Origin of the sequence: Methylobacterium sp. GXS13, from assembly GCF_001455965.1 — a bacterium.
Classification (GTDB): domain Bacteria; phylum Pseudomonadota; class Alphaproteobacteria; order Rhizobiales; family Beijerinckiaceae; genus Methylobacterium.
The window spans coordinates 1-56,905 of sequence record NZ_LKKO01000034.1; the positions used below are offsets into that span (position 1 = coordinate 1).

The window sequence follows — 56,905 nt, forward strand, 5'->3', positions numbered from 1 at the left end:
GGGGCGAGGCCCAGGATGCCGGCGAGATCGGCCAGCGCGGCGCGGCGCAGGCTCGCCCGGGCCCGGCCGCGCAGATAGCGAACGAGCCCGACCAGCAGGGCGGCGAGGAAACCCAAAGCCGCCGCCGCGACGATCTCGCCCTGCACCGCCCCGGCGGCGCCCCCGGGCAGGTGCAGGCCGCGGAGCTGGTCGAGGGACGGGGCGATCGCGACGGGATTCATCGCGCCGGACCCGGACGGCAGGGACGGGGCGATGCGTGCGGGTTTCGCCGGGGCATCGTCTCCATCCGAAAGCCGGCACCCACCGTTCGGGACGAGCCCCGAGCCTTACAGCACCGCATCGAGGCGCTCCATCAGCGGCGCGTAGGCCTCGGGGCCGGCCTCGACGTCGAGGCGCACCCCGGCGATGCCCCGGCGGGCATAGTCGGCGAGCCGGGCCTCGGCGGTTTCGCCCGGCAGCACCGCCGGGAGCGCGGTCCCGCGCCGGCCATCCGCCAGGGCGAAGGGATAGAAGCCCGGCGGGCGGGTGCGCTCGAAGGCGTCGCTCACCAGGATCAGCCGGATCGCGACCCGCTCGGCCAGCAGGGTTAGCGTCGCGTCGAAGCCCGGGCCGGGGGCATCGAGGGCGCTGGCGATGACCAGGTGGCCGCCGGCGGGCAGCAGGCTGCGGGCGAGCCCGAGGGTCGGCTCCAGGGGCGCGTCGGATCCGGCGACGCCGGCCGCCGCGAGGGCGTTCGCATGCGCCTGGGCCAGGGCCCCGGTCACCGCGATCATGGCGCGCCGGCCGCCGGCCGGCCGCAGCATTGTGGGCGCGCCCGCGCTCGCCACCGCGAGGCCGACCCGGCCGCCATCGGCCGCGACCCGCCAGCCGAGCAGCGCCAGGGCCTCCGCGGCGGCCACCGAGCGCAGGGCCCGGCGGGGGCCGAACAGCATCGAGGGGCGGAAATCGGCGAGCAGCACCACGGCGCGGTCGCGCTCGTCGTGATGGGTGCGCACGTGCAGCTGCCCGGTGCGCGCGGTGGCGTTGCGGTCGATGAACCGGCGGTCGTCGCCCTCCGACCAGAGCCGCACATCCTCCGGCTCGGAGCCGCGCCCGCGCCGCTTCGTGACGATGCCGCCGGGCAGGCCCGCGAGCGTCCGGGTCGCGGGGGCCGCGCCCCGCCGGGCGAGATGGCGCAGGCCCATCAGCGCCTCGCCGGAGAGGCGGATGCCGTTCATTTGGGATTGGGCGGATCCCACGTCTTTCCCTCCCCCCTTTGCGGGGGAGGGTGGGCCGGCCGTCAGGCCGGGTCGGGAGAGGGGAGCGCCCTGTCCGAAGAGATCGCGGTTCGATCCGAAACCCGCATCGTCGCGCTGCCCCTCTCCCGACCCCCTTCGGGGGCCACCCTCCCCCGCAGAGGGGGAAGGGAGTTTCCGCCGCGTGTTCCAAAGCCCGAACACGCTCAGAGCGCCCGGACCCGCTGCACCAACTCGCCGACCAGGCCGCGGGCGGTCTTGCCCTCGGCGGCCGCCCGCCAGGTCAGGCCGATCCGGTGGGAGAGCGCGTCCCGGGCGAGTTCGGTGACGTCCTCCGGGGTGACGTGGTCCCGGCCCCGCAGCCAGGCCCGGGCCTTGCCGGCCATCATCAGCGCCAGGGTGCCGCGCGGCGAGGCGGGATGCTCGATCATCGCCCGCAGGTCCGGGGCCGCCGCATCGGTGCGGGTCGCCGCCACCAGGCGGACCAGGTAATCCTTGAGCGCCGGCGACACGTAGGTGGCGAGCGCGGCCTCCCGGGCGGCGCGGACGTCGGCGAGCGACAGGCGCACCGGCATGGCCTCGACGTGGTGGGTGATCTCGCCCTCCACGAGGTCGAGGATCGCCCGCTCGGTGGCCTCGTCGGGCATCTCGACCACGACATGCAGCAGGAACCGGTCGAGCTGCGCCTCCGGCAGCGGGAAGGTGCCGGCATGCTCGATCGGGTTCTGGGTCGCCACGACCATGAACGGGTCGGCGAGCGGGTGGGTCTGTCCGGAGACCGTGATCTGCCCCTCGGCCATGGCCTCGAGCAGGGCCGACTGAACCTTGGGCGGCGCGCGGTTGACCTCGTCCACCAGCACCAGGGCGTGGAACAGCGGCCCTTGCAGGAACTCGAAGCTGCCGCTGTCCTGGCGCCAGACCGTGGTGCCGGTGAGATCGGCCGGCATCAGGTCCGGGGTGCACTGGATGCGCGCGAACGAGCCGTCGAGCCCGTCGGCCAGCCGCTTGACCGCGCGGGTCTTGGCCAGCCCCGGCGCGCCCTCGATCAGCAGGTGACCGCCGGTCAGCAGCCCGATCAGCAGACGCTCGACCAGGCCGGCGCTGCCGATCAGGCCACGCTCCAGCCCGTCGCGCAAAGCCAGGACCCGCCCGTGCAGGGCCGTGTCCGGGGCCGGAGAAGGCCGGCTCTCGGCGAGGGCGTCGCTCATGCGGGAAACGCTCGTGCGCGGAGACAAACTCCTGCCGCGGGGGCCGTGTCCTGCATCCTGCACGTCTCCTCGGCCGGGTCCCGTCTTCTCATGGGATCCTCAGGTTGCAGCCGGTGTGCCCGCTGCCCGGTGGGGCCGTCAATCCCGGTGGGTTCCCCCTTTGGTCGGCTTACAGCATCATCCCGAGAGGTGGCTGCCGGCTTTCGGAAAAAGATGATGCAGAATCAATGGCCTCGCGCCTCGTCCCGGTTCCCGTACCCGGGACGAGGCGCGAGCCACGCCATGATGTCACGGTTTCGTCACCTCTCCCCGCCCAAGAGACCGGCATGACCAGCTACGCCGCCATTCCCGAGGAACTCAAATCCGCCATCGGCCTGATCGTGGCCTTCGTGCTCGGCACGGCGATCGGGGCCGAGCGGCAATACCGGCAGCGCACCGCCGGCCTGCGCACGGCGGTGCTGGTGGCGATCGGCGCCTCGGCCTTCGTGGATCTCGGCATGCGGCTCACCGGCCCGGACGGCGGGGTCCGCACGGTGGCCTACGTGATCTCCGGCATCGGCTTCCTGGGCGCCGGCGTGATCATGAAGGAGGGGATGAACGTGCGCGGCCTCAACACGGCCGCCACCCTGTGGTGCTCGGCCGCCGTGGGCGCGTTCTGCGGCGCCGACCTGCCGCTGGAGGCCGTGTTCGTCACCGTCACGGTGCTGACCTGCAACACCGCGCTCCGGCCGCTGGTGAACGCCATCAACCGCGCGCCGATCCGCGAATCCTCGACCGAGGCGACCTACGAGGTTCAGGTGACCACGGCGCCGGGCGAGGCCGGCCCCGCCCAGGACCTGCTGGTCGAGCGCCTGGAGGCGGCGAACTATCCGGTGAGCAACGTCGAGGTGGAGGAGCGCGGCGAAGGCGCGGTCGACGTGGTTGCGACGCTCACCGCCAGCGCCGTCAAGGCCGCCGAGCTGGATGCGGTCACTGCCGATCTCGCCAAGGCCCCGGGCATCCGCCACGCAACCTGGTCGGTCCAGACCGCCGATTAATCTTGCGCCTTTGCGTGGCGCCGGGCTGAGGCCGGCGCGGCTACGCTCGCGAGGTCGGGTGGAACCGAGCTCGTTCTATCAGCGCGGGGGCGCGAGGGGCCGGGTGCGGCGCTCGATCACCACGGTCGGGCGGGTGCGGCGCTCGACCACCACGGTGCGCGGCGCCCGGCTCGGGCTCGCATGGGTCAGGATCCGCTCGGGCATGCGCTCCGGCTTGGCCCTCTTGGCCGCCAGGACGTGCGGGCGGACCTCGTCGGCCGGAAGACCGATCAGGCCCGCGGCGATCTCGACCTGCTGCTCGACATCGTCGGACAGGTCCTGGGCGGCGGCGACCGCTTCGTTCACCGTCGGCGGCTCGCGGCGCACGCGGATCGGTGGCAGGTCGGCGAAGCTCTTCTGCGTCTTCTTCACGGGGCGACTCGCGGTCATCATGGGCAAGACATAGCGCCTTCCCGGCGGGTTGTGCAGTGCATCAAAATCGGCGGATGCCCGTCCCGGGAACATGCCTCGTCGCGGAACGGGCGCATCCGGCATGCCAGCGGCGCGATTCCCCAGGGTGGGACTCATCCGGCCGGTCGCCGGCATCGCGCTGCGGCATAATAGCGCGCGCCCGCGCCGGACGCCATACGGGGGGCCGGATCCGGTCCCAGGCCGCCCGGTGGATGCGCCGAGCCGCCGCGTGATCGGGGGTGCAGCCTTTCGGAAAGCGCGGATGCGCTAAGCTGACGGCCATGACCGAATCGCTCGATCCCCGCCTCACCCCGGCGCGTCCGGACCTCGCCGACCTGCGCCTGCGCGGCCGGGTCACGGCCGAGCGCTTCGCCGCCGCCACCCGGCGCCGGGTGGTCGCCCCGGTCGCGCCGCTGCGCCGGGCGGCCGCCCCGGAGGCCGGCCTCGACACCGAGGTGCTGCTCGGCGACGCGGTCGATCTCTACGCCGAGCAGGATGGCTTCGCCTTCGTGCAGCTCGTCCGGGACGGCTATGTCGGCTACCTGCCCGCCGCCTGCCTCGGTCCGGTGGAGCCCGAGCCCAGCCATCGCGTCACGGCGTTGCGCACCTTCCTGTATCCCGAGCCGGACCTGAAGCGGCCGGTGCGTGGGCATCTCAGCCTGGGCGCGCGCCTCGTGGTCACCGGGCAGACGGGGACCTACCTAGAGACGCCCGGCGGCTACGTCTTTGCGAATCACTGCGCTCCGCTGGCGGAGCACGCGCCCGACTACGTCGCCACGGCCGAGCGGCTCGCCGACGTTCCCTATCTCTGGGGCGGGCGCACCAGCCTCGGGCTCGACTGCTCCGGCCTCGTCCAATTGTGCCTCGACGCCGCCGGCCTCCCCTGCCCCCGCGACGCCGACATGCAGGAGCGGGGCTTGGGCCATGCGCTGCCCCTCGCCCTCGACGGATTGCGCCGGGGCGACTTCGTGTTCTGGCGCGGCCATGTCGGGCTGATGCGCGACCCCGAGACGCTGATCCATGCCAATGGCCACGACATGGCCGTGGCGGTCGAGCCGCTGGCCGGCGCGGTCGCCCGGATCCGGGAGAACAGTTTTGGCGCCGTGACCGGAATTCGAAGACTCTAGATCGAGGCGCGGGGCGCCCCGGGTCCAAATTGCGCGGCAAACGTGCTACAGAGGCGCTCCGCGGTCGTCTTCCTGCCCGGTTCGCAGTCCAGGACCGTTGACAGGACAGCCCCGCCCTCGCCACATCGCCCCCATGACCGCAGACCTCGCGTCCCTCGCGCCCGTTCAGGGCACCACCGGCAAGCCGCCGCTGGAGATCCTGCTCTGTGCCCCCCGCGGCTTCTGTGCCGGCGTGGTGCGGGCCATCGACGTGGTCGAGCGGGCCCTCGCCCTCTACGGACCGCCCGTCTATGTCCGGCACGAGATCGTCCACAACAAGTACGTGGTCGAGAGCCTGAAGCGGAAGGGCGCCGTCTTCGTGCGCGAATTGGACGAGGTGCCCGATAGCGGCGCCCCGGTGATCTTCTCCGCCCACGGCGTCGCGAAGACGGTTCCGGCCAATGCCGATTCCCGCGGGCTCACCACCATCGACGCCACCTGCCCGCTGGTGACCAAGGTCCACCGCGAGGCCGAGATCCACCACAAGCGCGGTCGCCACGTGCTGCTGGTCGGCCATTCCGGCCACCCCGAGGTGGTCGGCACCATGGGCCAGCTGCCCAAGGGCTCGATCACCCTGGTGGAGGATCTGGACCAGATCCAGGCCCTGACGCCCGAGAACCCCGACAACCTCGCCTGGGTCACCCAGACGACCCTGTCGGTCGACGACACCCGACACATCGTCGAGGCGCTCAAGAAGAAGTTCCCGACCATCACCGGGCCGCACAAGGACGACATCTGCTACGCCACCACCAACCGCCAGGAGGCGGTGAAGCAGGTGGCCCCGCTGGTGGACGCCCTGATCGTGGTCGGATCCTCGAACTCCTCGAACTCGCAGCGCCTGCGCGAGGTCGCCGAGCGCGTCGGCTGCCCGATCACCCGCCTGGTGCTGCGCGCCGAGGAGATCGACTGGCCGGCCTTCGAGGGTATTCGCAAGCTCGGGCTCACGGCAGGCGCCTCGGCCCCCGAGGTGCTGGTCGAGGAAATCATCGAGGCCTTCGCCGCCCGCTACGACGTGATCGTCGACACGGTCTCGACGGTGGTCGAGGACATGGTCTTCCCGCTGCCGCGCGAATTACGCAGCGAAGCCGCCGAGTAGGCTTCCCGACCGACCCAGCCGGCACGAACCAGGGGCGCTTCGGCGCCCCTCGTCTTGTTGACCTTCCGAACCAGAGCGCGATCACGTGGCCGTCTACACCGAGGTATCCGACGCGGCGCTCGCTGAGTTCCTGTCCGCCTACAACATCGGCAGCCTGCTCTCCTTCAAGGGCATCGCCGAGGGCGTCGAGAATTCCAACTTCTTCCTGCACACCACCCAGGGCTCCTACATCCTGACCCTCTACGAGAAGCGGGTGCGGGAGGGCGACCTGCCGTTCTTCATCGGGCTGATGGAGCACCTCTCGGCCCGCGGCCTCGCCTGTCCGCAGCCGGTGCGACACCGGGCGGGCACGGCGCTCGGCCAGCTCTGCGGCCGGCCCGCCGCCATCGTCAGCTTCCTGGAGGGCGTCTCGGTCAAGACGCCCGGCGTCGGGCATTGCCGGGAACTGGGCCGGGCGCTGGCCGAGCTGCACGCCGCCGGCGCCGATTTCGGGATGGTGCGCGCCAACAGCCTTTCGGTGGCCTCCTGGCGCCCGCTCTTCGCCCAGGCCGAGGCCCAGGCCGATTCGGTGGCGCCGGGCCTGGCCGAGCGTACCCGGGCCGACCTTGCGCTGCTCGAAGCCGCCTGGCCCCAGAACCTGCCGGGCGGGGTGATCCATGCGGATCTGTTTACCGACAACGTGTTCTTCATCGGCGACAGCCTCTCGGGGCTGATCGACTTCTATTTCGCCTGCACGGACGCCTTCGCGTACGACCTCGCGGTCTGCCTCAACGCCTGGTGCTTCGAGGCCGATGGCCGGTTCCACCGGGACATGGCGGCGGCCCTGATCGCCGGCTACGAGGCGGTGCGGCCGCTGGAGCCCGCGGAGGTCGCGGCCCTGCCGATCCTGTGCCGGGGCGCGGCGCTCCGCTTCATGCTGACCCGCCTGGTCGACTGGCTGAACGTGCCGCCCGGCGCCCTGGTGAAGCCCAAGGATCCGCGGGAGTTCGATCGCCGGCTGACGTTCCACCGCCAGGCGCAGGACGCGCGGGATTACGGGCGGCAGGCTTGAGGATTGAATGAGCGACAACGTGACCGAGACCGCGGGCGAGCCGACGCGGGTGAAGATCTACACGGATGGCGCCTGCTCGGGGAATCCCGGCCCCGGCGGCTGGGGCGCGATCCTGATCTTCGGCGACACCCAGAAGGAACTCTCGGGCGGCGAGGCCTTCACCACCAACAACCGCATGGAGATCCTGGCGGCGATCGAGTCCCTGGAGGCGCTCAAGCGGCCGTGCCGGGTCGACCTGTTCACGGACTCCCAGTACCTGCGCCAGGGCATCACCAGCTGGATCCACAACTGGAAGGCCCGGGGCTGGCGCACCGCCGACAAGAAGCCGGTGAAGAACGAGGACCTCTGGCGCCGGATTGACACGGCGAACGCCCGCCACGAGGTAGCCTGGCACTGGGTCAAGGGCCATGCCAGCGACCCGCTGAACAACCGGGTCGATGCGCTGGCCGTGGCGGCGATGCTGCCGTTCAAGCGGCGCTGAGATCGCTTCGGATATCTGCTTCGGTCTCGGAAGCTCAACTCGACCGAGGCGGCCATTGCAGAGCGGCGTGCAAGACCCGAAGCATTCGAACGGAAACATCATCGACGTCGTAGACGATGATGTACCGGCGATGGACGATCAACTCGCGTGTGCCGGCGACACGGCCCGGCCGCCCGAGAGCGGGACGATCCACCAAGCGGGCGGCCTTCTTGGTGAACCGCTCATTGAGCGCGATGGCAGCCGCTGGATTGTCGGTCTCGATGTAATCTTAGATTGCTTCGCGGTCCTGAAGCGCTTCGAGCGTTCTGACCAACGCCTTCATTTCTTGGAATCGAGCCGTTGCCGTGTGGCTGCCCGCTTGGCTGCGAACCGCGCTTCCACGTCCTCAGCGGGGATCACACGGCCACTATTGGCAGAATCCAGTCCAATCTGAACCTGCCGGCGAAACCAAGCGTCATGCTCGGTTTCGTCCCGCTGCTGTCTGACGTACGCCTGCATGAAGTCACGCAGGAGCTGGGCGCCATCGCGGTCGCGGTCCTGTGCGACCTGGGAGAATTCATTCTTCAGGGTTTCATCGACCTGAAAGGTGAATGTCGCCTCGCCCAAAGTAGCCGCCCCTTCGTTCGACGGAACATCTCCATGACGGTCGGAGGGTAACACGTCGCGGCCAACTCGAAAACGACCGGATCCGATGACTTGGCCGTCGGATCCAGCATGGCTATTCGGTCCTCAATCCGTCTTGCCGTCGAGACCCAGCCAGTGGCGGCCGTCCCGGGCCAGGAGGTCGTCGGCGTCCTTCGGCCCGGTGCTGCCGGCCGGATAGGGCTTCACGTCCGCCTGCGGCCAGCCCTTGAGCAGGGGATCGACCGCCGCCCAGCCGGCTTCGATGTTGTCGGCCCGCTGGAACAGGGTCGCGTCGCCGATCATGCAATCGTACAGCAGGGTCTCGTAGCCGACATTCGGCTGGTCGGCGAAGAAGTCCTTGTAGCGGAACGCCGCGCCGACCCGGCCGATCTTCATCTCCGGGCCCGGGACCTTCACGTTGAACTCGGTGCTGACCCCGTGGTCCGGGTCGATCATGATCCGCATCACGGTCGGGCCGAGATCGGCGTTGGGCGTGTCCTCGAACATCTTGAACGGGGCCGGCTTGAACAGCACGGCGATCTCGGTGCGCCGCCCGGTCATCCGCTTGCCGGTGCGGACGTAGAACGGCACGCCGGCCCAGCGCCAGTTCTCGATCTTGAGCTTGAGGGCGATGAAGGTCTCGGTGACGGAGTCCTTGGCGACATGCGGCTCGTCGCGATAGCCCGGCACGTCGCGCCCCTCCGAGGTGCCGGCCGTGTACTGGCCGCGCACCGCGTCCTCCGGCGGGATCGGCCGGACGGCCTCGGCCAGCTTGGCCTTCTCCGAACGGACCGCCTCGGCACCGAAGGAATTCGGCGGCTCCATGGCGACCATGCAGAGCAGCTGGAACATGTGGTTCGGCACCATGTCCCGGAGCGCCCCGGTCGGCTCGTAGAAGCCGCCGCGCTCCTCGACCCCCACGGTCTCGGCCGCGGTGATCTGGACGCTGTCGATGTATTCCCGCCGCCAGACCGGCTCCAGCAGGCCGTTGGCGAAGCGGAAGGCCATGATCGACTGGACGGTCTCTTTACCCAGGAAATGGTCGATCCGGTAGAACTGGCTCTCGTCGGCCTGCTTCAGGATCCGGGCGTTGAGCTCCCGGGCGGAGGCGAGGTCGGAGCCGAACGGCTTCTCGATCACCACCCGGCGGAAATCGCCGTTCTCTTGGCGGAGCAGCCCGGCTTGGCCGAGCCCGTCGACGATGGTCCCGAAGAACCGGGCCGCCACCGCGCAATAGAACACCGCGCTGCCGCTCACCTTCGCCTTGACCGCCGCGAATGTCTCCGGCTTCTCGAAATCGCCCTTCAGGTAGTGCAGCCGGTCGCGGATGAAGCCCCAGCTCTTGGGGTCGATGTGGTCGGCATGGAACTCCGAGGTCGGGTCCTGGCTGAACGCCTCCATGGTCTTCGTGAGGCTGTCGCGCAGGGATTCGTCGGTGCCGTCGGAATGGTCGACCCCCAGGATCGTGAAACCCTCCGGCAGGAGGCCGGCCCCGGCGAGGTTGTAGAGCGAGGGCATCAGCAGGCGCTTGGTCAGGTCGCCGCCGGCCCCGAAGATCACCAGCGTGCAGGGGGGCGCGGGCTTGGTGCCGCTGGCCGCATCGTCCTTGAGGGCTATCGTCTGCTCGGCCATGCCTGGCTCCCATCGGGCTGCGGTGCAGCAAATCGGCGTGACAACCCGGCTGTCGCAATGCCCGTTCCGGGTTAAGGGGGAGCCCGGCTCGAAATCGGGATCCCAAAGGGCTCAGCCCTTTGGCAGGGCATCGGGGCAGCGGCCCGATAAGCTACTCGTCCACGCGGACGGCTTGGCCGCCCCGGTCGATCGGCAGGGTCGGGCCCTTCAACTCGGCGTCGCTCGGCAGGGAGCGTACGTCCCAGCCGCCGCCCAGCGCCCGGATCAGCGTGACCGCCGCGGTGAAGCGGCTGAGCCGGACCTGGAGGGCGTTGATCTCGTTGGAGACGAGCAATCCTTGCGCGGTCACCACCGTGGTGAAGTTCTGCGTGCCGGCCCGGTACTCGTTCAGCGTGATCTCGACGGCCTTGCGCGAGGATTCGACGGCCGCGTCCTGGGCGCCCTGTTGCAGGCCGAGGATGCGCAGCGCCGCCATCTGGTTCTCCACCTCCGCCAGGGCGGCGAGCACCACCTGCCGGTAATTGGCCACCGCGGCGTCGTAGCCGGCCTCGGCCGAGCGCACGGCCGCCGTGCGGGCGCCGCCGTCGAACAGGACCTCGGTTCCCGCCGCCGTCGTCGACCAGACCTGGTTGGCGGCCGAGAACAGGCCGTTGCGGGTCAGCCCGGAGAGGCCCCCCTGCGCCGAGATCGTGACGGTGGGGAAGAAGGCCGCCACCGCCACGCCGATCCGCTCGCTTTGCCCCTGCACCAGGCGCTCGGCCTGGGCGACGGCCTGCTGGCGCTCGAGCAGGTCGGACGGGATCCCGACTGGCACGGGCGGCGGGTTGCGGCCGATGCCGGCCACCGGGATCGAGACCTCCGAGGGCGGCCGGCCGATCAGGGTGGCGATGGCGTTCACGTACTGGACCCGGGTCAGCCGGATCGCGATGGCCTGGGCCTCGATGGTCTGGACCTGGGTCTGCGCGGTGATCACGTCGGAGCGGGCGGCGACGCCGGCGGCGTACTGGTTCTCGGTGATCCCCAAGGTCTTCTTGAAGTTGGCGACGTTCTCGTCGAGCACCTTCTGGAGGGCGTCGGCGTAGCGGACGGTCAGGTAATCGGCGGCAACCTCGGCCTGGATGGTCAGGCGGGTCAGCGCGAGCGTGGCGGCGTCGGCCTGGGCGAGCGCCGCCTCGCTCTCGATGTTCCGGCGGGTGCCGCCGAACAGGTCGAGTTCCCAGCTCGCCTGACCGAGCAGCGACGCGCTGGTGCGCACGGTGCTGCCGCTGCCGGTTCGGGTGATGCTCGGGGCGCCGACCACGGTCGGGTACAGCGCGGCCTGGGCGGAGGCGTCCTGCGCCCGGGCCTGCCGGTAATTCGCCACCGCCTGCCGCAGGGATTGGTTGTCGACATCGACGAGGCGGATCAGGCGGTCGAGGAGCGGATCCCTGAACACCCGCCACCAGTCGCCGCGCTCCACCGCGTCGTTGGGGCGGGCCTCGCGCCAGCCTTTCCTGCGCGCCGCCACGACGGCCGGGCTGTCCTCCCGCTGGCCGCCCTCCCGGTAGGCGAACGGCGTCTCGACGGAGGGGCGTGTGTAGTCGGGGCCGACCACGCAGCCCGCCAGGGCGGGAATGAGGGGGAGGAGGAGAAAGGCGCGACGCAACCCTCGCTCCCCTCTCCCTCCCCCCTCTGCGGGGGAGGGTGGCCCCTGCGTCAGCAGCGGTCTGGAGCGGGGAGCGACGGTGCCGGATCGGTCCCGACGGGCGACATATCCCGAACCGTCGCGCTGCCTCTCTCCCGACCCCCTCCGGGGGCCACCCTCCCCCGCAGAGGGGGGAGGGAAGGCGCAGGCTGCGTCGCGTCCATCGATCGACGACGCGTGCGCGGAATCCGAAGCGCTCAGAAGGACGGGCGCGCGCACGGGAGCCGCCGGTGTTTCACGTGAAAACGGACGCATCACTCTCCGGCCGGCAGTGCCGCTGCGCCGCCGGGCCCGGCGGGGCGGCGGCGGGCGAGCACCCGGTGCCGGAGGCGGTCGAGGGTCAGGTAGACGACGGGTGTGGTGTACAGGGTCAGGATCTGGCTCACGATCAATCCGCCCACGATGGCGATGCCGAGCGGCCGGCGCAGCTCGGCCCCCTCGCCGGTGGCCAGGATCAACGGCACGGCCCCGAGCATCGCGGCGAGCGTGGTCATCATGATCGGCCGGAAGCGCACGAGACAGGCCTCCCGGATCGCGTCCACGGGATTCGCACCCCGGGTCCGCTCCGCGTCGAGGGCCACGTCGATCATCATGATCGCGTTCTTCTTCACGATGCCGATCAGCAGGAACACCGCGATCAGCGCGATGATGGTGAATTCGGTGCCGGTCACCAGCAGGGCCAGCACCGCGCCGACGCCCGCCGACGGCAGGGTCGAGAGGATCGTCAGCGGGTGCACGAAGCTCTCGTACAGGATGCCGAGCACCGCGTAGACCGCCAGGATCGCCGCCAGGATCAGCAGCGGCTGGCGCGAGGCCGAGGCCACGTAGTTCTTCGCCGCGCCGGCATATTCGCCGTGGATCGTGGCCGGCAGCCGCAGGGACGACATCGCCCGGTCGATCGCCGCGGTGGCGTCCGACAGGCTCTTGCCCGGCGCCAGGTTGAACGAGATCGTGGTCGCCACGAACAGGCCCTGGTGGCTCACCTGCACGGGGGCGCTGCCGGGCTCGATCCGGGCGAAGGCCGAGAGCGGGACCATGGTCTCCTTGGCGGCCGAGACCGGGGCGCTCGACGAGGCCCCGCCCTTGCTCGCCGCGATGGCGTTGGACGAGGCGTTGCGGGCGGAATCGGAGGCGATCGCGGCGGCGTTCGAGGACGCATCGGCCGTGCTGGCTGCGGCCGCGGCTGCGGCGGCGACGCCGGTGGACGCGCCGCCGACTGCCCCCGTCGCGGCGGCGGCGCCGCTTCCCGGGCTGCTGGTCCCGGTGGCCGCGTTGGTGTTGACGCCGCCCGCCGCCGCCGCGGCGCCGGCCACCGCGTTGGTGGTGGCCGAGCCCGGCGCGTTGCCCCCGGAGGTCGAGACGAAGATCTGCTTCAGGGTCTCGGGGGATTCGAGGTAGCGCGGGGCGATCTCCATTACGACGTGGTACTGGTTCAGGGGGTTGTAGATCGTCGAGACCTGGCGCTGGCCGAAGGCGTCGTAGAGGGTGTTGTCGATCTTGTTCGGGGTGATGCCGTACCGGAACGCGGTGGCGCGGTCGATCACCACCCGGGTCTCCAGGCCGCCCTCCTGCTGGTCCGAGGTGACGTCCGCGAAGGTCGGGTCCTTCTGCAGGGCGGCGAGCAGCTTCGGGGCGGCAGCGAACAGCTCCTCGGCGGTGTCGCCCTGGAGGGTGTACTGGTACTGGGCGAAGCTCTGGCGGCCGCCCATCTGCAGATCCTGGCGCGGGAAGACGTAGAGCCGCGCCCCCGCGACCTGGGCGAGCTTCGGCCGCAGCCGCGCCATCACCTCCGAGATCGGCGCCCGCTCGCCGATGGGTTTCAGGCCGATGAACACGTTGGCCGAGTTGGTGCCGCGCCCGCCCGTGAAGCCGACGACGCTCTCCACCGCCGGATCCGCGCCCACGATGGTGGTGGCCTGCCGGAGCTTGGCCTCCATGGACTGGAACGAGATGCGCTGGTCGGCCTGGACGCCGCCCATCATCTGGCCGGTATCCTGCTCGGGGAAGAACCCCTTCGGCACGATGATGTAGAGGTAGACGTTGAGCCCCACGGTGGCGAGCAGGCTCAGCAGCACGAGGCGCGGATGGGCCAGCGCCACCGAGAGGGTCCGGGCATAGGCGTCGAGCAGCCAGGAGAAGCCGCCCTCCAGGACGCGGATCAGGATGTTCGGCCGGCGTCCCGCCGGGCGTCCGTGCCCCTCGGGCCGCAGCAGCCGGGCGCACATCATCGGTGTCGTGGTCAGCGACAAGACCAGAGAAATCAGGATCGACAGCGACAGGGTAACCGAGAATTCCTGGAAGATCCGCCCGATCAGGCCGCCCATCAGCAAAATCGGCAGGAACACCGCGATGAGCGACAGGCTCATCGAGATCACCGTGAAGCCAACCTCCCGGGCGCCGATCAGGGCCGCCTCCAGCCGGGGCTTGCCCTCCTCGATGTGGCGCTGGACATTTTCCAGCACCACGATCGCGTCGTCGACCACGAAGCCGGTGCCGATGATGAGCGCGGTGAGCGACAGGATGTTGAGCGAGTAGCCGAGCAGGTACATCGCCGAGAAGGTGCCGATGATCGAGATCGGCACGGCCACCGCCGGGATCAGGGTCGCCCGGCCGGAGCGCAGGAAGGCGAACACCACCAGGATCACGAGGCCGACCGCCACCAGCAGCGTCTCCTCGGTGGCCGCGAGCGAGGCCCGGATCGTGGCGCTGCGGTCGCCGGTGAGCTTGATGTCGATGCCGCCCGGCAGCGCCGCGGTGAGCTGCGGCAGCGCCTTCTTCACGGCGTCGATGGTCTCGACCACGTTGGCGCCGGGCTGCTTGTAGACGAACAGCAGCACCCCGGCCTTGCCGTTGACGATGCCGAGGTTGCGCTTGTCCTCGACGCCGTCGAGCACCTGGCCCACATCGGTGAGCTTCACCGCGGCGCCGTTGCGGTAGGCCACGATGATGTCGCGGTAATCCTCGGCCTTGCGGCCCTGGTCGTTGGCGTAGAGCTGGTAGCGCCGGCCCCCGGCATCGATCTCGCCCTTGGGCGAGTTGGCGTTGGCCGAGGCGAGCGCCGCCCGGATGCCCTCCAGGCCGATGCCGTAGTTGAACAGGGCGGTGGGATCGAGCTCCACCCGCACCGCCGGCAGGGACGAGCCGCCGATATCGACATTGCCGACGCCGGGCAGCTGCGACAGCTTCTGCTGCACCACGGTGGCGGCGGAATCGTAGACTTGGCCGCGGGTCAGCGTGTCCGAGGTCATGCCGAGGATGATGATCGGCGTGTCGGCGGGATTGAACTTCCGGTAGGTCGGGTTCTGCCGGAGCGAGGCCGGCAGGTCGGCGCGGGCGGCGTTGATCGCCGCCTGGACGTCGCGGGCCGCCCCGTCGATGTCCCGGTTCAGGCCGAACAGCAGCACGATCCGGGTGGAGCCGAGGGAGTTCGTGGACGTCATCTCGTTGACGTCCGCGATGGCGCCCAGCCGCCGCTCGAGGGGCGCCGCCACGGTGGTCGCCATGGTCTCGGGCGAGCCACCCGGCATCTGGGCCTGGACCAAGATGACCGGGAAGTCGATCTGCGGCAGCGGCGCCACCGGCAGCTTCAGGAACGCGAACAGGCCGGCGAGCAGCACGCCGATCGTGAGCAGCGTGGTCGCGACCGGCCGGCGGATGAACGGCTCGGAGATGTTCACGGGAGGGCCTCGCCGCTGGCGACAGCCGGACCCCGCCGTCCCGCGATTCGGCGTTCCAGCCGATCAAACGCCAAATAAATCACCGGGGTCGTGAACAGGGTGAGCACCTGGCTGACGATCAGGCCGCCGGCGATGCAGATGCCGAGCGGCTGGCGCAGCTCCGAGCCGACGCCGGTGCCCAGGATCAGCGGCACCGCGGCGAACAGGGCGGCCAGCGTGGTCATCAGGATCGGCCGGAAGCGCAGCAGGCAGGCCTGGAAGATCGCCTCCCGGGGATCGAGCCCGTCCTCGCGCTCGGCCTGGAGCGCGAAGTCGATCATCATGATCGCGTTCTTTTTCACGATGCCGATCAAGAGCACGATGCCGATCACCGCGATGATGTCGAGGGACAGGCCGAACAGCATCAGGCCGAGCAGCGCCCCGATCCCGGCCGACGGCAGGGTCGACAGGATCGTGATCGGGTGGATGAAGCTCTCGTAGAGCACGCCCAGCACGATGTAGACGGTGATGATCGCCGCGATCACCAGGAACAGCTCGTTGCTGAGCGCCGACTGGAAGGCGAAGACCGAGCCCTGCGGCACCACCCGGAACGAGGGCGGCAGGTCGATCGCGGCCTTGGCCTGCTCGATCGCCTCCACCGCCTGCCCGAGGGCCGCCCCGGGGGCGAGGTTGAACGACACCGTGGTGGCGGGGAATTGCCCGAGATGCGAGATCAGCAGGGGCGCCCGCCGCTCGCTGATCCGCGCCACCGCGGAGAGCGGCACCTGGCCGTTGGTCGCCGTCGAGGACGGCAGGTAGATCGTCTCCAGGCTGCGCAGGGTCGTGTGCTGGCTCGGGTCCGCCTCCAGGATCACCCGGTACTGGTTGGACTGGGTGAAGATCGTCGAGATGATCCGCTGGCCGAAGGCGTCGTAGAGGGCGTTGTCGATGGTCGCCGGGGTGATGCCGTAGCGGCCGGCGGTGGGACGGTCGATGGTGACGTAGGCGGCGAGCCCCTGTGCCTGGTGGTCGCTCGCCACGTCGGCGACCACGGGGGATTTCGCCAGGGCTTCGGTGAAGCGCGGCACCCAGGTCTCGAAATCGTTGAGGTTCGGGGTCTCGAGGATGACCTGGTACTGGGTCGCCGAGACCGCGGTGTCGATGGTCAGGTCCTGGACCGGCTGCATGAACAGGCGCATCCCGGGCTCGGCCCGGGTCGCCGCATTGATCCGCCGGATGATCGCGCTGGCCGACTCCGTCCGCTGGTCGCGGGGCTTGAGGTTGATCAGCATCCGGCCGGAATTGAGCGTGACGTTCTGGCCGTCGACCCCGATGAACGAGGACAGGCTGGCCACGTCCGGATCCTGCAGGATGAGCGCGGCCATCCGCTGCTGCCGCTCGGCCATGGCCCCGTAGGAGACCGACTGGTCGGCTTGCGTGATCCCCTGGATCACGCCCGTGTCCTGCACCGGGAAGAAGCCCTTGGGGATGACCACGAACAGGTAGACGGTCAGCACCAGGGTCCCGAGCGCCACCAGCAGGGTCAGGCCCTGATGGTTCAGCACCACCTGGAGCGCGCGGCCGTAGGCGGCGATCGTGCCGTCGGTGGCGCGCCGGCCCGCGCGGGCGAACACGCCCTCGCGGCGGCGGATCTGGGCCTCGGGGGCGTGCTTGAGCAGGCGCGCGCACAGCATCGGCACCAGCGTCAGCGAGACCACCGCGGAGATCACGATGGTGGCCGCCAGCGTGATGGCGAATTCGTGGAACAGGCGCCCGACCACGTCGCCCATGAACAGCAGCGGGATCAGCACCGCGATCAGCGAGACGGTGAGCGAGATGATGGTGAAGCCGATCTCGCGCGACCCCTTCAGGGACGCCTCCAGGGGCGAATCGCCCGCCTCGACGTGGCGGGCGATGTTCTCGATCACCACGATGGCGTCGTCGACCACGAAGCCGGTGGCGATGGTGAGCGCCATCAGCGACAGGTTGTCGAGGGAGAAGCCGTACAGATCCATCACCGACAGGGCGCCGATCAGCGACAGGGGCACCGACAGGCTCGGGATCAGCGTGGCCGACAGGCTGCGCAGGAACAGGAAGATGACGAGGACGACCAGCGCGATCGCCAGCCCCAGCTCGAACTGCACGTCCTCCACGGAGGCCCGGATCGTGGTGGTGCGGTCGGTGAGCGGCGTCACCGCCACGGCACTCGGCAGGCTCGCCTGCATCTGCGGCAGGAGCGACTTGATCTTGTCGACCGTGGCGATGACGTTGGCGCCCGGCTGGCGCTGGATGTTGAGGATGACCGCCGGCGTCCCGTCGGCCCAGGCGCCGAGCTTGGTGTTCTCCGGCCCCTCGACCACGTCGGCGACCTCCGAGAGCATCACCGGGGCGCCGTTGCGATACGCGATGATCGCCGCGTTGTAGGCCTTCGGGTCGCGGATCTGGTCGTTGGCGTTGATCGCGTAGGATTGCTTCGGCCCGTCGATCGAGCCCTTGGGGGTGTTGACGTTGAGGTTGGTGATGGTCGTGCGCAGGTCGTCGATGTTCAGCCCATAGGCGGCCAGCGCCCGGGCGTTGAACCGCACCCGCACGGCCGGCCGCTGGCCGCCCGAGATGCTGACGAGGCCGACGCCGGCCACCTGGCTGATTTTTTGGGCGAGCCGCGACTCGGCCAGGTCCCGGACCTGGGTCAGCGGCATGGTCTTGGAGGTCAGCGCCAGGGTCAGGACGGGCGTGTCGGCCGGGTTGACCTTGGCGTAGATCGGCGGCGCCGGCAGGTCCGACGGGAGCAGGTTGCCGGCGGCGTTGATCGCCGCCTGGACCTGCTGCTCGGCGATGTCGAGGGGCAGATCCAAGTTGAACTGCAGCGTGATGACCGAGGCGCCCGCGGAGGATTGCGAGGTCATCTGGTTGAGGTTGGCGAGCTGGCCGAACTGGCGCTCCAGCGGCGCCGTGACCGAGGAGGTCATCACCTCCGGGCTCGCGCCCGGATAGAAGGTCTGGATCTGGATCGTCGGGTAGTCGACGGCCGGAAGCGCCGAGACCGGCAGGTTCAGGTACGACACCCCGCCGACGATCAGGATCGCCAGCATCAGGAGCGTCGTGGCGACCGGGCGGAGGATGAAGAGGCGGGACGGGTTCATGGCAGGCGCACCATGGCCGGGCTCACTGTGCCGACCGGCGCCCGTGCCGGCGGCCGCCCTCCGGCGCTGCCGGGGTGGCGGTCTCGGCCGCCCCGTCCGGTCCGGCGGCCGGCTTCCCGCCGGGCTTGTCGCCCGCCCCGGTGACCGCGCCGGTCGCGCCCGCCGCCTGGGCGCCATCCGTGATCCGGACCTCGGCGCCGTCCTTCAGCCGGTCGGTGCCGTCGGTGACGATCCGGTCGCCCGGCTTCAGGCCGGAGACCACGACGGTGTTGGTCCCGTCGGTCTCGCCGGTCTTGATCGGCCGGACCGTGACCTTGCTGTCCCCGTCCATCAGATAGACGTAGGTGCCGGGGGTCCCCTGGAGCAGGCCGGAATTCGGCACCAGGGCCGCGCCCCGCACCGTGTCGACGGTCAGCTTGGCGTTGACGAACTGGTTCGGAAACAGCTCCTCGTCGGAATTGTCGAACAGGGCGCGCAGCTTCACCGTGCCGGTGGTCGTGTCGATCTGGTTGTCGACCGTATCCAGGGTGCCGATTGCGATCTGGTGGGCGTCGCCGCGGTCGTAGGCGCGCACGGCGAGCTTGGCGCCGGCCCGGACCTGGCGCATCACCCGGGCGACGTCGTCCTCCGGCAGGGTGAAGATCACCGAGATCGGATGGAGCTGGGTCACCACCACGATCGCCGTGGAGGCGGCCGAGATGTAGTTGCCCTGGTCGACCTGGCGCAGGCCGACCCGCCCGTCCACCGGCGACGTGATGTGGGTGTAGGCGATGTTGAGCTTCTGCTGGTCGACCAGCGCCTGGTCGGCCGCCACCGTGCCCTCGTTCTGCTTGACCAGGGCGCCCTGCGTGTCGACGTTCTGCTTGGAGATCGAGTCCTGCCGGTTCAGGGTCTGGTAGCGCTGCAGGTCGAGCTTCGAGTTCTGCAGCAGTGCCTGGTCGCGGGCGAGCTGGCCCTGGTACTGGGCGAGGAGCGCCTCGTAGGGCCGGGAATCGATTAGGGCGAGCTCGTCGCCGGCCTTGACGGTCTGGCCCTCGCGGAACTTCACCGCCATCAGGTAGCCGCTGATCTGCGACTTCACCGTCACGGTGGCGAGCGGCGTCACGGTGCCGAGGCCCTGGAGCACCACCGGCATGTCGCCGGTCGTCACGGTGGCGATGCCCACCGCCTGCGCCATGTCCCCGCCGCCGTGCCGCCCGCCGCGGCCGCCGCCCTTGTGGGCCGTGGCCAGCTCGGCGCCCTTGCCGGTGCGCGCCTCGTACCAGCGATGGCCGATCGCCCCGGCGCCCGCCAGAAGGGCCAGGATCACGAGCCAGCGGATCGGCCGGAAGCGCCGCGTGCGAACCTCGCGGGCCGGCGCCTCGCCGGGCTGGTAGGCGCGGGCCGTGTCGGTGCGGATCGGGGAACTCTCGTTCATGCCTGACTAGAGCACATGCCGGACGCCTGCGCGATCGGCGGTACCCTATCCCTCGCTGTGCACGCCCCCATGGCGCATGTTCCGGCCGCCTACGCTTCGGCGGCCCGGACGGTCGCATCGGCCTATGCGGTGATATGGGCCGGACGGCGTCCGGCGGCTGCGGCATATTCCATCGCCGGGGCGTATCGGATGCCCGGCCAATGTGCCGTCACTAGGGCGCCGAGGTTTCAGCCGTGTTGCTGGGGTCCGCCGCGGAGGGATCCGGTGTCGCATAGGCCTGCAGCACCGCCCGGGTGGGCGCGTCCACGGGCGCGACCGGCAGGCCGAGCCGGAGGGCGAGACCCAGGCCGGCGATCAGCGCGGCGAGGAGGAGGCAGCGTGGTGTCCGCATGATCGCATCCGTCGAGCGCGGCACGCTAGCAGAGGGGCCGGCACCCGGCATGCGAAAAGGGCCACCGATCCGGGGATCGATGGCCCTTCGAAGAGGACCGGAGCGGCATCCCGCTGACGGAGCGAGGGGGCAAAGCCCCGCCGGCAAGAGCGCCGCTCCAGCCGTGAGACGAACCTACGATACGACTGATGAATGTCAACATTCGTCAGCGGTCCCATCCGCCGGGATGGCGAGGGTCTGTGCGGCCGCGCACATTCCGTACGCCGCCGACCCCATGCTACATCCCGGCCATGCTCCCCTCGTCTGCTGCGCCGGAAGCGGCGTCCCGCCCCGCATGAATCCGGTCTTCGCCGCCCTGCCGACAACGGTGTTCGAGACCATGTCGCGGCTCGCCCCCACCCATGACGCGGTCAATCTCGGGCAGGGCTTTCCCGACGATGCGGGCCCCGCGGATGTGCGCGCGCGCGGTGCCGAAGCGCTGCGCGACGGCTGGAACCAGTACCCGCCGATGATGGGGCTGCCGGCCCTGCGCGAGGCCGTGGCCGCCCATTACGCCCGGCACCAGGGCCTCGCCCTCGATCCCGAGACCGAGGTGATGGTGACCTCCGGCGCCACCGAGGCCCTGGCCGGCGCCCTGCTGGCGCTGATCGAGCCCGGCGACGAGGTTGTGCTGTTCGCACCCATGTACGACGCCTACCTGCCGCTGGTGCAGCGGGCCGGCGGCGTGCCGCGGATCGTGACCCTGCAACCGCCGTTCTTCCGGCTCGAGGAGGCGGCGCTCGCCGCCGCGTTCGGCCCGCGGACCAAGGCCGTGCTGCTGAACAACCCCCTCAACCCGAGCGCGACCCTGTTCGCGGCGGACGACCTGGCGCTGCTCGCCCGGTACTGCACACGCTTCGACGTCACCGCGATCTGCGACGAGGTCTGGGAGCACGTGGTCTTCGACGGCGCCCGCCACCAGCCGCTGATGGCGCTGCCGGGCATGCGGGAGCGGACGGTCAAGATCGGTTCGGCGGGCAAGATCTTTTCGCTCACGGGCTGGAAGGTCGGGTTCGTGATGGCCGATGCCCGGCTGATGCGGGTACTGGCCAAGGCCCACCAGTTCCTCACCTTCACCACGCCGCCCAACCTCCAGGACGCGGTGGCCTATGGCCTCGCCAAGCCGGAGCCATGGTTCGACTCCATGCGGGCGGGCTATGCGGCATCCCGGGACCGACTGGCCGCGGGCCTGCGTGATCTCGGCTTCCGGGTCCTGCCGGCGCAGGCGACGTGGTTCCTCAACATCGACATTGCGGGCCTCGGCTACGCCGACGACGTGGCCTTCTGCGAGGCCCTGGTCACCCGCCACGGCGTCGCGGCGATCCCGGTGAGCGCGTTCTACCCGGACGGCTCCGTGCGCAGCCTCGTGCGCCTGTGCTTCGCCAAGGCCGATGCCACCCTGGACACGGCCCTGGAGCGGATGCGGGGCATCGGCGGGGGTGCGGCATGATGGTCGCAGGCGCCCGCCTTGCGGGGATCCGGCCGGAGGGCCACGTCGTTGACGCTGATGGCTCTCCGACGGATCCCCGCGATGGATTTCACTCAGGCTTCCCGACAGGCTTCCGGGACCGGACCCTTCGCCGGCACCAAGGCCTTCGCGGGTGCGGCGTCGACGCGCCTCCCGCCGTTCCTGTCGACGGATCTGGACCGGGAGGCGAGCCTCGCCCGGCTGGAAACGCTGGCCCACTTCATGGACACGGCCTTCGTGATCCCGGGGATCAACCGGCGGATCGGGTTCGACGCGCTGATCGGCCTCGTGCCGGTGATCGGCGACGCGGCCGGCATGGTGATCTCCTCGTTCATCGTCTACGAGGCCAAGCGCCTGGGCGCGCCCCGCTGGCTGGTGGCTCGGATGGGGCTGAACGTCGCCTTCGACGGCCTGCTCGGCGTGGTGCCGCTGGCGGGCGACCTGTTCGATGCGGCCTTCAAGGCCAACCGCCGCAACGTCCGCCTGCTGCGGCGCTGGATGGAGCGCACCGGCGGGGTCCGCCCGAACGAGATCGAGGGCACCGCGATCCGCCTCGACGCCTGATCGTTCTCCGGGCGTCGCGGGCGGAACAGGCCAGTCCAGTTCGACAAGGGCCGCGGCCATGAATGAGATCGCGCGCCCCGGCGAGAGCGAGGTCGTCCCGGCACCGATGCCGGGTGCACAGCCGATCGTCCTGCGGCCCGACGAGGCCGTCCCCACCCCGGCGCCGGTTGCGAGCGGTCGTGGCTGGCTATCGCCGATCAACCGGCGCCGGCTCGACAATTTCCGGCGCAACCGCCTCGGCTTCGGCTCGTTCCTGATCTTCGCGACGCTGTTCATCCTCAGCCTGTTCGCCGAGTTCATCGCCAACGACCGCCCGCTCCTCCTGTCCTACAAGGGCGAGTGGCTGGTCCCGGTGCTGGTCGACTACCCGGAGGAGAAGTTCGGCGGCTTCCTGGCGGTGACGGATTTCCGCTCGCCCGAGATCCGCAAGGAGATCGCCGAGAACGGCTGGGCGGTCTGGCCACCGATCCGGTTCTCCTACGACACGATCAACGAGGACCTGCCGACGCCCTCGCCGTCGCCGCCGACCTGGATGCTGTCGGACGCCCAGTGCAAGCCGGTGGCGGAAAAACTCGGCGGCACGACCTGCGCCGACATCCCCTGGCACTGGCTCGGCACCGACAACACCACCCGGGACGTGCTGGCGCGGGTGATCTACGGCTTCCGCATCTCGGTGCTGTTCGGGCTGATCCTGGCCGCGGTCTCCTCGGCGATCGGGGTCGTGGCCGGCGCCGTGCAGGGCTATTTCGGCGGCTGGGTCGATCTCGCCTTCCAGCGGTTCATCGAGGTCTGGGGCGGCATCCCGACCCTCTACCTGATCATCATCATCTCGGCCTTCATCGCCCCCGGCTTCTTCGTCCTGCTCGGGATCATGCTGCTGTTCTCGTGGGTCGCGCTGGTCAGCGTCGTGCGCGCCGAGTTCCTGCGGGCGCGGAACTTCGAATACGTCCGGGCCGCCCGCGCGCTCGGCCTCTCGAACCTGCGGATCATGACGGTTCACCTGCTGCCCAACGCCATGGTGGCGACGCTGACCTTCCTGCCGTTCATCCTCAACGGCTCGATCACCACCCTGACCTCCCTGGACTTCCTGGGCTTCGGCCTGCCGCCGGGCTCGCCCTCCCTCGGGGAGCTGCTGGCACAGGGCAAGGATAACCTGACGGCACCGTGGCTCGGGCTCACCGGTTTCCTGGTCATCGCCGTGATGCTGAGCCTGCTGGTCTTTGCTGGCGAAGCAGTTCGCGACGCCTTTGATCCGCGCAAATCCTTCGCCTGAGGCCGGACTCGGCGCCCATACGCTGCCGGAACCCACAGCCGATCGGCGCGTCAGCAAAAATATTTTGCGTCTTCACGGCAAGACCGATCAGGCGGCGGGAAAGACGCGCCAAGACCGCCTGAGGCGATCGCTCATCTAGGCCGTAACGGTCTCTCGCGCCAACGAAAACCCGGTTTCGGGCTTGCGTCAGCATTCGTCGCACCAGCGAGGATAAAGGGCGGGGTAAGTGTGGTGAAAACCCTGCCAATGCAACTTCAACCTGTAACCGTGGGCGGTCGATGCAGACCTGAACTTTCAAGCGATCACAAGGAATTGTATGGGTCACCTTGCTTTTTTCAGCGACTGTCTTAACTCGCAGTAAGAGGCTACCTCGACGAGCGTCAAACCCAGGGAAAGTGAGAATGTCTGAAGAAGCGTCGGCATCCCAAGTGCACTATATCGAACGGACCGTGGACGTCGTCGCGGCCTATGTCGCCAACAACTCCCTGCCCCCCACCGAATTGCCGTCGCTCATCGCGAGCATCCACGAGGCGCTGAATTCGATCGCCGCCGGACCTTCCACCGCCGCTGAAGACACTGTCGATCGGCCGACCCCGGCCCAGATCCGCAAGTCGATCCGTCCGGATGGCCTGGTCAGCTTCATCGACGGCAAGTCGTATAAGACGCTGAAGCGCCACCTGACCAAGCACGGCCTCGACCCGCAGGCCTACCGCGAGCGTTACGGCCTGCCGGCGGATTATCCGACGACCTCGGCGAACTATTCGGCGCAGCGCTCGGCCCTGGCCAAGAGCCTCGGCCTCGGCCAGCCCGGCCGGTCTCAGCAGGTTGAGCAGGAGCCGGACGACGAAGTGGAGCCGACACCCGCTCCCGCGCGTGGCCGCCGCAAGGCCGAGGCCGCCTCAGCCAAGGGCCGCGCCAGCCGCAAGACCGTCGAGGCCGCCTGAGAGGCGCCGCTGCATCTCCCTCCGTACCGCCACGGGGGGAGGGAGATGTGGCGTGGCCGGCCGGAGCGATCCCTGCCGTATCGCGGGCCGGTACTTCTGTCGGCGTAAAACCCACACGCAATACGATTGTTGTATCACCCGCCAGTCTAAGCGATCGACACGATAACTCATTAACGGAGCTACTATAGCGCTGTTATAGAGTGTCGTTCGAGCATGTTCTGGTGGGTTTGAAGTCAATCATCCCGTTCGGCGCTTGGGCGGTCCGGCGCAGCTGGCGGCCCGCGCGCGACTTGCGGGCCTGGCTGGCCCTCGGCCTCGCGCTGGCCATCACGGCCTCGGCCGCCCTGTTCATCGTCCATCTGGAAACGCGTGCGGTCGACGACAACGAGCGCAGCCTCGGCGGATTGTCCACGATCCTGGCGGACCAGGCGGACCGGTCCCTGCAGGCGATCGAGCTGGTCCAGAACGCCGTCCTGGCCGAGTTCCGCACGGCGGGAATCGCGACACCCGAGCAGTACGCCGAGGCCGCCTCCCGGCCGTCCATGCACACGGCCCTGAAGACCTGGATCGCGGCATTGCCGCAGGCGAACGCGATCACGCTCATCGACCGGACCGGACAGCTGCTCAATTTCAGCCGCTACTGGCCGATCCCGACCGTCAACATCTCAGATCGGGACTACTTCAAGGCGCTCTCCGCCGACCCGGACCTGCAGCGCTACGTCGGCCGGCCGGTGGCGAACCGGGGCGACGGCGCCTGGACGATCTACATCGCCCGGAAGGTCGCAGCCCCGGACGGCACGTTCCTCGGCCTGATCCTGGGTGCGGTGGAACTCGGCTATTTCGAGGGTCTGTACGACCAGACCTCGCCGGCGGACGATGCGGTCGTGTCCCTGTTCCGCAACGACGGCATGCTGCTGGTCCGGCATCCGCGGCGTGAGGGGGCGGTCGGCCGGATCTTCCCTCAGGCCGGCGCGTCCCTGATCACGGCGCGCACCGCCCTCGGGGGCGTCACGCGCACCGTCAGCCCGATCGACGGCCAGGACCGCCTGATCGCCGCCCACGCCCTGAAGAATTACCCGCTCGTCCTCAGCGTCAGCCGCACCGCGGAGGCCAGCCTGGCGGCCGCGCACCAGCAGGCCACCATCGTCGGCGCGGCGGCGATCCTGCTGGATCTCGGCCTGTTCGGGCTGGTCCTGCTCGGGCGGCGGCAGGCCCGGGCGCAGGACCGGCTCGCCCAATCCGAAGCGGCCCGGGCCGGGGCCGAGGCGCGCGAGCGCGGCGAGCGGGCGCTGCGGGTCCAGGATGCCCGGTTCGGCATCGCCCTCGACAACCTGGTCCAGGGCCTGTGCCTGTTCGATCGGGACGGCGCGCTCATCGTCATGAACGCGCGCTACGCGCAGATGTACGCGGTCCCGGAGGCCCTGCGGCGGCCCGGGACCGCGCTGCCCGCCCTCCTCGCTCATCTGGGGAACCGGGAGCGCGGCCTCGGATCCGCGGCCGCCGCGGCTCTGGTGGCGGCCTGCGAGCGCACCGCCGCGCAGGGCCACGGGGTCTCGTTGACCTGCGATTTCGCCGACGGGCGGGCGGTCGACGTGGTCCACGCCCCGATCCCCGGCGGCGGCTGGCTCTGCACCCACGAGGACGTCACCGAGCGGCGCCGGAGCGAGGCCCGGGTCGCCCACATGGCCCGGCACGACGCGCTCACCGGCCTGCCGAACCGCCTGGTCCTGAAGGAGCGTATGGACGCGGCCCTCGCCCGCTGCGATGCGCGCACACCCGCCACGGTGCTGTGCCTCGATCTCGACGGGTTCAAGACCGTCAACGACACCCACGGCCATCCGGTCGGCGACGCGCTGCTCTGCGCCGTGGCGGCCCGGTTCGCCGCCACGGTGGCGGCCGACGACCTCGTGGCTCGGCTCGGCGGCGACGAGTTCGCCATCGTCTTAGGGGGCGCCACCCAGCCGGCGGACGCGGCGCGCCTGGCCCGGTGCCTGGTCGCGGCGCTCGAGATGCCCGTGACGGTGAACGGCCACAGCCTCGCGATCGGCACCAGCATCGGCATCGCGAGCGCCGACGACGCCTCCGGCACCGCGGCCACGCTCCTGCGGCAGGCCGACATCGCCTTGTACCAGGCCAAGGCCGCCGGACGCGGTACGTGGCGCTTCTTCGATCCGGCCATGGATGTCGAGATCCAGCGCCGCCGGCAACTCGGGACCGATCTGCGCGGGGCATTGGCCGAGGGCCGGTTCGCCCTGCATTTCCAGCCGATCGTCGGGGCGCACGGCCAGGCCCTGCACGGTTTCGAGGCCCTGCCGCGCTGGCACCACCCGCAGCACGGCGATGTCGGCCCGGCGGAGTTCATCCCCCTGGCCGAAGAGGTCGGGCTGACCCGGGCGCTGGGCGCCTGGATCCTCGCCGCCGCCTGCCGGGCCGCCGCCTCCTGGCCGGATCCGATCCGGGTCTCGGTCAACCTGTCGCCCCAGTACTTTGCCGGGGATGGCCTCGAAGGCGATGTGCGGGCAGCCCTCGCCGAGAGCGGGCTGCCCCCGGACCGGCTCGAACTCGAGATCACCGAGTCGGTCCTGATGCAGGACAACGCCGCGAACCTGTCGCTCCTGCGGGCGCTGCGCGCCGCGGGCGTGCGGATCGCCATGGACGAGTTCGGGACCGGGTATTCGAGCCTCGGTACCCTGCACCGGTTCCCGTTCGACCGGCTCAAGATCGACCCGGGCTTCGTGCGCAGCCTCGCGCGCGACGGCGGCAGCGTCGAGATCCTGCGGGCCATGGTCTGGCTCGGCCGGGCGCTGAAGATCGACGTCCTGGCCGAGGGGGTCGAGACCCCCGAGCAGGCCCGGATCCTGCGCGAGGAAGGCTGCCACGAGCTGCAGGGCAACCTGTTCGGCCGCCCCACGGCGGTCGCCGACCTCGCCGCGATCCTCGCGTTGACGTCCGACAGCCTGCGCAAGCCCGAGGCCGGGCAGGCCCGCGACGGCGTGGCCGCCTGAGACGCCCGATGTCTCGGGGGCTCCGCCCCCGAACCCCGCCAAAGGGCCGAGCCCTTTGGGATCCCGGGACTTAGGCTGCCTTGGCTTCCAGCCGTCCCTCCAGGGGGAAGACCTTGGCGGGGTTGAGCATCCAGTCGGGGTCGAACACCGCCTTCACCCGCATCTGCTGCTCCAGATCGGTCTGGGTGTATTGGAAGCGCATCAGCTCGCGCTTCTCGATGCCGACGCCGTGCTCGCCGGTGAGGCAGCCGCCGACCTCGACGCAGAGCTTGAGGATCTCGTCGCCGGCCGCCTCGGCCTTCTGCAGCTCGCCCGGCTTGTTGATGTCGAACAGGATCAGCGGGTGCAGGTTGCCGTCGCCGGCATGGAACACGTTGGCGACCCGCAGGCCGTGGCCGGCGCAGATCGCCCCGATCCGCTCCAGCACCGGCCCGAGCTGGCCGGTGGGGATGGTGCCGTCCATGCAGATGTAGTCGGAGATCCGGCCTGTGGCCCCGAAGGCCGACTTGCGGCCCTTCCAGATCGCGGCCGATTCGGCTTCCGAGCGCGACACCCGCACGCTGGTCGGCCCAAAATCCTTGGCGATCGCCTCGATGCGCGCCAGCATCGCGTCGCACTCGGCATCCGAGCCCTCGACCTCGATGATCAGCATCGCCTCGGCATCGCGCGGGTAGCCGGCCTGGGCAAAGTCCTCGGTGATCAGGATCGCCTCGCGGTCCATGTACTCGATCGCCACCGGGATGATGCCGGCCGCGATGATCGCGGCGACGCAATCGCCCGCATCCTCGACCTTCGAGAAGCCGACCAGAACCGGCCGGGCGCCCTCGGCCGCCCGCAGGATCCGCACCGTGGCCTCGGTGACGATGCCGAGCTGGCCTTCCGATCCGCAGATGAGGCCCAGGAGATCGTAGCCGGGGCTGTCGAGATGCTGGCCGCCGACCTCCACCACGGTGCCGTCGTTGAGCACCAGGGTGACGCCCAGCAGGTTGTTCGTGGTCACCCCGTATTTCAGGCAATGGGCGCCGCCGGAATTCATCGCGATGTTGCCCGCGATCGTGCAGGCGAGCTGGCTCGACGGGTCGGGGGCGTAGAAGAAGCCTTCATGGGCCACGGCGCCCGAGATCGCCAGGTTCGTGAGCCCGCTCTGCACCCGGGCGGTGCGGTTCTCGAAATCGAGATCGAGCACCTGGGTCATCTTGCCGACGCCCAGGATGATCGCGTCGCCCTGCGCAATCGCTCCGCCGGCGAGCGACGTGCCGGCCCCCCGGGGCACCACCCGGACGCCCTGGGCGTGGCAATAGGCCATCACGGCCGCGACCTCTTCTGTGGTCGAGGGCAGCACCACGGCCAGCGGCATCTGCCGGTAGGCGGTGAGCCCGTCGGTCTCGAAGGCCCGGCGCTCGTCCTCGCTGGTCACCAGCGCCTCCGGGGCGACCAGAGGTGCGAGACCGGCCAGGATCGCCTCCCGCCGGGCGAGGATCTTGGGGTCGGGCTCGGGGAAGCGGATGGTCATGGGGCTCGGGCCCTTTTTTGGCTGGCGTGAAAGAAGCATGGACCCGCCGGAGCGGGCCTTCAACCGCCCGGCGGACAGAGAGGGGCGGCATGTCGTCCCGGCGTCACATTTCAACCATGACGGCTCCCTAGCGTCGCGAGCCTCGCTTCGCATCGCCGCTCGCGGCGCCGGATCCGCCCGACGGGTCCAGAACGGAACCGATGAACGCTCCCGCCTCCAGCGCCCTGCGCGACGATCTCTACGATTCGGCCTCCGTGCACCTCGCCAGCACCCGCGATGTTGGGATCCGCAGCCTGCAGCTGGGCATCGCCGCCCTGCAGGAGACCAGCGCGGCGTTCCAGGGCCGGCTCGGCGTGGCCTTCGAGGAGGCGGTGCAGACCATCCTGCAGAGCAAGGGCCGGGTGATCGTCAGCGGCATCGGCAAGAGCGGCCATATCGGCCGCAAGATCGCCGCGACCCTGGCCTCCACCGGCACCCACGCCTTCTTCGTCCACCCCACCGAGGCGAGCCACGGCGATCTCGGCATGATCGCCCGGGACGACGTGATCATCGCCCTGTCGTGGTCGGGTGAGACCGCGGAGCTGTCCGACCTCGTCGGCTTCAGCCGCCGCTTCTCGATTCCCCTGGTTGCCATCACCCGCAACGGCGCCAGCACGCTCGGCAAGGCCGCCGACGTGCTGCTGGAGCTGCCCCGGGTGCGCGAAGCCTGCCCGCACGACCTCGCCCCGACCTCCTCCAGCCTGATCCAGCTGGCGCTGGGCGACGCCCTGGCGGTGGCGCTCGTGGAGCGGCGCGGCTTCACCTCGGCGCGCTTCCACACACTTCATCCCGGCGGGACGCTGGCGGCCCGGCTCAAGACCGTGCAGCAGGTGATGCACGGCCCCCAGGACATGCCGCTGGTCTCCGACACCGCCCTGATGTCCGAGGTGCTGATCGAGATCGCCGCGCGCCGCTACGGCTGCGTCGGCGTCACCGACGCGGCCGGCCGTCTGGTCGGCATCGTCACGGACGGCGATCTGCGCCGCCATATGGGCCCGGAGATCCTCGATACCCCGGTCTCGGCGATCATGACCCGCGAGCCGATCACCGTGGAGCCGCACAAGCTCGCCCAGGCCGCCCTGGAGCTGATGAACCGCCGGCTGATCACCGCGGTCTTCGCGGTCACGGACGGCCGGCCGGTGGGCATCGTCCACGTCCACGACCTGCTGCGCGCCGGCATCGCCTGAGCGGTTGATGCCCCGCTGATCGCGAGCGAGGATCTTCCCATCCACCCCCCTCATCCTGAGGTGGCCGGCGATCGAAGATCGTCGGGCCTCGAAGGAGCCCTCCAGGGATCGTAGCGACTTCTGGAGGGCTCCTTCGAGGCCTCCGCTTCGCTTCGGCACCTCAGGATGAGGGGGATGGATGGGAGGCTCGATGGCCGATAAGCTTGCAGCCTGAAGACTTATAGCCGCGCCAGCAACTCCGCCTTCTTGTCCGAAAACTCCCGCTCGGTGAGCACGCCCCGTGCGTGTAGCTCCGCCAGCCGCTCGATCGTCGCCAGCACGTCGCCCGAGTGTGACGGCTCCGGCGTGGCTTTGCTCGGCTCAGGTGGCGCGGCCGGCGGTTCGGCCGGATCGACCTGCCGGGGCGCGGCCGTCTCCGCCTCGATCCGGCGCAGGCGGTCGAGAGCGACGACGCCCTGGGGGCCCGTGAAGTCGAGGCTGCCATTGGCCTGCGACACCCCCGAGATGTGGTGCTCGCCGGTATCGTAGAGCGCGATGCCGGAGCCGGACTGGATGGCGAGCCGCCGCGTGTCCGGGAAATAGGCGTAGCGCAGGCCGTTCTGCGCGCCGGTGCTCGCCGGAGCCCCGAGGCCGGCGGGCCACCATTCGCCCCCACCGCGCCGCGATGCGGGGCCGGTCTCCGAGAACCCACCCGCCGGCAGGGCCGCGGCGAGTTCGGTGCACAGGGCATCGACCCGCGCCTTCAGGCCGTCGTCGAACATCCGGCCAACCATCACCATGCCGCCGGAAAACCACTGGCCCATCCCGCCGAGATCGGGATGGTCGAACTGCGCCATCGTGCCGTGCCCGCGCTCCAGGGCGTGGACGAGGTGGCGCACCGCGTCGAGGCTGACCCCGTGGCGGTCGGCGACGCTGCGCAGGCCCGAGGCGTGGTCGAACCCGCCCTCATCCAGGAACGGATCGGGGGCGGCCGTTCCGCCGGGCGGGACCGAGGGTTTCGGGTCCATGGGCGAGTTCCGATCGGCGTGGGGCCATGTTGCGATGCCGACACAATCCCTGGTCGTACACCCCGGTTCCGGATCGCCTCAGGCGCCGGAGGGCGGGAACGGGCCGGCGATGACGAAGTCGGTGATCGGCCGGCGGCCGTTCGGGGCCTCGCGGGGCCGCTGCTCCTCGGTGAGCTCGGAATCCGGGACCTTGCGGCCCACCGCGAAGGCGGCCTCGATCCGGTGATTCGCGGGCAGGCGCAGGACCTCGGGGGCGCGGACATGATCGAACCCGACCATGCCGTGGGCGTGCCAGCCCTGGTGGATCGCCTGGAGCTGGAAGGCCAGCGACGCGCTGCCCGCGTCGAAGGAGTGGCTGTAGGACGGCTTTAAGTCGTCGCCGACCTTCATGAGCCCGTTCGAGACCAGGAACAGGATCGCGCCGGTGCCCGAGACCCATTTCTGGTTGCCGGGCACCAGCAGGCCGAAGAACGTGTCCCAGTTCGCGTCGCCCCGCAGCGCGTAGAGGAAGCGCCAGGGCTGCGAATTGTACGCCGACGGCGACCAGCGCGCCGCCTCGATCATCCGCAGCAGCTCGGCTTCGGGCAGCGCCTCGCCCGTGAAGGCGCGGGGCGAGTGCCGCGCCGCAAAAATCGGATCGATGGCGTGGTCGGGCTTGCGGGGCGGGGGCAGGCTCACGGGGATCGACTCCGGCACGGTTACGCTTCGGGGAGCGCGGACACTGCCCGAAATGCTTGGCCGGTGGCAAACCCGAACCGGGCGAGGCCCGCCCGCCATGCCCGTAGCGGAACGCCGCGCCGCGGGATACGCTCGCCGCAATGACGGCGCGCACCGACAGTCCCGCCTCTGAGGCGGCTCCGCTGGGGACCGGTTTCTACACCGTTCCTGAGGCTGCACGGCTGATTCGCCTGCCGGCCCGGACCATCACCCGCTGGCTCGGGGGCTATACGTTCACGTCCAGCGGCCGTCCGGGTCGGATGCCGCCGCTCTGGACTCCCGAATTGCCGGCGCACGATCACCGCCTGGAACTGGGTTTCCGCGATCTGATCGAGTTGCGCTTCGTCCAGGCGTTCGTGCGCGAGAACGTCGACCTGCGCGTGATCCGCCGCTGTCTCGAAGCGGCCCGCGCGGCCGTGCAGGATCCCCGGCCGTTCTCGACCCGCCGGTTCAAGACCGACGGGCGCACGATCTTCCTCGAGAGCCTGAAGGCCGACGGCGAGAGCGAGGTGATTGATCTGGCCCGCGGCCAATACGTCATCCGGGCGGTCCTGGAACAGACTTTCCGCGATCTCGATATCGAGGGCGACATCGTCGTCCGCTGGCGGCCGTTTCAGGGCCGTGATTCGATCGTCATCGATCCGCGGCGTGCCTTCGGCCAGCCGATCGCCGCCGTCTCCGGCGTGCCGACCGTGGCCCTGGCCGAGGCCGTGACGGCCGAGGGCTCTGCCGAGCGGGTCGCCCGCCTGTACGAGGTTCCCGTGGCCGTGGTCCGGGATGCCGTGCGGTTCGAAGCGTCCCTCCAGGCGGCGTGAAAGTCTTCGTTGACGAGAACCTTTCGCCCGCCCTGGCCCGGGCCCTGGCGGCCCTGTTCGCGGGTGAGCATCAGATCCTCCACATCCGCGAGCGCTACGGGCCCGGGGTGACGGACCTGCAATGGATCTCCGAGCTGAGCCGTGAGGGCGGCTGGGTGGTCATCTCAGGGGACCGCCGTATCCGCAGGAACAAGGCGGAATTCAACGCCTTCCGGGCGTCGCGGCTGACCGGCTTCTTTCTCTCGGCGGGTCTCTGCAAGGCGCCCCTGGTCAAGCAGGCCGAGCGCATCCTGGCCCTCTGGAGCGGGATCGAGACCTTCGCCGAGAGGGCCAAGCCCGGCTCGATGTTCGAGCTTCCGCTGACAAGCACGCGGATCGGCACCCTGTAGGCGCGCGACCCGCGTGCTCAGCGCGGTCGCTCACGCAACGCTGCGCTCGATCTCCTCCTCGTCGCAGATCACGCCGGCATTACCTTCGAACTCGGCAGCGAGGTCCACGGGGGCGTGGGTCGGCGCCGCGGCGGCGCGGTCGCGGGCGAAGGTCGAGAGGAACAGCCGCATCACGTGGCGCACGCCGGCGTCGTTGATGGTGCGCTGGTCCTCGTTGTAGTAGCGCCCCGCATTCACGTTGCTGGTGACGATGTCGTAGGCCGGGAAGTACACTGCCCGCGGATCGCCCCGGCGATCCACCTCGCCGGCGGCCACCCGCAGCACCGACTTGGAGTAGCTGTTCGACTCCATCACGTGCCGGTCCATGTAGGTGGCGATCATCGGCACCGGCGAGACCGTGAAGATCACCCGGGCCTTCGGGTTCACGCTCCAGAGCCGGTCCAGGAAGCCGTTGAGGTCGCCCAGCACCTCGCCCGCGCCGGCATTGACGCATTCGTAGAGCTCGGGGTCGAAGGTGCCGCCGGCGACCCCGGGGGCGAGCGGCAACGCCGCGCCGTCGCCCCGCCAGCGCCAGCCCTCGGTGAGGCCCAGAGTTAGCACGAACACGTCGAGGGTCTCGAACAGGCGGCGCACCTCGGCCAGATGCGCGTCGCGGGCGGCAACCACCTCGGCTTCGCTGGCAAAGCCCGCCGGCTCGACGGTGGGGCGGAACGGGTCGACGTAGCGGCCGTCGTCGCGCAGCCACGCCTTCAGCTCCGGCTCGAACGTTCCGTAGGCCCGGTCGAACAGCTGCACGAACTGGCGGGTATAATAGAGGTTGCCGTACCGGGCCGAGAAGGTGCCGAACTGGCGGGCATTGGCCTCCTCGGCGCTCATGCCGGGGGGCGGCGGCTCGGTCAGATAGTAGTTGAAGCCGGCGCCGCGCACCGCCTCGGCGACCCGCTGCGCGAAGCAGGACCCGCCCGTGGCGACCTTGTCGGTCGGCCCGATCGCGAACGTGTCCTTCGGGTGCGGGTTGACCGCGAAGGGCGGCACGTTGGTCACGACCTTGCGCCAGAATCGCTCGGCCGGTAGACCCGTATACGGATTCAACGCCATCTTCGAACCCTCTTCTTCACGACGGCAAGATCTTCACGACGGCGTGCGCCCTCGGGGATGCCGAGCCGTCCGCTGACACCGGCACGCGACGTGGCCCTGAACGATCTGCCCCGGCGCGCCCGCAGCGCGTTGTCCCTGTCGACCCCCAGTTGGGCGCCTACCTGGGCGACACCATGGCGGAACCGCGCACGCGCCGCCAGCACGCGCGACGGGCCGGCCATCGCGGTGCTGGGCAATTGCCAGGCCCGGGGCATCGCCCAGGCGATGCGCCTGCTCGCGCCCAAGAGCCCCGTGCGCTACCTGCCCATGGGCTCGCTCAAGCGCGACCACGGCCATGTCGACGGCCTGATCCGGACGCTGCGCTCCCACGACCACGTCTTCTCGCAGACCTTCCCGACCGGGCTGATCCCGGGGGGCGACATCGCGACCCTGCGGGCGGCCGACCCGCGGCTCAAGCTGTTCCCGTCGATCGTGTTCTCGGCCTTCCATCCGGACATGGTCTATGTCGGCCAGGCTTCGGACCTCGCCGCGCTGAAGCTGGCGCCCTCGCCGATGGGGCAGTACCACTCGGCGATCGCGCTCTGTGCCCATCGGCTCGGTCTCGATGCCCGGCGCACCGCCGGCCTGTTCCGCGAGGACGTGTTCCGGCGTCTCGGCTATCTCGACCATTGGGATCCGGCCGTGCACGAGCTGGTCGGGTCCGCCGCCGCTCTGGGCTTCGGACTGGACCGGGAGGTGACCCGCTGGGCGCGCCGGGGCGCCTTCATGCATGTGATGAACCACCCCAAGGCGTTCGTCATCGGGGACATCGCCCGGCGGCTGCTGGTGGAGAGCGGGCTCAAGCCGGAGCCGGTGGAGATCGAGGATTACCTCGGCGACGAGCTGGCCCAGGACGTGGTCTGGCCGCTCTACCCGCCGATCGCCGAGCATTTCGGGCTGACCGGCTCGTTCCTGTTCAAGATGAAGCCCCGGGGCGACGATTTTCCAAGGCTCTACGACCTGCCGGGCTTCATCGCGGCGAGTTTCTCCCTCTACGACGCGATGCCGGCCGGTGACCTCGCCTGCCAGCGGGTGGATGCGTGGCTCGCCGCGCCCGAGATCGTGGCCCTGTTCCGGGCCGGGTAACCGAGGCCGGCTCAGCCCGCTGCGCGAAGCGGGGCGTCGCTCAGGCCCTCGACCATCATCCGGACCAGCCGGTTGACCGCCTCCACCTGGAACGGCTTGCGCAGGAACAGGCTGCCCGGGACGCCTCGGCCACCGCTCGAATCGGTCGAGGTGTAGACCACCGGCCGGTCGGCATGGAGGGCCCGGAAGGCGTGGGCCACGGTCCAGCCGTCGATCAGCCCGGGCAGGTTGATGTCGGTGAACAGCCAGTCGATCTCATGGCCGCGCGCCCGCAGGAGCGTCAGCGCCGCCTCCCCGGTGGAGGCCTCGATCACCCGGATGCCCTGCGTCTCGCACAGGCTCGCGATGATCTCGAGGAGCAGGTAGCTATCCTCGACGATGAGGACGCACTGGGCGGGGCGCATGCTTTGAGGGTCCGGGGATCGATTGGGCAAATCAAGAACCCACAGGGTTGAGGATCTCTTAAAGTGGCCGCGAAAGCGGTATCGGGCCGTGTTGCCGCGCGGCAACCGGTGGGGCGGAAATGGCCTCGCTTGCGCCTCCGCCCCGGCGGTGCCGCAATCCGGGCGCGTCAGCATCCGCTTGCGTGCGGCAGCGCACGCTTCCGACCGGCGCGGGCTCGCAGGACGCGCCGCGGCGCCGGACGGAACCGTCGCTTAACCATCCGCGCCTATCACCGGTGCTCAAGACGACGCGGACCCGCCTCGAAGACCAGCAGCCGGCCTTCGGCACCGCTCGAGGAGTTGAACGATCATGCCCCAGCGTTTCCGCGCACTCGCCCTCAGCCTTTCTGTCTGCGCTGCCCTCGGGCTCGGCGCCTGCAGCAAGGACAAGGATCTCGCCGATGCCTCCGCGTTCGGGGCCGGCGCCGCGACCCCGGGCAGCGCGCAGGACTTCGTCGTCAATATCGGCGACCGGGTCTTCTTCGAATCGGATTCCACCGACCTGACGCCCACCGCCACCGCGATCCTCGACAAGCAGGCGGCCTGGTTGCAGCGCTACCCGCGCTACACCTTCATCATCGAGGGCCATGCCGACGAGCGTGGCACCCGCGAGTACAACTTCTCCCTGGGCGCCCGCCGGGCCCAGTCGGTCAACGACTACCTGGCCACGCGGGGCATCGGGGCGAACCGGATGCGCACCGTCTCCTACGGCAAGGAGCGGCCGGTGGCGGTGTGCAACGACATCTCGTGCTGGTCGCAGAACCGCCGCGCGGTGATCGTGCTCGACCGCGGCGCCGGGGCGTAAGTCTTCGCGGCTCCGGCACCAAGCCACGTCCGCCTGCCGGTTCCTTCGAAGAACCGGCAGGCATTGCCGCGAAGAATTGGCCGGCCGCGGCTCCGACCTCTCAGCGCCGCAGTTTTGCCGCGGACCGGCGCATCTGATAGGGCCTCGCGCTTCCATCGGACCGCAGCCGCATCATGCTCGCCCGCCTTCGCACCCGCCTCGCGCTCACCACGATCCTCGGGGGCCTGCTCCTCGGCCATCCGGCCGCCGCGCAGGACGCCTCGGAACTGGTGGTGCGCCTGGGGCGCATCGAGAACCAGTCCCGGATCATGGCCGGGCAGATCGAGACCCTCCAATACGAGAACCGGCAGCTGAAAGAGCAGCTGCGCAAGTTCCAGGAGGATGTCGAGTTCCGGCTGAACGAGGGCAAGGGCGGCGGCGGTAAGGCAGCGCCGTCGGCGGCGCCGGCCCCGGCGGGTGCGGTCAACGGCGGCAATCCGGGCACCGGGCGTCCGGGCAAGCGCGGCGATGCCTTCGATCCGTCCCAGGCCCCCGGCGCCCCCGGAGCGCCGATGCCGCTCGGCAGCACCCAGCCCTCCCCGCCGCTTCCCCCGCGGGAGGCCGCCGAGGCGGCCCCGGTCCGGCCGCAGGCTCTGCCCCGGGCTGCGATCGAGGACGAGGATCCGGATGCCGAGGGCGCGGCCCCCGGCTACGACGAGCCCGTGGACCTGCAGCCCCCGGCCCGCACCGGCGCGATCCCGGTCCCGGCACCGCGCCCGGCGGAGAGCGTCGCCGCCACCCGGACCGGCGATCCGGCCACCGATTACGAGGCCGCGGTCGAGCTCTACCGTTCCAAGCAGTTCGAGCAGGCCGAGATGGGCCTGCGCCAGTTCATCCAGTCGCATCCCCGCGACAACCGGGTCGCCGGCGCGACCTACTGGCTCGGTGAGAGCTATCTGGCCCGCGGCCGCAACCGCGAGGCGGCCGAGCAGTTCCTGAAGGTCTCGACCGATTACGCCCGCTCGTCGCAGGCGCCGGACGCGATGCTGAAGCTCGGCGTCACGCTCAACGCCCTCGGGGCCCGCGAGCAGGCCTGCGCGACCCTGGCCGAGCTGGACCGGAAATTCCCGAATGCCGGCACAGGCGTCCGCCAGGGCGTCGCCCGGGAGCAGAAGCGCGCCCGCTGCGCGGCCTGATCGGGGATCCCAAAGGGCCAGCCCTTTGGCGGGGTTCGGGGGCGGAGCCCCCGAGAGACCAGGGCTCTGCCCTGGACCCGCAAAAGGTCTCGGACCTTTTGAATCCATGATTGGTCTGCTGGACGATCCGGTTCCCCACGCCCTCGGGCCCTGGCTCGGCCGGTCCGACCGGAATGTGCTGCTCGCCGTCTCGGGCGGGCCCGATTCGAGCGCGCTGATGCACGCCGCCGCGGCGCTCGGTGCGGCCGTGCAGGTGGCTACCGTCGATCATGGCCTGCGTCCGGATTCCGGCCCGGAGGCCGAGGGCGTCGGGCAGGCGGCCCGGGCGCTCGGCCTACCGCATGCGGTCCTGACCTGGACGGGGCCGAAGCCCGGCACCGGCCTGCAGGATGCAGCCCGCGCCGCCCGCTACCGGTTGCTGGCCGCCCATGCCGAGGCGATCGGCGCCGGCCTCGTGCTCACCGGCCATACCCGGGACGACCAGGCCGAGACCGTGCTGATGCGGCTCGCCGCCGGCAGCGGTCCGGCCGGGCTCGCCGGCATGCGGACCGAGCGCCCCCTCGCCCCCGGCATCACCCTCGGGCGGCCCTTCCTGGCCCTGCCGAAGGCGATGCTGGTGGCCTGGTGCGAGACCCGGGGCATCGGGCATGTCCGCGACCCGGCCAATACCGATCCGCGCTTCGCCCGGGGCCGCCTGCGCGCCACCTGGGCGACCCTGGAACGCGAGGGCCTCAGCCCGGCGCGGCTCGCGCGCCTCGCGGAGCGGGCCGCCCGGGACGACGACGCCCTCCGGGTCGCGGCCGAGCAGGCCTTCGCGGCGGCCCTGCGCCCGGCAAAGAATACCGACGCCGCGGTGCTGCGCCTCGATGGCGCCGTGCTGGCGGCCCTGACGGCGGTGACCGCCCTGCGCTGCCTCGACGCCGCCCTGATCCGGGCCGGCGCCGGGCCGCGCCGCCTGGAGCGCCTGGAAGCCTTGGTGCTCGACGCGCTGCTGCCGGCCCTGCGCCGCCGGGAGCCGATCCGCCGCACTCTGGCGGGAATCCTGATCGCCGCCGATGCCGCCGGCACGGTGAGTCTGGCGCCGGCCCCGCCGCGCCGGCACCAAACCACCGATTGACGGATAGATGCTGCCCTCGCCGCAGGGGGGACCGGCTTACTTGGCAAGGCAGGCCCCCCCGCCTACATTGGCGAGGTGTGCACGGATGGACCGGCAAAGCCGCGCGATGTGTCCGTCTAGGGGGCCGCACGCACCAAGGATCGATCGATGAACCCGAATTTTCGCAACTTTGCCTTGTGGGTCGTCATCTTCCTGCTGGTGCTGGCCCTCGTCACCCTGTTCCAGAACCCGGGTCACCGGGGCGGCGGCAGCGAGATCGCCTACAGCCAGCTCCTCAACGACGCCGATGCCGGCAAGATCCAGTCGGTGGTGATTTCCGGGCAGGACGTGTCCGGCACCTATGTCGGCGGTGGCAACTTCACCAGCTACGCCCCCAACGACCCGAGCCTGGTCTCCAAGCTCCAGGGCAAGGGCGTGACGATCACGGCCCGCCCGCCGTCCGACAACACCCCCTGGTTCATCCAGCTTCTGGTGAGCTGGCTGCCGATCCTCGTCTTCATCGGCGCCTGGATCTTCCTGTCGCGCCAGATGCAGTCCGGCGCCGGCCGCGCCATGGGGTTCGGCAAGTCGAAGGCCAAGCTCCTGAACGAGGCCCATGGGCGCGTCTCCTTCGATGACGTCGCCGGCGTCGAGGAGGCCAAGGAAGACCTCCAGGAGATCGTGGAATTCCTCCGGGACCCGCAGAAGTTCCAGCGGCTCGGCGGCCGGATCCCGCGCGGCGTGCTGCTCGTCGGCCCGCCCGGCACCGGTAAGACCCTGATCGCCCGGGCGGTCGCGGGTGAGGCCAACGTGCCGTTCTTCACCATCTCGGGCTCTGACTTCGTCGAGATGTTCGTGGGCGTCGGCGCCAGCCGCGTGCGCGACATGTTCGAGCAGGCCAAGAAGAACGCGCCCTGCATTATCTTCATCGACGAGATCGACGCGGTCGCGCAGGATCGCGGCGCCGGCCTCGGCGGTGGCAACGACGAGCGCGAGCAGACCCTGAACCAGCTCCTCGTGGAGATGGACGGGTTCGAGGCCAACGAGGGCGTCATCATCATCGCGGCGACCAACCGCCCTGACGTGCTGGATCCGGCGCTGCTGCGCCCGGGCCGGTTCGACCGTCAGATCATGGTTCCGAACCCGGACGTCACCGGCCGCGAGCGCATCCTGCGGGTCCACGTCCGCAAGGTGCCGCTGGCTCCCGATGTCGACCTGAAGGTGATCGCCCGCGGCACCCCCGGCTTCTCGGGTGCGGACCTGATGAACCTCGTCAACGAATCCGCGCTGCTGGCCGCGCGTCGCGGCAAGCGCATCGTCACGATGCATGAGTTCGAGGACGCCAAGGACAAGGTCATGATGGGCGCCGAGCGGCGCACCCTGGTGATGACCGAGGACGAGAAGCGGCTCACCGCCTATCACGAGGGTGGCCACGCCATCGTGGCGTTCAACGTCCCGGCCACCGACCCGGTGCACAAGGCGACCATCATCCCGCGCGGCCGTGCTCTCGGCATGGTCATGCAGCTGCCCGAGCGCGACAAGCTCTCCATGAGCTTCGAGCAGATGACCTCGCGGCTGGCGATCATGATGGGCGGCCGCATCGCCGAGGAGATGACCTTCGGCCGGGACAAGGTGACCTCGGGCGCCCAGTCGGACATCGAGCAGGCGACCCGGCTGGCCAAGATGATGGTGACCCGCTGGGGCTTCTCGCCCGAGCTCGGCACCGTGGCCTACGGCGAGAACAACGACGAGGTCTTCCTCGGCATGTCGATGGGCCGGCAGCAATCGGTCTCCGAGTCGACCGCCCAGAAGATCGATGCCGAGGTTCGCCGCCTGGTCGAGACCGGTCTGGAGGAGGCCCGGCGCATCCTGGCCGAGCACAAGGACGATCTGGAGGCTCTGGCCCAGGGGCTGCTCGAATACGAGACGCTCTCGGGTGACGAGATCCGCAACCTCCTGAAGGGCCAGCCCCCAATCCGCGACGGCGGCGACGTGCCCCCGACCCCGGCCCGGGGCTCCTCGGTCCCCTCCGCCGGCCGCGGCCGCCCGAAGGAGAGCGACGGTGGCCTGGAGCCTCAGCCGCAGGCCTGAGCCGGAATGGAGTGATGAGAAGGGCGCCGCGAGGCGCCCTTTTTCGTTGGGTTTTGCGCCGGGCCTGTTTCGGGATGAACTGCGGCCACGTGCGCATCCCCCTCCCCCTTTGCGGGGGAGGGTGGCCCCTGCGTCAGTAGGGGTCGGGAGAGGGGAACCCGGCTTCCGAATGAAGCAGAGCAGGCGTGAGGGCGAGCACCCTATCCTGCACCGTTGCCCCCTCTCCCGACCCGGCCTGACGGCCGGCCCACCCTCCCCCGCAGAGGGGGGAGGGAGACGCGCGTGCGTCTGGCTGTCAGACTCGTTCAGCAGCGATGTGCCCGCATCGGTTTGCGAAAGCCGCCACGTGCCCCCTCTCCCGTGCGGGAGAGGGGACCCGCGCCACATCCGAGGATGTTGAAACCCGATAGCAGAGGGGGAGGGTGGGCGCGTCCTGCGCCGCCTCCCATGACAATCCACCCCGCCTGTCCGTGAACACCCCCCGGAAGCTTGGCCGGAGGCTCGGCTCGGGCGGGCGAATCGGAAAGACCGGGACGGGAACCTCTCCGAGCCGCGCACCCGATGGCCGCGTCCGTTTATCTCGTCGTCGGCCTTGGGGCCGCGGTCGCCGGGTTCGTGCAGGGGCTTTCGGGTTTCGCTTTCGGGCTGGTGGCCCTGTCGTTCTGGGCCTGGGTGATCGATCCGCAACTGGCCGCCGTCCTGGCGGTGGCCGGATCCCTGACCGGGCAGATCGTCGCCGCCGTCACCGTCCGCCGTGGATTCGACGGGGCCCGCCTCGCGCCGTTCGTGCTGGGCGGGCTGGCCGGCATTCCGCTGGGCGTGCTCCTGCTGCCGCACCTCGATGCCGACTGGTTCAAGCTGGTGCTCGGCACCCTGCTGGTGGTCTGGTGCCCGGCGATGCTGCTCGCCAAGGACCTGCCGCGGATCACCATGGGCGGGCGGCTGGCGGATGCCGCCGTCGGCATGAGCGGCGGCCTGCTCGGCGGGCTCGGCGGCTTCACCGGCACGCTGCCGACCCTGTGGTGCGTGCTGCGCGGCTATGAGCGCGACGTGCAGCGCACGATCATCCAGAACTTCAACCTGACCATGCTCGCCGTCACGATGCTGGTCTATCTCGGCTCCGGCCTCGTCACCCGGGCGGCGCTGCCGATGCTGGCCGTGGTGCTGCCTGCGATGCTGATCCCGGTCTTCCTGGGCACCCGGGTCTATGTGGGCTTGAGCGAGACGGCCTTCCGCCGGGTGGTGCTCGGCCTCCTGACGATCTCCGGGATCACGCTGCTGGCGGCCGCGCTCCCGCGTGTGCTGTAAGGCAACGCCCCATTTCGACCGCCTTTGTCGCGGAGCACCCGGGGCAATCCATTCTGCTAAGTTCTGTCGGGCTACTCTGTCGGCGCGTTGGCCGGGCGAGCGGCCCGGCACCGGAGATCCTGATGGCGCGCAAGTATTTCGGAACCGACGGCATCCGGGGCCGGGCCAACGGGGTGATCACCCCGGAACTCGCCCTCAAGGTCGGTCAGGCGGCGGGCCTGGTGTTCCAGCGCGGCGACCACCGCCACCGGGTGGTGATCGGCAAGGATACCCGCCTGTCGGGCTACATGATCGAGACCGCGCTGATCGCCGGCTTCACCTCGGTGGGCATGGACGTGCTGCAGCTCGGCCCGGTGCCGACCCCCGCGGTGGCGATGCTGACCCGCTCGATGCGGGCCGATATCGGGGTGATGATCTCGGCCTCGCACAACGCCTTCGAGGATAACGGCATCAAGCTGTTCGGCCCCGACGGGTTCAAGCTCAACGACGCGATCGAGGGTGAGATCGAGGAGCTGATCGACGCCGAGCTGCACACGCGGCTGGCGGGCTCCGCCGATCTCGGCCGGGCCAAGCGCATCGAGAGCGTGCATGCCCGCTATATCGAATTCGCCAAGCGCACCCTGCCCCGGCACGTGACGCTCGACGGCCTGCGGGTGGTGGTCGATTGCGCCAACGGCGCCGCCTACCGGGTCGCCCCCGAGACCCTGTGGGAGCTCGGCGCCGAGGTGATCGCCATCGGCACCGAGCCGGATGGGTTCAACATCAACCGCGACGTCGGCTCCACCGCGCCGGCGGCGCTGGTCGCCAAGGTGCGCGAGCGCCGGGCCGATATCGGCATTGCCCTCGACGGCGACGCCGACCGGGTGCTGATCGTCGACGAGAAGGGCCACGTGGTCGACGGCGACCAGCTGATGGCGGTGGTCGCGCGCTCCTGGCAGGAGGACGAGCGGCTGACCCAGCCGGGGCTGGTGGCCACGATCATGTCCAATCTTGGCTTGGAGCGCTTCCTCGGCGGCCTCGGCCTGACATTGGCCCGCACCGCGGTGGGCGACCGCTACGTCCTCGAGCACATGCGCGAGCACGGCTACAATCTCGGCGGCGAGCAATCCGGCCACATCATCATGTCGGACTACACCACGACGGGCGACGGCCTGGTGGCGGCGCTCCAGCTCCTGAGCGTGGTCCAGCGCCAGGGCCGGCCGGTGAGCGAGGTCTGCCACTGCTTCGACCCGCTGCCGCAGATCCTCAAGAACGTCCGCTACCGCACCGGCCAGCCGCTCAGCCAGGACAGCGTGGTCAGCGCCATTGCCCAGGCCCGCGCCCGCCTGGGCAATGGCGGCCGCCTGGTGATCCGCCCCTCCGGCACCGAGCCGGTGATCCGCGTGATGGCCGAGGGCGACGACCGCGGCCTCGTCAACGAGGTGGTCGACGAGGTGGTCGAGGCCGTCACCAAAGTCGCGGCCTGAAATCCGGGATCCCAAAGGGCCCAGCCCTTTGGCGGGATTCAGGGGCGGAGCCCCTGAGGGCCCGGCGCTCACGCGTAGGCGGCGCGCAGGACGGCCGGTGCGGTGGTCCGCCAAGCCGCCAGCAGGGCGGTGCGCAGGGTCTCCTCCTCGCACAGGTCGAGGTCGAGATTGGTCCAGCCGCGCCGGCCCCAGGCGCCGTCGAGCGGCGTGAACAGGTCCGGCTCGGCCTCGCACAGCTCCGTTTGGTCGGCGGGCGCCAGGCGCAGAACCACCCGGTCCTCCTCGACCCACAGGGTCGCGAACACCCGGCCGCCGACGCGGAAATCCGGGTTGCCGCGGTGGGCGCCCGCCACCGTCTCCGGCAGCATCAGCGCCAGAATGCGCACGTCCTCGGGCAGCACCGGCTCAGCCCTGCCCGCAGGTGGATGTGTTCGCGATCGCGCCGGGTGCTGCGGCCAAGACTAGCAAATCCTTCGCTGAGCTGCGGTTTTTTCAGGCTGTAAGAGTCCCGCAAGGCTAACGTTTAACGTTAAGCCGGATTTAAGACGTTCGATCCATCCTTCACACAGTCATCCGAGCCGGCTTGCAAAGCTTCCGGCACACGAGTCCAGTGAAGGAATCCTTATGGCCCGCTCCAAGCTGAACGCTTTGGTGCGCAGCCTGACGCTCGTGGCGAGCGTCGGCGCGCCCTGCCTCGCCGCTGCGGCGGACCTGCTGCCCCCGCCTCCCCCGCCGCCGCCTCCGCCCCCGATCGAGGTCGGCGGTGGCTGGTACCTGCGTGGTGACGTCGGCGCCAGCGTCTACACCCGCCCGAGATACTCCGAGGCCTACGATTATACCGGCTACCCGGATGCCAACCGCTCGTTCGGCAACGAGATCGGCGGCGGTGGGTTCGCGGGCGTCGGCGTCGGCTACCAGTTCACCCCGTTCCTGCGCGGCGACGTGACCGGCGAGTACCGCTACTCCACCGGCCTGCGCGGCAGCGAGTATTACAAGGGCCCCGAGTTCGACAACGGCCTCGGCTCCTACGGGGTCAACAAGTCGACCAGCAACTTCGATTCCGCGGTGGTGCTGGCCAACGCGTATTTCGACCTCGGCACCTGGTACGGCATCACGCCGTTCATCGGCGGCGGCGTCGGCTACGCCTTCAACCACATCTCGGGCTATTCGACCAACCAGCAGTTCACCAGCCCGACCTACGCCTACGATTACGGCAACCCGATCTACGACTGCAAGTGCGGACAGGCCTACTACAACTATGCGCCGGTCTACGACAACAACGGCAACCCGGTCTACAACACCAACAGCGGCAGCAAGTTCTACAAGAGCAAGACCAGCGGCAGCTTCGCCTGGGCGCTGCATGCCGGTCTCGCCTACGACGTGAGCGACGCCCTGAAGATCGAGGTGGCCTACCGCTACCTCAACCTCGGCAAGGCCGAGACCGGCCCGGGCTTCGTGCCGTGCTGCACCGGCAGCCTGCAGGCGATCAAGGTGAAGGACATCGAGGCCCACGACGTGAAGATCGGCCTGCGCTACTACCTCGGCGGCCTGGTCGCGGCGCCGCTGCCCGCGGTGCTGCCGGAGCCCATCCCCGGCCCGCTGGTCCGCAAGTACTGATCGTTTCTACCAACCCTCTGACGGCCGACGGCGCGGATCTCCTCCGCGCCGTTTTTTTTTCGTCCTGCCGGGGTTCATCGCGGGACGAGGCGGATCGGAGATCGGAATTGCCTGGGCGGATAGTTCATACCAAGTGCTGATGATCGAATCGGGATATCCCAAGAGCCTCGAAATAACGGACGCTTAAGGTTACCCAACTATCACGGTATCGAGGCCCGAGCTGCCGTCCGTCTCGCAGTCCCAGGACGATCCCGATGCGTACCGTCACCTTGCCGCTGCTGGCGATCCTCGGCCTCTGCGGCGTCAGTACCGCCCGGGCCGCCGACTTGGACTACGATTACCTGCGCGGCGCCGATTACGACCCGGTTCCGGCTCCGGTGCTCGACTGGAGCGGCGTGTATGTCGGCGGCCATGGCGGGTATACGTCGGGCGGCCTGGCGCAACGCAACGCCTTGCAATCGACGCTCGCGCAATACTTCAGCTACAGCACGGTCGAAAGCGAGTTCGGCGTCTCGAAGTTTCTGTCGCTGCCCGGAACCCGCGTTAAGGGCGCCAGCTTCGGTGCGTTTGCGGGCTATAACGTTCAGTTCGACAATATCGTCCTGGGCATCGAGGCTGACTACACGCATACGAACCTGAACAACTGGTCGACCAACAGCATCCGCCGGATCATGACGACCTCCGTCGGCGATTCGGAGGCGGTAAGCCTCTCCGGCACGTCGAACACGCGGATCGACGATTACGGCAGCATCCGCGCCCGGGCCGGCTACGCCTTCGGCAACCTGCTCCCCTATGTCACGGGCGGTCTTGCGGTCGGACGCGTCACGATCAACGACACGGTCGCAGTCCAGAATTATGGCTACGGCGCCACGACCTATGCGGCCAACCAAGCCCTGACCACGGGCCTGCCGGCGGCCGTCTACAATCATGGCTATGCCAGCTTCAACCAGAACTATCCGCTCAACCGGTCGACCCCGGCCGGACAGGGTGTCCAGACCATCCCGTACGGCCCGACCGCGCTGGTGGCGAACGCCAAGACCAAGACGATCGGTGGTGTCGCCCTTGGGTTCGGCCTTGAATACGCGATCACGCCCAACATCCTTCTGCGGGGCGAGTATCAGTACGTGCTGTTTCAGAGCTTCAACGGTCACCGCGCAGAGCTGAATACCATCCGCGGCGGTGCAGCCCTCAAGTTCTGATCGCCCCGATTGCCGGCCGGATACCGACCATGACCCTGCGCCGACCCGACCGATCGCCGACGCTCGCGGGGGTCGTGCTCCTCGCCGTCCTCCTCCCCGCCCCGGCCTCCGCTTGGCCGGAGGATCGCGGCTTCGATCCACCCCGGCTCCGCCGCGTCGTCCGCGTCCGGCCCGACCTGTCGGCCGTGCCGCCGCCCGTGATCGTGCGGGGCTACCTGCCGCGCAACCACAACGTCCCGATGTACAACGAGCCGCCCCGCCGCGGGCCGGCTTGGTGAACCGATAAGCGTGGGATCAGAGACGAGGCTCAGCCCAGAAGCGGCTTTGTCGTTGGGGCGTGTCCCGACAGTCCCCTCACCCGGTCATGGCCGTGGCGGTGTAGCCGGCCTTGGTCAGGGCTTCGGCGATGACCAGGGCCTGGGCGTCGGTGCGGATCGCGACACGCCCGGTTTCGCGGTCGACCCGGATCTCCGCCGCCGGATCGATCCGGTTGACCGTACGGGTCACCGCGGCGGCGCAACCGTCGCAGGTCATGCCCTCCACCTGCATCAGCAGATCGGCGTGTGTCTCGTCCATCCGGGCCTCCGTGAACAATGTCACCGGCATGTCGGAGCGCGGTGCAGCCTGCGCAAGCGTCAGAACTGGGCCGGCATGCGGAACGCGTAGTCGATCTTGAGGCCGAATTGGTACTGGTCGGGATTGCCGAACGGGCGCCGCACCAGCGGGCTGTCACCCGAGGCGCCCAGGATGCGGGTGTAGCCGGCATAGGCCGTATAGGCCCAGGTCTCGTCCTGAGTGTAGGTCACGGCACCGAGCACGCCCGCCGCGTAGAAGCCGCCGGGATTGTACGGCGTCACCCGGCCGTTGAGTGCGGCTTCAGCCGGCGACACGCCGAAATACTTCCGGGCGTAGCTGGCATCGCCGACATTGAAGCGAGGGCCGATCGAGAACAGGAACGCGCCCGCCGGCATCAGATAGTCGGCCGCCACCGATGCGACCGTGCCGTGATGCCCGTAGACGCCCTGGCGCACCTCCACGCGGGTGCGGAGGGTGGAGACGGGGTAGAACTCCGCGAACACGCCGGGCTCGAGGGCGATGCGCGCGTCCCGGAAGCCGAACAGGTGGCGCCGGTCGTCGCCGTAATAGCGCCCGGGCACGATGCGGGCGGTCGGCCCGATGCTGAACGCGGGATTGTCGTAGAACGAGACGCTGAATCCATCATCCGGCGTCGAGAAGCGGCGCGGCTCGCCCGCCTTGCGGATGTCGATCCCGGGATAGCCGACCGCGGTGTAGTCCGACGCGCCGGGATAGCGCGGGATCGCCTGAAGCGAGGCGCTGACCGTGACGATCCAGATGTTCGGATCGACGGCGTTCGGATCGACCTGGGTGAAAACCGGCACCGGGCGGGCGGATGTCGCCGCGAAATCCGCGGCTCGGGTCGGCACGGCACCCAGGGCGAACGCGAGGGCGCCAACGGACGCGCCGACGCGTGGGAGGGAACGGAACATCGGAACGCACTTCGGAACGCAGGTCGGCACGGTTGTCATAGCCACGCTTTATGGCGCTATTTCTTCCCATCCACATGAGCGCTCGACGCAACCCTCATCCAACCGGGTGCAAACCGCCCCGCCGTGGCGATTCCGCAACGTTCTCGCGAGCGCCGGCACCACACCGGATGGAATTCGCACCCGCTCGCCTTGCCGGGCGGGCCGCGCGGCGACAAAGATCGCATCGTCGGTCTCCGCCCGCCGAATCAGCGTCCGGGACTTCTCCCGGCGGCCGGTGCAGGAACCCTGGTAGGTGTTGTCACGATGATCCCGGTCCTCCGCCGGTATGCGGGGTTGTTGGCGGCCGGGCTTCTGGCGCTGGTCGTGCTCGGGCCGCTTGCGGTGTTCGCGCCGGCCACGAGTGCCCTGGCGCTCGGCACGCTCGCCGCCGTCGCCGCTGGCCTCGCCCAGGTGCGGGCCGCCACCCTGAAGGCCCGCTGCGACAAGCTTTCCGGCGAGGTCGACCTGCTGTCCCGGCGCCTGCTGAAGGCCGAGACCGCCGCCGTGCCGCCACGTCCGGAGGCGGGGGACGCCGCGCTTCGCGCCGAGGTCGAGGAATTGACCGTCGAGCTCGGGCTGCTCAGCGGCATCGTACGCGATCTGACCCATGTGGTCGGCACCCAGGATTCCGAGATCGCCGCCCTCAAGGCCCGTCCGGAGCCGCGCCCGGAGCCCGTGCGCGCCCAGGCAGCCCCGGAACCCGTGAGCCCGCCGCTCCCGGGAGGTCCGGGCCCGATTCAGCCGGCGGCTCCGATCGAGCCGGGTCCCCCGGCCCAGCCGATCGTTCAGGAGGCGCCGCCTGCGCCCCAGCCCGTGCCCGCGCCGCGACCGATCCCGCCGCGCCCCCTCCCCCGCCCGTCCGCGCCCTGGGCCGAGAGCGAGACCGAGATCGTCCGGGCCTTCGAGGCGGATGCGCTGGAGATCCACCTGCAGCCGGTGGTGACCCTGCCCCAGCGCAAGGTTACGGCCTACGAGGCCCTGGCTCGCCTGCGTGTCGAGGGCCGGCTCATGGAGCCCGAAGCGTTCCTGCCGGCTCTGGAGCGCTACGGCCGTACCACCGAGCTCGACCGGCGCATGCTGCAGCGGGCCTCCACCGTGGCGCGCCACCTCGCCCGCCGGGGCAGCGAAACCATGCTGACCTATGGATTGTCGCCGCTCTCGCTGTTCGAGCCCGGCCTCCTGCGGGAGCTGGCGCGCACTGTGGCGGAGGAATCCGCCCTGGCCGGGCTGGCGATCGCCCTGCCCCAGGCGAGCTGGAACGGCCTCGACGGGGGTCAGCGGGGCCTGCTCCTGCCCCTGCGCGGCCGGATCGGGTTCAGCCTCGACCGGGCTGACGACCTGCGCTTCGACGTGGCGCAGCTGGCGGGGCTCGGGGTCGGCCAGGTCAAGGTGCCGGCCGAGATGCTGCTGCGGCCGGGGCCTGACCGGCGGAAGCTGTCGGATATCGCGATCGAGGATCTCGCCCCGGCCCTGGCCCGGGCCGGCATCCGCCTGGTCGCCACCGGCGTCACCGACGAGGCGGACGTGCCGGACCTGATCGACCTCGACATCCCGTACGCCCAGGGTGCAGCCTTCGCGGCGCCGCGGCCGGTGCGGGCCGAGGTCCTGACCGCGCCGCCGCCCGAGGCACCGCCACCGCCGGCGGAGCCGGAGCCCGAACGGCGCCCGTTCCGCTCGGTCCTGCGTCGGGCGGTCTGACGGGTGGTCTGAGCCCCACCGATCACCAGTAGATCTGGATCCGCCCCAGGATCGTGTCGACCGAGAACGGCGCGGTGCCCAGCGCGTCGGACTGGGCCGCGCCCGGCTGCACGCGGCCGTGGATGACGTTGGCGATGAGGCGCAGGTTCGGCTCCGGGTACCAGCTCAGGCCTAGGCTCACGTCTCGCTCGGCGCCCCCGCGAAACCCCCGGGCGTTCAGCTCGATGGCGCTGTAGCGGGCGGACAGCTCGAACACGCCGATCCCGCCCCGGGAGATCCGCTGGTCGTCCCGCGGCTGGACGCCCTTGAAGGTCGCGTAGCTCGTGCTGCTGTCGGGAACCAGCGCGTAGGCGCGGCCTGCCCCGTTCAGCACCCAGCCGGCCTCGACATAGCCCCCCTGGAAACCGAGGCTCGGCGAAGCCCCGCCCAGGCCGGCGAACCGATCGACCGCGGTGCGGATATACTCGGCCTGCACCAGGAACGGGCCGTTGCGATAGGCGAACTCGGCGCCGATCCGGGATACCCGCGCCACGCCCGGCAGGTCGCCGGTGTCGACGAAGGGGCGCGTGACCAAAAAGGCCTCCGGCGGGGTGGAGAAGCTGAAGGCCCCGTCGCCGCGGGCGCGGCTCTGGACGATGCCGGCGAGGCCCAGATGCAGGGTCTCACGCTCCTCCAGGATCGGCGCCACCGTGGCCCGACCCGCCGCCGCCACCCCGTCGCCGGTGATGCCGTTGCTGGCGGCGTCGCCGAACACGCTCGCCACGGCCGTCCAGGCCTGTCCGTGATGCCCGACCGCGACGCCGAAGCGGCGATCCGGCACGAAGGCATTGGCCAGGGAGCGCTCGGCGAACAGCGTGTCGTTGTTGCTCTGCAGCCATTCGAGGCTGAACGGCACCTTCATGTTTCCGAGCGTCAGGATCGTATCCGGCAGGCCCTTCCACGCGACCAAGGCGTCGTTGATCGGCAGGATCGGATCGCTGAAATCGTACTGGAAGGCGACAACCCAATCCGTCCCGATGGTGAGGGTCGGCTCGATCCACGCGCGGCGCACCGCGACGCTGTCGGGGAAGGTCCCGTCCAGGCCGGGCCGGCTGAAGCTCGCCGCGCCGCCATCGAGATGCAGGCGGCCGCCGATCTGGAGCTTCACCGCCGGCTCGGGAAAGGTGAGGGTCAGGCCCTTCGCGTCGTAGCGCAGGCGCTCGCCGGAGGGGCCGGCCATGCCCTCGATCGCGTCCTCGGCCGCGCCGGCCGGCGACGCGGCGGCCAGCGACAGGACCAGCAGGGCAGGAGCACGGCGCATTCCCATCGCAAGCCACAGAGCAGGCCGGGGGGCCGGCGCCAATCACGTAAGGCAGCGAATGCCCGAATCACCTCGGGCGTGGCCCCGCAGCCACGGCCCGGAAGCGGATCGATCAGCGCCCGGCCGCCCGGTCCAGCTGCGCCCGGATGAACCGCCCGGCACTCGCCAGGGAGCGCCGCCCATCCGCCACCTCCGGGTAGAACAGGTGCCAGGCGTGGATCATGTGCGGCCAGACCTCCAGCGCGACCGCCACATCCGCCGCCGCGGCGACCCCGGCAAGACGCAGGGCATCGTCGAGGAGGGTTTCTGCCGAGCCGACCTGGATCAGCGTCGGCGGCAGCCCGGTGAGGTCGGCATGGATCGGCGAGACCAGGGGGTCGCGCGGATCGGCGCCGTTGAGATAGGCGGTGGCGAGCTCGGCGAGATAGGCCCGGCTGATCAGCGGATCGACCGACGCCTTGGTGTCCAGGCTCCCGCCGGTGAGCGCGAGGTCGGTCCAGGGCGAGCTGAGCCACAGGCAGCCGGGCAGCGGCATTCCCCGATCCCGCAGCGACAGGGCGGTCGCCACGGCGAGGCCGCCCCCCGCGCTCTCGCCGGCCAGGGCGATGCGTTCGGGAGCGAACCCGGATTCGAGCAGGAACCGGTAGCCGGCCAGCGCATCGCCGAGGGCCGCCGGATACGGGTTTTCGGGCGCGAGCCGGTAGGCCAGGGCGAAGGTGCGCGTGCCGGCCTCTCGGCCGGCCTGGGCCACGGCGTGGCGATGGCTAGCCAGCGACCCGGAGACATAGCCGCCGCCGTGGAGGAACAGGATCACCCGGTCCCGGTCGGCGTCCGGCGTTGCGGTCCATTCCGCGGGCAGATCCCGCACCTTCGCGGGCTGGATCTGGACACCCTCCGGCAGGGGATAATGGGCGCCCAGCGCATCCACGCGGGCGCGGCGGGCCGCGAGATCGGCCGGCCGCGGGCTGGCGGCCATGCGCGCACGGATCCGGTCGATGTCGCTGATATCGGGCGAAGGAATCGGCATCGTCGGATCTCGGCGTCGGACATACCGTCACTCTGGCCGAGGCCGAGCGCTCGGCCAAGATGACCGTGGCCCCGGTGTTGACGCGACCGCCGGTTTGACAGGTTTCAAAGACTGCCGGGCTCGGTCCTGTGCGGCACGCGGTCTCGGACCTTTCGAAATCTTGGCTTCTCGCCGTTGCGCTCGCGCGTCGAGCGAACCCTAGACCGCCACGTTGTCGATCAGGCGGGTCCGGCCGAGGAACGCGGCGACCAGGACCCGGGCCGGTCCGTCCACCCGCTCGACCGGCGCCAGGGTCCGAGCATCGCAGACCGCGAGGTACTGCACTTGGAAGCCAGCAGCCTCCAGCGTGGCGCGTCCGTCGGTAAGCGGGCCCGCGACCGGGCTGCCGCCGCGAGCTGCGGCAGCGATCTCGGCCAGCACCGCGTGGAGCCGCGGAGCCGCCGCCCGCTCCTCCGGCGAGAGGTAGCGGTTGCGCGACGACAGAGCGAGGCCATCCGCCTCGCGCACCGTCGGCACGCCCCGGATCTCCACCGGCAGGTCGAGATCGGCCACCGCCTGCTGGATCACCCGAAGCTGCTGGAAGTCCTTCTCGCCGAACAGGGCGACATCCGGCCCGACCTGGTTCAGGAGCTTGGTCACCACCGTGGCGACCCCGGAGAAATGGCCTGGCCGGAACGGGCCGCACAATCCCTCGGTCAGCCCGCCGACATCGATCCGCGTGCTGAAGCCCGGCGGGTACATGGTCTCCACCGCGGGCGTCCAGGCGACATCGGCGCCGGCCCGGCCGAGCAGCGCAAGGTCGGCGTCAAGATCACGGGGGTAGCGCGAGAAATCCTCGTTCGGGCCGAACTGGGTCGGGTTGACGAAGATGCTCGCCACCACGCGCCGGCCGATCCGGCGGGCCTCGGCCACCAGGGCGAGATGGCCCTCGTGCAGCGCTCCCATGGTCGGCACCAGGACGACGCGCTCGCCTGCACCACGCCAGCCGGCGACGCTCCGGCGCAGGGTGGCGAGATCGCTGAAACGCTGAGGGGTCGATTCGGGCACGGGTCGGGCTCCGCGGCGGGGCGCCGATCTAGAGCATGATCCACCCGCGTGGAACCCGTCTGCCTCGGCTCAGGGGCAGTACGGCAGCAGGGACCGGCCGAACGGGTCGTCGACGCCGAGGGGCGGCGTGAAGCCATAATAGCTCGGATGCGACAGGCCGTATTCCGAGCCGACATAGCTCGGATCGTTCGGCGCGTTGGTCGGCACCGGCACGCGGCGGGGCGTGCAGCCCACCGGCACCGCGCGGGTGCGAAGGCTGTAGACCGGCGGCCGCTCGATCCCGTCATTGCGCGGGAAGAAGCGCGGGCCGCTGCGGGTCACCGTCTCGTAGCCGCCGCGCACATCGAGATCCGCCGCGGGGGCGCGGTACCCGATGCCCAGCACGGCGAGGCCGAGCGCCGTCCCGATCGCGTATCGCCCCGTCACCCGCATGCCAGACCCATCCCCGTTGCGGCGGCAGGGTGCGGGAACAGGGTAAACGGGCGCTTACGCTCGCGCCGCGGTTCAGGTCAGGGGCACCACCAGAGCCGCCAGGGCGGCGACAAGATCGGCCTCGGTCAGACGGATCTGCAGGCCCCGCCCGCCGCCATTGATGTGAATCCCCGCCGTCGGATCGGACAGCGAACCGGCATCGATCGCGGTCGGGAAAACCCGCTTCTGCCCGAGCGGGCTGATGCCGCCGACATGGTAGCTGGTCAGGCGCTCGGCATCGGCGGGCTTGAGCATCGCGGCCGCCTTGCCGGAAAACGCCGCCGCCACGCGTTTCATCGCGACCTCCTTGTCGGAGGCGACCAGCAGGCAGACGGTCCTGCCGTCCACCGCCGCCATCAGGGTCTTGAGCACCCGGCCGGGCGCGACGCCGAGCGCCTCCGCGGCCTGGAGGCCGATGCGCGGCGCCTCCGGGTCGTACTCATAGGCGTGCAGGCTGTAGCGCAGGCCGGCCTTGTCGAGGGCCTGGGTCGCGCGGGTGGTCTTTGCGGGCGTCTTTGCGAGCTTCTTGGCCATGGCCGTCTCGGTTCAGGCTCCCACCGCCCGCGCGGCGGCGAGCCGGCCGATCTCCGCGTAGGCCGCCTCCACCGCCTCGGCCGGGGCCTCGGCTCCGGTGATGTACACGCAGGCGAAAACCGGCGCGTGGCCCGGCGGCCGCAGGATCGCCACGTCGTTGAACGTGCCGTTGTCGCCGGTGCCGGTCTTGTCGCCGACGGGCCAGTCCGGCGGCAATCCGGCCCGCAGGCGCTTGAGACCGGTCCGGGACGCGACCATCCAGGCCTCCAGCCGTGCACGCGCAGATGGCGACAGGGCGGATCCGAGCAGGACGCGCCCCAGGGTCTCACGCATCGCCGCCGGGCTGGTGGTGTCGCGTGGGTCCCCGGGCAGGGAGGTGCTGAGGGTCGGCTCGGTGCGGTCGAGCCGGGTGATGGGATCGCCGAAGCCGCGCAGCCACTGCGTCAGCGCCCGGGGACCGCCCAGCGCCGTCAGCAACAGGTTGGCCGCGCTGTTGTCGCTCCATTCGATGGCGGCGGCGCAGAGATCCGAAACCGTCATCCGTCCGGTTCCGCCGCCGGCGTCCAGGGCCTTCCGGGTCACCGGCGCGTAGCTCAGAAGGTCGCCGGGTCCGAACGCGATGACCCGATCCGAAGATTCGCTTCGTGCATCGACCCGGGCCAGCACGGCGGCGACGGCCAGAACCTTGAAGGTGCTGCACATCGGAAACCGTTCGCCGGCGCGATGGCTGATGAGGATTCGCTCAGGCGTGCCCACCGAGATCCCGAGGCGTCCGCCGAGCCGTCGCTCGATCGCATCGAGCGCGGGTTCGGTTTCATCGGCGCGGGCGTACCTGCTGCCCAGGATCAGCGGCGCAGCGAGAACACTCAGGCAGACGGTGCGGCGGGTCCAGGCGGTCATGACGCGATTCGATCTTTCGGCAATATCGCCGGCCGATGTGGCGGCCCAGCTTGACCATTCCATGGCGGCGGGTGGAGCCGCGGCGCCGGAATGGTACAGGGGCGGGATCGCGTGTTTCACGTGAAACGGCCCTTCGGAATCCCCGAGGCCGCCGAGTTCCGCCAGCGCCATCACCATGACCGAGACCGAGACCCTTTTCGCCCCCGCAAGCGGTTTCGGCCGTGCCGCCGTCTCGGTGATCCGGGTGAGCGGGCCGGCCGCCGGGCCGGTGCTCGTTGCCTTGAGCGGTCCTCTGCCCCCGCCCCGCCGGCTGTCCCTGCGAACCCTGCGGGATCCCGCCGACGGCATGGAACTCGACCGAGCCCTGGTCGCGTGGTTCCCCGGTCCCGGCACCTATAGCGGCGAGGACATGGCCGAGTTCCACCTCCATGGCGGAACGGCGGTACGCATGGGGGTGCTCACCGCCCTGGCCCGGATGCCGGGATCCCCGGCCGGCGGGCCGGGGGCCTTCACCCGCCGGGCGGTGCTCAACGGCCGGATGGACTTGGCCGAGGCCGAGGCGGTGGCCGACCTGATCGACGCCGAGACCGAGGGGCAGCGCCGCCAGGCCCTGCGTCAGCTCGACGGCGCGCTCAGCCGGCAGGTCGCGGCTTGGCGAGACGAGGCGATCGATTGCCTCGCGGCTGCGGAAGCCGCCCTCGATTTTTCCGATGAAGGCGATGTCGACGACGCCGGCCTCGACGCCGCCCTGTACAGCCGCGCCGCCGCCCTGCGCCAAGCCATCGCTACCGCGCTGCACGACGGCCGCCGGGGCGAGCGCCTGCGCGACGGCTTTTTCGTCGTGCTGGCCGGCGCACCCAATGCCGGAAAATCGACCTTGCTGAACGCGTTGAGCCGGCGCGACGTGGCAATCGTATCGGACGTCCCGGGCACCACGCGGGACGCCATCGAGGTGCGCCTCGACCTCGGCGGCCTTCCGGTCGTTCTGGTCGATACCGCGGGCCTGCGCGATACAGCCGAGCCGGTGGAGGCCGAAGGCATCCGCCGCAGCCGTGCCCGCATCGGGACCGCGGATTTGGTTCTAGCCCTCGTCCCCCCGGATGGCGTGATGCCGGATCTCAGTGAGGCGAGGGTTCGGACACTCCCGGTCCACACAAAGGCCGATCTTTTTGCCGGCTCACCACAAGCTGTGCCGCCCGGCGCCCTCGCCGTCTCGGCACGGACTGGGGCCGGCATGGAAGCGCTTCTCGATGCGATCCAGGGGGAGCTGGAGGCCGGACTCGGTGCAGGCGACGCGCTGGTCACCCGCGCCCGCCACCGGGCGGCGCTTGAGAGCTGCATCGGGCATCTCGACCGGTTGCTCGCCAGCGAGGGGACCCTGCCTGAACTCGCCGTCGAGGATCTGCGGCTCGCCGTCCGGTCCCTCGGCGAGGTCGGCGGCCATGTCGGCGTCGAGGATGTCCTGGACCGGCTGTTTTCGGGCTTCTGTATCGGAAAATAAGTTATATAGCCGGCATATCGATTGGCGAAGGCTGTCTTCAAAGCTGCTGGCGATGCGTCTGGAAGGGTCTTTCCCGCCCGCGTCCTCATCCCAGGGCGTCCGCGCATAGTGCAGGACCCGAAGGAGCGCCTCGGACGTCATCACGATCCGTGAGAGCGGTCGTCGAATCTGGCTGCGCGCGCATCGCAGGATGCGGAAGCAGTCTGGACTTCTGGGTCTCGAACCG

50 protein-coding genes and 1 pseudogene are annotated in these 56,905 nt (G+C 70.2%); 25 read left to right on the top strand and 26 right to left on the bottom strand.

Annotated elements, in window-relative coordinates; all coding sequences use genetic code 11:
* The 3 genes and pseudogenes from AO398_RS12455 to AO398_RS12465 all read right to left on the bottom strand — a co-directional run.
* Positions 1 to 221 (bottom strand): annotated as a pseudogene (locus tag AO398_RS12455) (DUF4381 domain-containing protein); the annotation flags it as partial.
* A 105-nt stretch (positions 222 to 326) separates the two neighbouring features.
* Positions 327 to 1,184 carry a DUF58 domain-containing protein gene (locus AO398_RS12460; protein ID WP_348272359.1) on the bottom strand — a complete coding sequence of 286 codons (858 nt, stop codon included), beginning with the start codon at positions 1,182 to 1,184 and terminating at the stop codon, positions 327 to 329.
* A 257-nt stretch (positions 1,185 to 1,441) separates the two neighbouring features.
* Complete coding sequence (locus tag AO398_RS12465; protein WP_058192362.1) at positions 1,442 to 2,443, bottom strand: MoxR family ATPase; 1,002 nt, start codon at positions 2,441 to 2,443, stop codon at positions 1,442 to 1,444.
* A 326-nt stretch (positions 2,444 to 2,769) separates the two neighbouring features.
* On the opposite strand from AO398_RS12465, the gene AO398_RS12470 reads away from it, so the two are divergent.
* Positions 2,770 to 3,480: an MgtC/SapB family protein gene (locus AO398_RS12470; protein WP_058192363.1), complete on the top strand. Its 711-nt coding sequence runs from the start codon at positions 2,770 to 2,772 to the stop codon at positions 3,478 to 3,480.
* 78 nt (positions 3,481 to 3,558) lie between these two features.
* On the opposite strand, the gene AO398_RS12475 is transcribed toward AO398_RS12470, so the two are convergent.
* The gene (locus tag AO398_RS12475) at positions 3,559 to 3,891 is read right to left on the bottom strand and encodes a hypothetical protein (RefSeq protein WP_201025756.1); all 333 of its coding nucleotides are present in this window, start codon (positions 3,889 to 3,891) and stop codon (positions 3,559 to 3,561) included.
* Between the two features lie 320 nt (positions 3,892 to 4,211).
* Here AO398_RS12475 and AO398_RS12480 point away from each other — a divergent pair, with 320 nt between their 5' ends.
* From AO398_RS12480 to rnhA, 4 genes are all read left to right on the top strand, one after another.
* Positions 4,212 to 5,057 carry an NlpC/P60 family protein gene (locus AO398_RS12480; protein ID WP_058192365.1) on the top strand — a complete coding sequence of 282 codons (846 nt, stop codon included), beginning with the start codon at positions 4,212 to 4,214 and terminating at the stop codon, positions 5,055 to 5,057.
* A 133-nt stretch (positions 5,058 to 5,190) separates the two neighbouring features.
* Positions 5,191 to 6,192: a 4-hydroxy-3-methylbut-2-enyl diphosphate reductase gene (gene ispH / locus AO398_RS12485; protein WP_058192366.1), complete on the top strand. Its 1,002-nt coding sequence runs from the start codon at positions 5,191 to 5,193 to the stop codon at positions 6,190 to 6,192.
* Positions 6,193 to 6,277: 85 nt separating this feature from the next.
* Positions 6,278 to 7,243, top strand: coding sequence for a homoserine kinase (locus AO398_RS12490; RefSeq protein WP_058192367.1), 966 nt, complete (start codon positions 6,278 to 6,280; stop codon positions 7,241 to 7,243).
* Positions 7,244 to 7,250: 7 nt separating this feature from the next.
* Positions 7,251 to 7,724, top strand: a complete 474-nt coding sequence (rnhA, locus tag AO398_RS12495; RefSeq protein ID WP_058192368.1) for a ribonuclease HI — start codon at positions 7,251 to 7,253, stop codon at positions 7,722 to 7,724.
* 34 nt (positions 7,725 to 7,758) lie between these two features.
* Here rnhA and AO398_RS27500 read toward each other — a convergent pair whose 3' ends face one another.
* The 8 genes from AO398_RS27500 to AO398_RS12530 all read right to left on the bottom strand — a co-directional run bounded on the left by AO398_RS27500 (position 7,759) and on the right by AO398_RS12530 (position 20,271).
* Positions 7,759 to 7,986, bottom strand: coding sequence for a type II toxin-antitoxin system RelE/ParE family toxin (locus AO398_RS27500; protein ID WP_244498754.1), 228 nt, complete (start codon positions 7,984 to 7,986; stop codon positions 7,759 to 7,761).
* A gap of 56 nt (positions 7,987 to 8,042) precedes the next feature.
* Positions 8,043 to 8,330, bottom strand: coding sequence for a hypothetical protein (locus AO398_RS12500; protein WP_058192369.1), 288 nt, complete (start codon positions 8,328 to 8,330; stop codon positions 8,043 to 8,045).
* 123 nt (positions 8,331 to 8,453) lie between these two features.
* Positions 8,454 to 9,980 (bottom strand): glucose-6-phosphate dehydrogenase, encoded by a 1,527-nt coding sequence (gene zwf, locus AO398_RS12505; protein ID WP_058192370.1) that lies wholly within the window; start codon positions 9,978 to 9,980, stop codon positions 8,454 to 8,456.
* Between the two features lie 151 nt (positions 9,981 to 10,131).
* Positions 10,132 to 11,625, bottom strand: a complete 1,494-nt coding sequence (locus AO398_RS12510) for an efflux transporter outer membrane subunit (RefSeq protein ID WP_152997508.1) — start codon at positions 11,623 to 11,625, stop codon at positions 10,132 to 10,134.
* A gap of 293 nt (positions 11,626 to 11,918) precedes the next feature.
* A complete protein-coding gene (locus AO398_RS12515) occupies positions 11,919 to 15,341 on the bottom strand; it encodes an efflux RND transporter permease subunit (protein WP_058192371.1) in 3,423 nt (1,140 codons plus the stop codon).
* Positions 15,338 to 18,463, bottom strand: a complete 3,126-nt coding sequence (locus AO398_RS12520) for an MdtB/MuxB family multidrug efflux RND transporter permease subunit (RefSeq protein ID WP_058192372.1) — start codon at positions 18,461 to 18,463, stop codon at positions 15,338 to 15,340. Before AO398_RS12520 ends, AO398_RS12515 begins: the two co-directional genes overlap by 4 nt.
* Before the next feature lie 22 nt (positions 18,464 to 18,485).
* Positions 18,486 to 19,880, bottom strand: coding sequence for an MdtA/MuxA family multidrug efflux RND transporter periplasmic adaptor subunit (locus AO398_RS12525; RefSeq protein WP_058192373.1), 1,395 nt, complete (start codon positions 19,878 to 19,880; stop codon positions 18,486 to 18,488).
* 211 nt (positions 19,881 to 20,091) lie between these two features.
* Positions 20,092 to 20,271, bottom strand: a complete 180-nt coding sequence (locus AO398_RS12530) for a hypothetical protein (protein WP_058192374.1) — start codon at positions 20,269 to 20,271, stop codon at positions 20,092 to 20,094.
* Positions 20,272 to 20,605: 334 nt separating this feature from the next.
* On the opposite strand from AO398_RS12530, the gene AO398_RS12535 reads away from it, so the two are divergent.
* The 5 genes from AO398_RS12535 (at position 20,606) to AO398_RS12555 (ending at position 27,564) form a co-directional block, all read left to right on the top strand.
* Entirely contained in the window at positions 20,606 to 21,760 is a 1,155-nt protein-coding gene (locus tag AO398_RS12535; protein ID WP_058192375.1) for an aminotransferase, read from the top strand.
* An 81-nt stretch (positions 21,761 to 21,841) separates the two neighbouring features.
* Complete coding sequence (locus AO398_RS12540; protein WP_082643256.1) at positions 21,842 to 22,342, top strand: DUF4112 domain-containing protein; 501 nt, start codon at positions 21,842 to 21,844, stop codon at positions 22,340 to 22,342.
* 58 nt (positions 22,343 to 22,400) lie between these two features.
* On the top strand, positions 22,401 to 23,615 hold the full coding sequence (locus AO398_RS12545) for an ABC transporter permease (protein WP_058192376.1): 1,215 nt from the start codon (positions 22,401 to 22,403) through the stop codon (positions 23,613 to 23,615).
* Between the two features lie 401 nt (positions 23,616 to 24,016).
* Entirely contained in the window at positions 24,017 to 24,559 is a 543-nt protein-coding gene (locus AO398_RS12550) for a MucR family transcriptional regulator (protein ID WP_058192377.1), read from the top strand.
* Positions 24,560 to 24,780: 221 nt separating this feature from the next.
* A complete protein-coding gene (locus AO398_RS12555) occupies positions 24,781 to 27,564 on the top strand; it encodes an EAL domain-containing protein (protein ID WP_244498750.1) in 2,784 nt (927 codons plus the stop codon).
* A gap of 70 nt (positions 27,565 to 27,634) precedes the next feature.
* Here the strand turns inward: AO398_RS12555 and AO398_RS12560 are convergent, their stop codons facing one another.
* Entirely contained in the window at positions 27,635 to 29,077 is a 1,443-nt protein-coding gene (locus AO398_RS12560; RefSeq protein ID WP_058192378.1) for an FAD-linked oxidase C-terminal domain-containing protein, read from the bottom strand.
* Between the two features lie 200 nt (positions 29,078 to 29,277).
* On the opposite strand from AO398_RS12560, the gene AO398_RS12565 reads away from it, so the two are divergent.
* Positions 29,278 to 30,303: a KpsF/GutQ family sugar-phosphate isomerase gene (locus AO398_RS12565; RefSeq protein WP_058192379.1), complete on the top strand. Its 1,026-nt coding sequence runs from the start codon at positions 29,278 to 29,280 to the stop codon at positions 30,301 to 30,303.
* A gap of 218 nt (positions 30,304 to 30,521) precedes the next feature.
* On the opposite strand, the gene AO398_RS12570 is transcribed toward AO398_RS12565, so the two are convergent.
* Positions 30,522 to 31,310 carry an SHOCT domain-containing protein gene (locus AO398_RS12570; protein WP_082643257.1) on the bottom strand — a complete coding sequence of 263 codons (789 nt, stop codon included), beginning with the start codon at positions 31,308 to 31,310 and terminating at the stop codon, positions 30,522 to 30,524.
* A gap of 78 nt (positions 31,311 to 31,388) precedes the next feature.
* Positions 31,389 to 31,988, bottom strand: coding sequence for a nitroreductase family protein (locus AO398_RS12575; RefSeq protein WP_058192415.1), 600 nt, complete (start codon positions 31,986 to 31,988; stop codon positions 31,389 to 31,391).
* Between the two features lie 140 nt (positions 31,989 to 32,128).
* Here AO398_RS12575 and AO398_RS12580 point away from each other — a divergent pair, with 140 nt between their 5' ends.
* Both AO398_RS12580 and AO398_RS12585 read left to right on the top strand, forming a co-directional pair.
* A complete protein-coding gene (locus AO398_RS12580; protein WP_058192380.1) occupies positions 32,129 to 32,842 on the top strand; it encodes a hypothetical protein in 714 nt (237 codons plus the stop codon).
* Positions 32,839 to 33,231: a DUF5615 family PIN-like protein gene (locus AO398_RS12585; RefSeq protein ID WP_058192381.1), complete on the top strand. Its 393-nt coding sequence runs from the start codon at positions 32,839 to 32,841 to the stop codon at positions 33,229 to 33,231. The genes AO398_RS12580 and AO398_RS12585 overlap by 4 nt, the downstream gene beginning before the upstream one ends.
* A 30-nt stretch (positions 33,232 to 33,261) precedes the next feature.
* Here the strand turns inward: AO398_RS12585 and AO398_RS12590 are convergent, their stop codons facing one another.
* Entirely contained in the window at positions 33,262 to 34,329 is a 1,068-nt protein-coding gene (locus tag AO398_RS12590; RefSeq protein WP_058192382.1) for a GSCFA domain-containing protein, read from the bottom strand.
* Positions 34,330 to 34,419: 90 nt separating this feature from the next.
* Between AO398_RS12590 and AO398_RS12595 the strand changes: the two genes are divergently transcribed.
* Complete coding sequence (locus AO398_RS12595) at positions 34,420 to 35,454, top strand: WcbI family polysaccharide biosynthesis putative acetyltransferase (protein WP_244498751.1); 1,035 nt, start codon at positions 34,420 to 34,422, stop codon at positions 35,452 to 35,454.
* A gap of 11 nt (positions 35,455 to 35,465) precedes the next feature.
* Here AO398_RS12595 and AO398_RS12600 read toward each other — a convergent pair whose 3' ends face one another.
* Positions 35,466 to 35,858, bottom strand: coding sequence for a response regulator (locus AO398_RS12600; protein WP_058192384.1), 393 nt, complete (start codon positions 35,856 to 35,858; stop codon positions 35,466 to 35,468).
* 349 nt (positions 35,859 to 36,207) lie between these two features.
* Between AO398_RS12600 and pal the strand changes: the two genes are divergently transcribed.
* The 6 genes from pal (at position 36,208) to glmM (ending at position 43,838) form a co-directional block, all read left to right on the top strand.
* The gene (gene pal / locus AO398_RS12605; protein WP_058192385.1) at positions 36,208 to 36,702 is read left to right on the top strand and encodes a peptidoglycan-associated lipoprotein Pal; all 495 of its coding nucleotides are present in this window, start codon (positions 36,208 to 36,210) and stop codon (positions 36,700 to 36,702) included.
* Between the two features lie 173 nt (positions 36,703 to 36,875).
* A complete protein-coding gene (gene ybgF / locus AO398_RS12610; protein ID WP_058192386.1) occupies positions 36,876 to 37,877 on the top strand; it encodes a tol-pal system protein YbgF in 1,002 nt (333 codons plus the stop codon).
* Between the two features lie 106 nt (positions 37,878 to 37,983).
* Complete coding sequence (gene tilS / locus AO398_RS12615; protein ID WP_058192387.1) at positions 37,984 to 38,994, top strand: tRNA lysidine(34) synthetase TilS; 1,011 nt, start codon at positions 37,984 to 37,986, stop codon at positions 38,992 to 38,994.
* A 147-nt stretch (positions 38,995 to 39,141) separates the two neighbouring features.
* Complete coding sequence (gene ftsH, locus AO398_RS12620; RefSeq protein WP_058192388.1) at positions 39,142 to 41,064, top strand: ATP-dependent zinc metalloprotease FtsH; 1,923 nt, start codon at positions 39,142 to 39,144, stop codon at positions 41,062 to 41,064.
* A gap of 561 nt (positions 41,065 to 41,625) precedes the next feature.
* Positions 41,626 to 42,372 carry a sulfite exporter TauE/SafE family protein gene (locus tag AO398_RS12625; RefSeq protein ID WP_058192389.1) on the top strand — a complete coding sequence of 249 codons (747 nt, stop codon included), beginning with the start codon at positions 41,626 to 41,628 and terminating at the stop codon, positions 42,370 to 42,372.
* Between the two features lie 122 nt (positions 42,373 to 42,494).
* Entirely contained in the window at positions 42,495 to 43,838 is a 1,344-nt protein-coding gene (gene glmM, locus AO398_RS12630; protein WP_058192390.1) for a phosphoglucosamine mutase, read from the top strand.
* Between the two features lie 68 nt (positions 43,839 to 43,906).
* On the opposite strand, the gene AO398_RS12635 is transcribed toward glmM, so the two are convergent.
* On the bottom strand, positions 43,907 to 44,239 hold the full coding sequence (locus AO398_RS12635) for an MmcQ/YjbR family DNA-binding protein (protein ID WP_082643258.1): 333 nt from the start codon (positions 44,237 to 44,239) through the stop codon (positions 43,907 to 43,909).
* 223 nt (positions 44,240 to 44,462) lie between these two features.
* Between AO398_RS12635 and AO398_RS12640 the strand changes: the two genes are divergently transcribed.
* From AO398_RS12640 to AO398_RS12650, 3 genes are all read left to right on the top strand, one after another.
* Positions 44,463 to 45,455 (top strand): outer membrane beta-barrel protein, encoded by a 993-nt coding sequence (locus tag AO398_RS12640; RefSeq protein ID WP_058192391.1) that lies wholly within the window; start codon positions 44,463 to 44,465, stop codon positions 45,453 to 45,455.
* Between the two features lie 254 nt (positions 45,456 to 45,709).
* The gene (locus tag AO398_RS12645; protein ID WP_058192392.1) at positions 45,710 to 46,654 is read left to right on the top strand and encodes an outer membrane beta-barrel protein; all 945 of its coding nucleotides are present in this window, start codon (positions 45,710 to 45,712) and stop codon (positions 46,652 to 46,654) included.
* A gap of 29 nt (positions 46,655 to 46,683) precedes the next feature.
* Positions 46,684 to 46,932 carry a hypothetical protein gene (locus tag AO398_RS12650; RefSeq protein ID WP_058192393.1) on the top strand — a complete coding sequence of 83 codons (249 nt, stop codon included), beginning with the start codon at positions 46,684 to 46,686 and terminating at the stop codon, positions 46,930 to 46,932.
* A 76-nt stretch (positions 46,933 to 47,008) separates the two neighbouring features.
* Here AO398_RS12650 and AO398_RS12655 read toward each other — a convergent pair whose 3' ends face one another.
* Both AO398_RS12655 and AO398_RS12660 read right to left on the bottom strand, forming a co-directional pair.
* Entirely contained in the window at positions 47,009 to 47,230 is a 222-nt protein-coding gene (locus tag AO398_RS12655; protein ID WP_058192394.1) for a heavy-metal-associated domain-containing protein, read from the bottom strand.
* Between the two features lie 59 nt (positions 47,231 to 47,289).
* Positions 47,290 to 48,162 (bottom strand): MipA/OmpV family protein, encoded by an 873-nt coding sequence (locus tag AO398_RS12660; protein ID WP_201025757.1) that lies wholly within the window; start codon positions 48,160 to 48,162, stop codon positions 47,290 to 47,292.
* Between the two features lie 303 nt (positions 48,163 to 48,465).
* Here AO398_RS12660 and AO398_RS12665 point away from each other — a divergent pair, with 303 nt between their 5' ends.
* On the top strand, positions 48,466 to 49,899 hold the full coding sequence (locus tag AO398_RS12665; RefSeq protein WP_058192396.1) for an EAL domain-containing protein: 1,434 nt from the start codon (positions 48,466 to 48,468) through the stop codon (positions 49,897 to 49,899).
* Positions 49,900 to 49,921: 22 nt separating this feature from the next.
* Here AO398_RS12665 and AO398_RS12670 read toward each other — a convergent pair whose 3' ends face one another.
* The 6 genes from AO398_RS12670 to bla all read right to left on the bottom strand — a co-directional run bounded on the left by AO398_RS12670 (position 49,922) and on the right by bla (position 55,178).
* On the bottom strand, positions 49,922 to 51,199 hold the full coding sequence (locus AO398_RS12670) for a porin (protein WP_244498752.1): 1,278 nt from the start codon (positions 51,197 to 51,199) through the stop codon (positions 49,922 to 49,924).
* A gap of 112 nt (positions 51,200 to 51,311) precedes the next feature.
* Positions 51,312 to 52,226, bottom strand: a complete 915-nt coding sequence (locus tag AO398_RS12675; RefSeq protein ID WP_058192398.1) for an alpha/beta hydrolase — start codon at positions 52,224 to 52,226, stop codon at positions 51,312 to 51,314.
* A gap of 198 nt (positions 52,227 to 52,424) precedes the next feature.
* The gene (panC, locus tag AO398_RS12680) at positions 52,425 to 53,273 is read right to left on the bottom strand and encodes a pantoate--beta-alanine ligase (RefSeq protein WP_058192399.1); all 849 of its coding nucleotides are present in this window, start codon (positions 53,271 to 53,273) and stop codon (positions 52,425 to 52,427) included.
* A 69-nt stretch (positions 53,274 to 53,342) separates the two neighbouring features.
* A complete protein-coding gene (locus tag AO398_RS12685; RefSeq protein ID WP_058192400.1) occupies positions 53,343 to 53,705 on the bottom strand; it encodes a hypothetical protein in 363 nt (120 codons plus the stop codon).
* Positions 53,706 to 53,777: 72 nt separating this feature from the next.
* Positions 53,778 to 54,278, bottom strand: a complete 501-nt coding sequence (locus tag AO398_RS12690) for a YbaK/EbsC family protein (protein ID WP_058192401.1) — start codon at positions 54,276 to 54,278, stop codon at positions 53,778 to 53,780.
* A 12-nt stretch (positions 54,279 to 54,290) separates the two neighbouring features.
* On the bottom strand, positions 54,291 to 55,178 hold the full coding sequence (gene bla, locus AO398_RS12695) for a class A beta-lactamase (RefSeq protein WP_058192417.1): 888 nt from the start codon (positions 55,176 to 55,178) through the stop codon (positions 54,291 to 54,293).
* A gap of 175 nt (positions 55,179 to 55,353) precedes the next feature.
* On the opposite strand from bla, the gene mnmE reads away from it, so the two are divergent.
* A complete protein-coding gene (gene mnmE, locus AO398_RS12700) occupies positions 55,354 to 56,679 on the top strand; it encodes a tRNA uridine-5-carboxymethylaminomethyl(34) synthesis GTPase MnmE (RefSeq protein ID WP_058192402.1) in 1,326 nt (441 codons plus the stop codon).
* Positions 56,680 to 56,905: the final 226 nt, after the last annotated feature.

Bases quoted from the DNA above. Each gene is read 5' to 3' on its own strand.
- AO398_RS12565 (WP_058192379.1), top strand. From the start codon at position 29,278: ATGAACGCTCCCGCCTCCAGCGCCCTGCGCGACGATCTCTACGATTCG.
- tilS (WP_058192387.1), top strand. From the start codon at position 37,984: ATGATTGGTCTGCTGGACGATCCGGTTCCCCACGCCCTCGGGCCCTGG.
- AO398_RS12465 (WP_058192362.1), bottom strand. From the start codon at position 2,443: ATGAGCGACGCCCTCGCCGAGAGCCGGCCTTCTCCGGCCCCGGACACG.
- AO398_RS12590 (WP_058192382.1), bottom strand. From the start codon at position 34,329: ATGGCGTTGAATCCGTATACGGGTCTACCGGCCGAGCGATTCTGGCGC.
- AO398_RS12685 (WP_058192400.1), bottom strand. From the start codon at position 53,705: ATGCGGGTGACGGGGCGATACGCGATCGGGACGGCGCTCGGCCTCGCC.
- AO398_RS12675 (WP_058192398.1), bottom strand. From the start codon at position 52,226: ATGCCGATTCCTTCGCCCGATATCAGCGACATCGACCGGATCCGTGCG.
- AO398_RS12580 (WP_058192380.1), top strand. From the start codon at position 32,129: ATGACGGCGCGCACCGACAGTCCCGCCTCTGAGGCGGCTCCGCTGGGG.
- AO398_RS12540 (WP_082643256.1), top strand. From the start codon at position 21,842: ATGGATTTCACTCAGGCTTCCCGACAGGCTTCCGGGACCGGACCCTTC.
- glmM (WP_058192390.1), top strand. From the start codon at position 42,495: ATGGCGCGCAAGTATTTCGGAACCGACGGCATCCGGGGCCGGGCCAAC.
- AO398_RS12570 (WP_082643257.1), bottom strand. From the start codon at position 31,310: ATGGACCCGAAACCCTCGGTCCCGCCCGGCGGAACGGCCGCCCCCGAT.
- AO398_RS12625 (WP_058192389.1), top strand. From the start codon at position 41,626: ATGGCCGCGTCCGTTTATCTCGTCGTCGGCCTTGGGGCCGCGGTCGCC.
- AO398_RS12460 (WP_348272359.1), bottom strand. From the start codon at position 1,184: ATGGGCCTGCGCCATCTCGCCCGGCGGGGCGCGGCCCCCGCGACCCGG.
- AO398_RS12530 (WP_058192374.1), bottom strand. From the start codon at position 20,271: ATGCGGACACCACGCTGCCTCCTCCTCGCCGCGCTGATCGCCGGCCTG.
- zwf (WP_058192370.1), bottom strand. From the start codon at position 9,980: ATGGCCGAGCAGACGATAGCCCTCAAGGACGATGCGGCCAGCGGCACC.
- bla (WP_058192417.1), bottom strand. From the start codon at position 55,178: ATGACCGCCTGGACCCGCCGCACCGTCTGCCTGAGTGTTCTCGCTGCG.
- AO398_RS12520 (WP_058192372.1), bottom strand. From the start codon at position 18,463: ATGAACCCGTCCCGCCTCTTCATCCTCCGCCCGGTCGCCACGACGCTC.
- rnhA (WP_058192368.1), top strand. From the start codon at position 7,251: ATGAGCGACAACGTGACCGAGACCGCGGGCGAGCCGACGCGGGTGAAG.
- ftsH (WP_058192388.1), top strand. From the start codon at position 39,142: ATGAACCCGAATTTTCGCAACTTTGCCTTGTGGGTCGTCATCTTCCTG.
- AO398_RS12645 (WP_058192392.1), top strand. From the start codon at position 45,710: ATGCGTACCGTCACCTTGCCGCTGCTGGCGATCCTCGGCCTCTGCGGC.
- AO398_RS12655 (WP_058192394.1), bottom strand. From the start codon at position 47,230: ATGGACGAGACACACGCCGATCTGCTGATGCAGGTGGAGGGCATGACC.
- ybgF (WP_058192386.1), top strand. From the start codon at position 36,876: ATGCTCGCCCGCCTTCGCACCCGCCTCGCGCTCACCACGATCCTCGGG.
- AO398_RS12665 (WP_058192396.1), top strand. From the start codon at position 48,466: ATGATCCCGGTCCTCCGCCGGTATGCGGGGTTGTTGGCGGCCGGGCTT.
- AO398_RS12525 (WP_058192373.1), bottom strand. From the start codon at position 19,880: ATGAACGAGAGTTCCCCGATCCGCACCGACACGGCCCGCGCCTACCAG.
- AO398_RS12535 (WP_058192375.1), top strand. From the start codon at position 20,606: ATGAATCCGGTCTTCGCCGCCCTGCCGACAACGGTGTTCGAGACCATG.
- AO398_RS12470 (WP_058192363.1), top strand. From the start codon at position 2,770: ATGACCAGCTACGCCGCCATTCCCGAGGAACTCAAATCCGCCATCGGC.
- AO398_RS12640 (WP_058192391.1), top strand. From the start codon at position 44,463: ATGGCCCGCTCCAAGCTGAACGCTTTGGTGCGCAGCCTGACGCTCGTG.
- AO398_RS12545 (WP_058192376.1), top strand. From the start codon at position 22,401: ATGAATGAGATCGCGCGCCCCGGCGAGAGCGAGGTCGTCCCGGCACCG.
- AO398_RS12650 (WP_058192393.1), top strand. From the start codon at position 46,684: ATGACCCTGCGCCGACCCGACCGATCGCCGACGCTCGCGGGGGTCGTG.
- AO398_RS12660 (WP_201025757.1), bottom strand. From the start codon at position 48,162: ATGTTCCGTTCCCTCCCACGCGTCGGCGCGTCCGTTGGCGCCCTCGCG.
- pal (WP_058192385.1), top strand. From the start codon at position 36,208: ATGCCCCAGCGTTTCCGCGCACTCGCCCTCAGCCTTTCTGTCTGCGCT.
- AO398_RS12600 (WP_058192384.1), bottom strand. From the start codon at position 35,858: ATGCGCCCCGCCCAGTGCGTCCTCATCGTCGAGGATAGCTACCTGCTC.
- mnmE (WP_058192402.1), top strand. From the start codon at position 55,354: ATGACCGAGACCGAGACCCTTTTCGCCCCCGCAAGCGGTTTCGGCCGT.
- AO398_RS12670 (WP_244498752.1), bottom strand. From the start codon at position 51,199: ATGCGCCGTGCTCCTGCCCTGCTGGTCCTGTCGCTGGCCGCCGCGTCG.
- ispH (WP_058192366.1), top strand. From the start codon at position 5,191: ATGACCGCAGACCTCGCGTCCCTCGCGCCCGTTCAGGGCACCACCGGC.
- AO398_RS12560 (WP_058192378.1), bottom strand. From the start codon at position 29,077: ATGACCATCCGCTTCCCCGAGCCCGACCCCAAGATCCTCGCCCGGCGG.
- AO398_RS12480 (WP_058192365.1), top strand. From the start codon at position 4,212: ATGACCGAATCGCTCGATCCCCGCCTCACCCCGGCGCGTCCGGACCTC.
- AO398_RS12550 (WP_058192377.1), top strand. From the start codon at position 24,017: ATGTCTGAAGAAGCGTCGGCATCCCAAGTGCACTATATCGAACGGACC.
- AO398_RS12690 (WP_058192401.1), bottom strand. From the start codon at position 54,278: ATGGCCAAGAAGCTCGCAAAGACGCCCGCAAAGACCACCCGCGCGACC.